The organism is Bacillus sp. FSL R5-0585 (assembly GCF_038004545.1).
GTDB classification, from domain to species: Bacteria; Bacillota; Bacilli; order Bacillales; family Bacillaceae_G; genus Bacillus_A; species Bacillus_A cereus.
Genome location: NZ_JBBORJ010000001.1, coordinates 3,051,298 through 3,108,968, shown reverse-complemented (window position 1 = coordinate 3,108,968; position 57,671 = coordinate 3,051,298). Strand labels below are relative to the sequence as shown.

Here is a 57,671-nt window from a genome sequence, read left to right as displayed (position 1 = left end):
CAGCAAAAAACAGAAGCAGCAATCATTTTCATTACGCATGACTTAGGTGTAGTAGCAAACGTTGCGGACCGAGTGGCAGTTATGTACGCTGGTAAAGTTGTTGAAATTGGAACTGTAGATGAAATTTTCTACAATCCGAAACATCCATATACTTGGGGTTTAATCGCATCTATGCCAAGTTTAGATGGTTCAGAAGAAGAGTTATATGCAATCCCTGGAACACCTCCAGATTTATTGAAGCCGCCAAAGGGAGATGCTTTTGCACCACGTAACCCACAGGCACTGAAAATTGACTTTGAAATGGACCCACCTTTATTTAAAGTAAGTGATACGCACTATGCGGCAACTTGGTTACTTCACGAGCAAGCTCCAGAAGTAAAACCGCCGGCAGTCGTTGAAAGACGCATTCTTCAAATGAAAGCAGGTGAACAACATGACTAAACAACGTGAGAAATTAATTGAAGTAAAAAATGTAAAGCAACACTTCGACGTGAGTGGTGGTGTTGTCAAAGCGGTTAATGATATTTCATTTGATATTTACCGCGGAGAAACATTTGGTCTGGTAGGAGAATCGGGTTGTGGTAAATCGACAACTGGAAGAACGATTATTCGTTTATATGATGCAACTGCTGGTGAAGTATTGTTCGATGGTGAAAATGTACATGGTAAGAAATCACGCGCAGAACTGAAGAAATTCAACCGTAAAATGCAAATGATTTTCCAAGATCCATACGCATCATTAAATCCTCGTATGACAGTAGGGGATATTATCGCGGAAGGTATTGATATTCACGGATTAGCGAAAAGTAAAAAAGAGCGCATGGACCGTGTTCATGAACTATTAAACACAGTTGGTTTAAATAAAGAGCACGCAAACCGTTTCCCACACGAATTCTCAGGTGGACAACGTCAGCGTATCGGTATTGCTCGAGCGCTTGCTGTAGACCCAGAATTTATCATTGCCGATGAGCCGATCTCAGCACTTGACGTATCGATTCAGGCGCAAGTTGTAAACTTACTGAAAAAGTTACAAAAAGAAAAAGGTTTAACATACTTATTCATCGCCCATGATTTATCAATGGTAAAATACATTAGTGATCGTATTGGTGTAATGTACCGTGGCCAAATCGTTGAGTTAACAACAAGTGATGAATTATATGCAAATCCAATTCATCCATATACGAAATCACTATTGTCAGCGATTCCACTTCCAGATCCAGATTATGAGCGCAATCGTAAACGTATCGTATATGATCCATCACAGCATAATTATGGTAGTGAGGCACCAACAATGCGTGAAATTCGCCCAGGACATTTCGTACTATGTTCGGAAGCGGAGTACAAGAAATATAAAGAGATTTATCAATAAGAAAAAGAGCCATTCTTCTGTTATGGAAGGATGGCTCTTTTTCTACTATATAAAAGAATTGTATACATTTGTCGGTCAGTCGATATATTTAAAGAATCGCCGATATAAATCTCATGTATCATTAGTGATATCCATATGCAAAATTACTGAACTTGAACAGAAACATTCTCCTCTTGTTCTTCAGGTTTAACAAGTGCATAACGCTCCCACGCTCTACTTTTCCAGCGGAAGAACATAATAATGGCACGTGTCCATTCGTCGATGGCGATTGCTAGCCAAATACCAACGAGCCCCATATCTAAATGAAAGGCGAAAAAGTAACCTAGTGGTAAACTCATTAACACCATAGAGAATGCACCGATTAAAACAGGATATTTTGCATCACCAGCTGCACGAAGCGAATTAATGATGACGATATTCATCGTACGTCCCGTTTCAAGTAGTACACTTAGTAAAAGAACACTTGCGCCTAACCCGATAATGTACGGATTATCTGTAAACAGTCCCATTAATTGTGTACGGAATGTAATAACGAGAGCGACCATACATAAAGTTACACCAATCGCCCATTTTACACTTTTCCACAAGCGTTCGTATGCTTCATCTTTTTCACCACCACCAACGAGGCGGCCAATAATAATGGCTGTTCCCATACCAATTGCAATTGCAAATAAATAAGTAAACATGGAAATGTTCGTAGCGTATTGTCTAGCGGCTAATGATTCCGTTCCTAAGTACGTTGCGTAATAAAGGAAGACGATTTGACAAGCTTGATACATCACTTGTTCAAATGCAGATGGAATGCCAATTTTTAAAATTTTCCCAATGTATTCTTTGGATAAAGTGAAGTAATATTGTAATTTCACACGATATTCCATAACGCGGTATAGTAACCAGAAGAAAACAATAAGTGCGATCAATCGACTGATAGCGGAAGAAATTGCAGCCCCTTGTACACCGAGCTCAGGAAAACCAAATTTCCCGAAAATGAGTACGTAGTTTCCAGCGATATGAATCATATTCATTCCGAGTGAAATAAACATCGCTTGCTTTGTAAAACCGTGTACACGGATAATTGCGGCTAATGAGTTAATAATAGCTTGTAGGAAGATGGCTCCTCCGACGATAGATAAGTAGTTTTGCGCATACGTTAGTACATCGCCTTGTAAGTTCATTGCGAGCATCATATGTTTCGAAAATAAAAGAAAACCAGCGCTTATAACGAGCCCAACTATTAAATTTAATGTGACGGCTAATGCTGATATTTTAGATGCTTCCATAAAGCGTTTGGAACCGAGGTATTGAGATACGACGATAGCTGCGCCGTTCCCGATGACTTCTAGTACCAAAATAGCGATATGGAGGTATTGATTCGCTGCACCAACCCCAGATACAGCATCGTCTGATAATGCACTTAACATGAAAGTATCAGCGATCCCCATTAACATAAAAAGAAAAACTTCTAGAAAAATAGGCCATGTTAATAAGAATAAACTTAATTTCTCAGTAGGCCTGTTTTTTGCCTGAATTGCTGCCATGTCCGTCCCCTCTTTACCGATATCTATTTTTAGCAAAATGTATCGTAACATACTTTCTTAACCTTTGCACTCATTTTAGCCTACATATTTTTATTATGAAGAGAGTGCTATTTTATGATAAAAACAAAAGGATAATTATACATAAAGTATTATAAGATATAAAATTCATTTTTCTCTGATAATTTAGAAAAATATAAAAAATATTGTTTTTAACACTTTAGTAAGAATAATCAGCAATATGAAACGTTTACAAAGATTTATTTTTTAACAGGAAATTTTAATGAAATAGAAATATAAATATACAAAAAATATATTTGTGTGTATAATATGAATTATTAGAACATATATATATTTCTTTCTGTTTGAAAATGAAAGGGCTAACATTTTTGTGGAGGGTGGAAGTATGAAAAAAAAGATGCCAGTTTTTGTAGTATCAACAGTAGCAATGAGCATGATGTTAGGGGCATGTAGCTACCAAAAAGATGAACCGCAAGCAAATGCTAAAGGGGATAGCGGGAAAAGCGGTGCGAAGCAAGTTATTAACTTAATTGAAACGCAAGAAATTCCAACGATGGATCCAGCGTTATCAGCTGATGCAGTTTCTTCAAGAGTAATGGGTAATACGATGGAAGGCTTATACAGTTTAGGAAAAGATGATAAGCTAGTTCCTGGTGTAGCGAAGGAATTCCAAAAATCAGAAGATGGTAAAAAATATACATTTAAATTACGTGAAGACGCAAAATGGTCAAATGGTGATCCTGTGACGGCAAAAGATTTCGTATACGCATGGCAAAGAGCGATTAACCCAGATACAGCTGCGAAATCAGCGTATATTATGTATGATATAAAAAATGCAGAGAAAATTAATAAAAAAGAGATGAGTTCGGATCAATTAGGGGTAAAGGCGATTGATGATTATACATTAGAAGTGGAATTAGATAATTCAATTCCATACCTTGTAGATTTAATGGTATATCCAATCTTCTATCCTGTGAATGAAAAGTTTGTGAAAGAGCAAGGTACGAAGTTTGGTTTGGAAGCGAATACAACGCTTTATAACGGACCATTTACATTAAGTGATTGGCAACATGAACGTAGCTTTAAAATGACAAAGAGCGCGTCATATTGGGACAATAAAGAAGTGAAGATTGAAGAAGTAAACTTTAATATTGTAAAAGATACATCTACGCCAATTAACTTATATGAAACAAATGCAATTGATCGAGCGTCGTTATTAGCGGAGTTTATTGATAAATATAAAGGAAAACCAGATTTCCAAACAGTAGAAGATACATCTGTATTCTTCCTTCGTTTAAATCAAAAAGATCCAGCTTTAGCAAATAAAAATATTCGTAAAGCAATTTCACTTGCTTTTGACCGTAAGCCATTCGTGGATACATTATTAAATAACGGTTCTAAGCCAGCAACAGGATTAATTCCTGATAACTTCATTAAAGGACCAGATAAAAAAGATTTCCGTGCTGTAAACGGGGATATTGTAAAACCAAACGTGAAAGAAGCGAAGAAATATTGGGAAGCTGGTAAAAAAGAACTTGGTAAAAATGAAATCGAATTAGAATTATTAAATGAAGATGTAGAGTTATCAAAGAAAACTGGTGAATATTTAAAAGGTGAATTAGAAAAGAATTTACCAGGTTTAACAGTAAAAATTAAACAACAACCATTCGCACAAAAACTAAAATTAGAAGATGCGGGCGATTATGTCATGTCATTCTCTGGATGGAGTGCGGACTTCCCAGATCCAATTACATATCTTGATATGTTTGTAACAGATGGGTCTCAAAATAAGATGAAGTACTCTAATCCAAAATACGATGAAATCATTATGAAGGCGAAAAAAGATGGAAGCGATGTAAATGCTCGTTGGAAGAACTTATTAGAAGCAGAAAAAATGTTACTTGATGATGCTGCGATCGTTCCAGTATATCAACGTGGTAGAGCATATTTACAAAGAGATTCAATTAAAAATATGTATAACCATAAATATGGCGGCGATTTAAGCTTTAAATGGGCGTCAGTAGAGAAATAAGAAAAAAAGCAGGTGATCGCCTGCTTTTTTTAATACGTTCGTTTCTTATAAATACCTTTTCCGCCAACTTGGTTCCAGCCAGATTGTACACCCAAACTTTTGTTAACAAACTTCATTTTTTCTTTTCCACCAAAGAGCTTTTCGCCGATGCTATTTGTAATGACACCAATCAATGCTGTTATTCCGATGATGAGGGCAGCAACTGTAATAAAATCAATAAAAAAAGCAATCATTTGAAAACTCCCCCTTTGCCTGTCTGTATGTTTATTGTATGAGATAAAAAATGAAAAAGAAAGAAATGTCAGAAAAATATTTAATTTACTTTAGAAATCGTGTAGACAGGAGGGAGGATATTTGTTAAAATAAGAACAAACGTTCCTTTTTATTCTCATTTGTATAGTCTTACATTTCTTAATTGATTTATCAAGAAAAAGTAAGAAAACGTTCTCTTTTTCATAGGGAAGATTATAGATAAATAACTATATATTATATGAAAAATCTATGAGAAGTGAGTAGTAAAAGGATTGAAAGTTATTGTTAAAGTACAGCTGAATTGAGCGTAATCATGTTACATAGCAGTGAAATGCACGGAAGAGTTTTCTCAACTAGCAGGAAATTTACTGTATATTTCTTGCAAAATCTATTGTATAATGATTATAGAAGTTACTTATTAAAAGTAATTGTTGTTTATTATAAGTTGTTGCTTACATGAAATGCGATTTTTGTACTTTTCAATAAGACAAGTTATCGCGAAAAATTGCTGAAGTTAGAAATTAAAACTGTATTTAGTACAGAATTTGTACTCTTTAAGGAGAGTGAGCTTTGTATGGTAACATTATATAGTTCTCCAAGCTGTACGTCTTGTAGAAAGGCGAAATTATGGCTAGAGGAAAATCATATTCCCTATACAGAACGTAATATTTTCTCAGATCCATTAACGATTGAGGAAATTAAAGAGATTTTACGTATGACAGAAAGCGGAACGGATGAGATTATTTCTACTCGTTCGAAAGTTTTCCAAGAATTGAATGTAAACTTAGAGTCTTTACCACTTCAAGATTTATATAAGATGATTCGTGACTATCCAGGGATTTTACGTCGTCCAATTATGATTGACGAGAAACGCCTTCAAGTTGGTTACAACGAAGACGAAATTCGTCGTTTCTTACCACGTACAGTAAGAACGTTCCAATTACGTGAAGCACAACGTCTTGTAAATTAATTATAATAATATGAAAACCTTCTACCTATTATATAGTAGAAGGTTTTTTTTAATGTTTCACATTGCGTAATCGAACTTGTTGTACGATAAAGCCGATGCATAAAATAGTGAAAATGAACAAATAAGGAATGCTTGTAGTGAAACTTGGATTGTTATGAAAAAAGGTTGCAAGTCTGTCTTCATGTGTAACCATTTTTCCTGCAGTATAGGCAAGAATCGCTGCACCGCAATAAATGAGGAATGGAAATCGTTCCATAAGTATTAAAATAAGTTTGCTGCCCCAAATAATAATCGGGATAGAAATGAGTAAGCCGATTATGACGAGTAAAAATCTCCCGTGAGCTGCACCTGCAATGGCAATAACATTATCAAACCCCATAACGAGATCCGCGAAAACAATTGTCCGCACAGCTTGAAATAAAGTTGTTTTTCCTTGAATAGAAGAAAGATCGTTGCTATTATCGGTTAATAAATTGACTGCAATTAATGTAAGTAAAACCCCGCCAATCAATTGTAGAAATGGAATGTCGAGTAAATAGACAGCTAGTATAGTAAGGACAATTCTTAGTACAATCGCTAAAAGAGTACCGATCAAAATAGCCTTATTTCGTTTCGATTCAGGTAAATTTCGGCTAGCTAGTGCGATGACGATTGCATTGTCACCACCTAATACAACATCGATACCGACAATCATTAGTACGGATGTTAAAAACTCTAAGTCCATTCGTCTGCCTCCATTTATGATGTTTTAATAAGCGAACTATATGTATGTGATGAAGAAAGTTGTTGTTAAATAATCTCTTCTAATAGAAGTTTCACTTTATTACAGTGTACGGGGGAATGTGGAAATGTATGTCCAAATTTTTTGTAAGTAAGAAATCGCTATAATAATATATTTATGTAGTTTATCGAGTAAAGATAGGTATATAACTATTTTTGTAAAATAAATCGATTTTATTTCCATTCTGGAGAATCTTATCATAAAATGAGAGTACAAGAATCTATTGATTTGTCATATGAGTGGGGAATCCCTTCATAACAATTCTAAGCAGGAAGGGAGAGTTGTATTTTGGATATTGAAAGAATTAATGATCATACGATGAAATTTTTTATTACGTACATTGATATAGAGGATAGAGGATTTAATCGTGAAGAAATTTGGTATGATCGCGAACGAAGTGAAGAGCTCTTTTGGGAGATGATGGACGAAGCTCGTGATCATGACGATTTCTTTATTGATGGACCGTTATGGATTCAAGTGCAAGCAGTCGATAAAGGGATTGAAGTACTTGTCACGAAAGCAGAGCTTTCAAAGGACGGACAAAAGCTGGAACTACCGATAGGGGTAGACAAAATTATAGATATTCCTCTAGATGAAGGCATCGAATCATTATTCCAACAAGAATTAGTCGAAGAGGTAGAAGAACAAACAGGAACAAACTTTAATGAAGATGGTACGTTTGGCTTTTTAATTAAATTTAATGATTTTGAAGATGTCATTTCATTAAGTCATCGTCTTATCTTTGAAGATATAAAAGATGAGCTGTATTCATTTGAGGACCGCTATTATGTATATGTGGAATTCGATGAAGTGCTACATGATGAAGAAGAAATCGATCGTATTTTAAGTATTATTTTAGAATATGGAGAAGAATCAACTTTAACAATTCATCGTGTAAGTGAGTATGGAAAACAAATTGTGAAAGAGCATGCGCTTGAAACGATTCGCAATAATTTTCCTGCTAAAACGTAGGCCGATTTCTGTAGTATGAAATCGGCTTTTTATATGAAGAATAGGAAAGCTTTCTTAGTTAGGAGGTAAGAGATGAAAAATACGTTAAAGCTGATTTTCTTTATACTGCTATTGTTCGCATTATTTGTTTCGTTACGTATGTTTATTGATGTAGCATTTTATTCAGATGTGATTGGGATAAAAGATGTTTCGATTTTAGGTATTATTAGTATTTTATTTACAGTATCTGCGTTTTTAATTGGTTGCGTTATTTTCTTAGAAAATCGACATCCATCTAAAACACTTACATGGTTAATTGTTTTAGGAATTTTTCCGGTATTTGGTTTCTTTGCTTATTTATTATTTGGACAAAATTTTCGAAGAAAAAGAATGTTCCAAAAGAAGGCGTTACTTGATGAACAGGCGTTTTTACAATATAAAGGGCATGAAGATTACGAAGAACGAATTTTACGCAATCATAAGCATCAAGAACTGTTATTTCGTTTAGCGGATCGATTAGGAGCTTTAAATATTTCATTTCAAACTGAAACGAGGACATTAACAAATGGAGATGAAACGTTTCGGGCTATTTTAAATGGGTTAAAACGAGCGAAACATCACATTCATATGGAATATTACATTGTGCGTGATGATAAATTAGGAACAGAAATTAAAGATATTTTAATACAAAAATCGAAAGAAGGCGTTGTTGTTCGCTTTTTATATGATGCGGTTGGAAGTTTTAAGTTATCGAAATCGTATATTGAAGAATTAAACGATGCAGGTGTAGAAATGATTCCATTCTTTCCTGTGCGCTTTCCGATTTTAAACGATAAGATTAATTATCGAAATCATAGGAAAATTGTTGTGATTGATGGGAACGAAGGGTTTGTAGGCGGATTAAATATCGGTGATGAGTATTTAGGGAAAAATAAATATTTTGGCTTTTGGCGAGATACGCATTTGTATTTACGTGGTGAAGCGGTTCAAAGTTTACAGCTTATTTTCCTTCAAGATTGGTTTTATATGACTGGGGAGGCTGTGCTAGCCCCTGAATATTTACAAGCAAAAGCAGTTGAGGGTGATCATTGGGGAGGCGTGCAGCTAGTTGCAGGTGGCCCCGATAATAAGTGGGAAACGATTAAGCATTTATATTTCGCAATGATCGCTTCTGCTCGGAAATCTATTTGGATTGCAACGCCGTATTTTATTCCGGATGATGATATTTTATCCGCATTAAAGGTTGCTGCACTTGCTGGTATTGATGTTCGTTTATTAATGCCGAGTAAACCGGATAAGCGTACTGTCTTTTACGCATCGAGATCGTACTTCCCAGAGCTTTTAGATGCAGGAGTAAAGATATATGAATACGAAAAAGGTTTTCTTCATAGTAAAATTGTCATCGTTGATTCTGATTTAGCTTCAATTGGGACAGCTAATATGGATATGAGAAGTTTTCATTTGAATTTTGAAGTAAATGCCTTTTTATATGATACAGATAGCATTCGAAAACTTGTTCAAGACTTTAAAGATGATTTAGAAGAATCAAGTGAAATTCATGGTGATCATTTTCATAAAAGACGTCTTCATAGACGAATTGTTGAATCAACGTACCGATTATTATCACCTTTATTATAAAAAGAGATGTCCGAAATTGGGACATCTCTTTTTTAAAAGGAATTTGTAACAAATTGTAGAATATAAGGAGCTGAAAGGGTGTGATTACGATATTTATCGCTAAAAGAGAAAACGGTGAAAAAATTCATTTACTCTATAATTGTAATGAAGAGCTTTTGCGCCGTATGCGTCAACAAGAACGATTCTTTTGTGTAGCTTGCGGAAAGGAAGTGCAAATGAAATTAGGGAAACAAAAAAGTTGGCATTTTGCTCATAAAAAAGTGGATTCATGTCTTGCCTTTTATGAAGCGGAATCAAAGTATCATATGCATGGTAAAGAATTGTTATATAGATGGTTCAAACGTCAAAACTTTCAGGTGGATATAGAGTACTACCTCCCAGAAATTAAGCAACGACCAGATGTTTTTGTAGAGAGGGCGGGTAGAAAAATTGCAATTGAATACCAATGTGCAAACCTCGCTATAGAGCAGCTGTACAAAAGAACATATTCGTATTGGCAAGCTGGTATACAGGTCATTTGGATCGTTGGTGGAAATCAATTGAAAAAGCAATCTGCATATTGGATGAAATTTTCCTCACTTATGGCTTTCTCCTTACAATCTTATCCTCAGCCACTTCTTATTTTCTTCTGTCCGAAACAAAAATCATTTATGAAATGTGCATTTGTCACTCCCTTTTCTACAAATGTTTTTTTCTCACATACTATATATTTACCAACTGATGCGACTACTTTTGAAATGCTTTTTTCTCCTGTTCCTTTCGGGAAAGAAAGATTGGGTGAAGAGTGGAAGAAGAGAAAGAACTACTTCCGCCAAAATGCCTTACCGATTTGGAATTATAATTATAAGTCATTATTACGCCTCTTATATCAATTTAAATGTACCCCAGCGAGCTTTCCTTCTGAAATTGGTGTTCCACTCCCTTCTGCATTTGCTTTTCAAACAAACCCATTTATATGGCAAGCTTTTCTATATATGAAGTGTATAGGGGAGCTTGCAGTGGGAGAGTGTATTTCTCTTCAATACGTGTGTAGTTATGTAAAAAGGTATACGAAAAGGCGGATACTTCCGTACTTTTCGCAGCACATATGGAAAATGGCAGTTACTGAATATATGACATTTTTATGCTATATAGGTGTTTTACGTAAAGTGGGAACTTATACGTACCGAAAAATAAGGGATGCCGTGATGTTAAAAACAGAGGAGGAAATTATGAAACATGATGAGATTTGCTTAATACATGCGCTATCTTTATTTGAGGCAAATTTTAACATGAGAGGAGGAAAAGCGGATATAATAAAGAATGATTGTGAAGGAATTACATAAGAAAAAAACGAATTGTACTTAAGTAGAGATATTTAAAGGAGGGCTTAAAGAATGTCTGAACAAAACAAAGCGAAAGCATTACCAGATCGCAACGAGATTGAAGAAGCAAGTACGTGGCGATTAGAAGATATTTTCCAAACGGATGCAGAATGGGAAAAAGAATTCGAAGCTATTAAAGAGCTATTACCGAAGTTAACTGAATTTAAAGGGAAACTTGGTGACTCTGCGGACAATTTACTTGAGGCATTGCAATATGAAGATGAAATATCAATGCGATTAGGTAAGTTATATACATATGCTCATATGCGTTACGATCAAGATACAACAAACTCTGTATATCAAGCATTAAATGATCGTGCAACAAATTTATATTCACAAGTATCTAGTAGCACAGCGTATATTGTGCCTGAAATTTTATCGATTTCAGAAGATACACTGCAAACATTCTTGAAGGAAAATAGAGATTTAAGTGTATATGAACATGCATTAGAAGAAATTACACGTCAACGCCCGCACGTATTATCAGAAGCTGAGGAAGCTTTATTAGCGGAAGCATCTGAAGTAATGAGTTCATCAAGCAATACATTCGGTATGTTGAATAACGCGGATTTAAAATTCCCATCTATTAAAGGGGAAGACGGAGAAGAAATAGAAATTACACATGGCCGTTACATTCAGTTTTTAGAAAGTGATGATCCTCGTGTTCGCAAAGATGCATTTAAAGCTGTATATGAAACGTATGGAAAATTTAAAAACACATTCGCAAGTACGTTAAGCGGAGCAGTAAAACGTAATAATTTCAATGCGCGTGTTCGTAAATATGATTCTGCTCGCCAAGCTGCACTGAGCAATAATAATATTCCGGAAGCAGTATACGATCAACTCGTTGAAACAGTAAATGACAACTTACATTTATTACACCGTTACATCGATATTCGTAAGCGTGCACTAGGACTTGATGAGCTTCATATGTATGATTTATATACACCACTTGTACCAGAAGTGAAAATGAATGTGAAATACGAAGAAGCGCAAGACCTTTTATTAAAATCTTTAAACGTACTTGGTGATGAATATGTTGATATTTTGAAAGAGGCATATGAAAATCGCTGGGTAGATGTGTATGAGAATAAAGGAAAACGAAGCGGGGCATATTCATCTGGTGCATATGGAACAAATCCGTATATTTTAATGAACTGGCATGATAATGTAAATAATTTATTTACACTTGCTCATGAGTTTGGTCATTCGGTGCATAGTTACTATACAAGAAAAACACAACCGCACGTATATGGTGATTATTCCATCTTCGTAGCAGAAGTGGCATCTACTTGTAATGAAGCACTTCTAAATGATTATTTATTAAAAACGACAGAAGATAAGAAAGAGCGTCTATATTTATTAAATCATTATTTAGAAGGGTTCCGTGGTACTGTATTCCGTCAAACGATGTTTGCAGAGTTTGAACATATTATTCATAAGAAAGTACAAGAAGGACATGCTGTTACGCCAGACATGTTAACGGAAATTTACTATGATTTAAATAAGAAATATTTCGGTGACGCTTTAGTAATCGACGAAGAGATTGGTTTAGAATGGTCTCGTATTCCACACTTCTACTACAACTATTACGTATATCAATACGCAACAGGATTTAGTGCAGCGACAGCTCTATCTAAACAGATTTTAGAAGAAGGACAACCAGCAGTAGAACGTTATATTAATGAGTTCTTAAAAGCAGGAAGCTCTGATTATCCAATTGAAGTGCTGAAAAAAGCAGGAGTAGATATGGCATCTTCTGAACCAGTAAAAGAGGCGCTACAAGTATTTGAAGAGAAATTAAATGAATTAGAAGCATTATTATTTGAAGAAAAGTAATGAAAAAAGACGAGGGATTGTATCCTCGTCTTTTTTGTTGAATAGATTCAATGTCGGTATTTGTCGAAAAAAAGGTGAATTTCTTTGTTTTTTCTAACTGAAAGGATAGCTTTACGGCTGATTTTTGAAATTAAAACCCTTTGAATCGTTTTTTATAATTGAAATAAGAGAGTGTGATAACGATGATTCCGAATAAAAGAGGTAAGGCAATAATTTTAGGAAAAGCTTGTAGTAGAGAGAGGATGTACAAGAAAAAAGAAACGATGACAGCTAGAAAGAGAAGAGCAATATAAGATTTTTTCATAAATAACCCCCCTAAATGACCTTTTTTATAGCTTATTCAAAAATGAAAACGTTTAGAATGTGACAAAAGTGTGAAATTCGACAAAAGGGGTTGTCATCTGACGTCGAATCTTGTAATATAATAAGCGTGAACGAATTCACATACAAACATATACCCCTTTGTTTGAACGTGAAAATTTCTCCCATCCCCTTTAATATTTTTATAAGCCGTAAAGAAGAAGACCTGGTGTTTACACCAGGTCTTTTTCTTTTGCTATCCATTTCCAATAACGTTCGCATTTTACTTCTATCATTTGTACTTTTCGTTTCAGTTGTAATTTTTTTAGTTCGCGTTCAATTTCTTGTTGCGGACAATCATAAATAAATGCTACTTCTTTTGAAGATATAAATTGTGTTGCTTCTAGTAACACTTCTAAAGGTGGTAATGGTTCTGGCTCAATTTCACATTTTACAAGTTCTTTCAATAATTGTACGTATACATCGTAGGAATAATTTCCAGCGATTTTAATACCTTCTTCATCTGAATTCGCATGAAAAAAGACGAGGGAAGGTATTTCTGTAATATGCATTTCATTCGTGAATTTCAAGTCACATTGGAAAGCTTTTTTTGCACTAGCAGAATGTAGATCTTTTTTAAATTCTTCTACATCAATATTGCTATCTTTCGCACATGCAAGTAATAGTTCGCAGTCAGGGTTTGATACATTTTCAAGGAAAATGTATTCTTGGAGTTTTCGCAAAAACTTCGAACCTGCTTTTCGGCCTTGCAACTCCGCTGCCTTAATTGCCATCGAAACTAAATATGGTGTTGACGATGCTTCTTGCATATGTACCTTTCCATCACATGAAAAACCTTGTAAACTGGTTGTCTTTTCCCACACAAATCGAATATTAGCAGGTTTATTCCATTTGTGTGAGGAAGCGTTCGTTCCATCCACTTTTCCTGTTACGATATGACGAATAGAGAAGTATTTCCCGTATTCAAGCCATAGTTTAATAATAAAAGGCTCAATTTCCCAGCAATCTTTACAAAGTGGATCAATAAATAAATATGCTTCTACAGACTTATGCTCGCATGCGGAAGGAGATGGCATATTTATATGCTTTGCTTCCTGCTTATCCATTACACTTCACCTGTTTCGTTTGGAGTATTAACCATATGCTGAGCGGTTAATGCTAAACGTTCAAAAACAAACTCTCTTATATGACCATGCACTCCAGTATCATCCATTGCTTGCTCCATACATGATAGCCAAGCCTCTGCTCGTTTTGGGGTAATCTCAAACGGGAGATGGCGTGCTCTTAACATAGGATGACCATGTTCTTCAGTGTACAAATTAGGACCACCTAAATATTGGGTTAAAAATTGCTTCTGCTTCCTAGCGGTTTCTGTTAAATCTTCCGGGAAGATGGGAGATAAGTCAGGGTGTTTACTGACATAGGAATAAAATGTATCTACTAATATTGCAATGCATTGTTCACCGCCAATTGCTTCAAATGGTGTCATCGGTTGCTTGCTCATCCTTTATAAACTCCTTTTTCCATGAAATGTATATCTATTGTAGCAATGGAATGTTCGAGAGGGCAAATAAACAGCCTTCTCAAAGATTCTTTGCTTATTCTACGGGTGTAACCTTTTTTAGTGAGATGTATCCACTAGTGAAACATATTCACTAGTGGAATTTTCACTTTAGCGTGCTTTGTTTTGTTTGGCAAGGAAAAAGCGTTTTACTTTGTTATTTGTATGGCGAACAGGTATGTTATGTTGCGTTAATAAATGAATAAATGCAGCTTTTCCTGTTTCTTCATCTTGCACTTCAAATTCAATTTCATAATCATCGTGATTGTAATAGAAACTATGATCAAAGACAAGCGTTCCGCCTTTAAATAATGTTTCTGCTCTTTCTGTTGTTAAACTACCCATATATGTTAAAGCAGAAACAGGAATTTGTAATTTGTGTAATTGATCTACTACTGCTCCTTGAATGATTGTGTTTGTTTCCATCATCATTTTTGCTTCGCCTTCTGTTACGACTTGATGCGTTTCTAATAAACCGATTTCTGCAGGTTGTTTCAACGTTAACGTATAAGTTGCTCCTTTATGACGAATACGAAGTGCAGAGCCAGCTTCTTTTAACGAGAAGTCAGGTGTTTCAAAGTAGTGATTCACTTGTTTTGTAAATGCTTCAATAGAAAACGATTTACATAATGTATCGAATTCTTCTTTTGTAACGATATTTTTGAATTCAATTTCAATTTCTTGTGTCATTGTATAATCTCCTTTTGAAAAATAATTCTTTACACATTATCGCTTTTTCATAAATTTGGTTCAATGTTTTATTTGTTTGCGTCCATGTTATGATACAATAATACTGTTAAGTAAGACAGGAAGTTGAGATGGAGGAGTTAGAGCATGCAAAATAAAATCCAAGTTAAGAGCGTAGAAAAGAGAGAGAATGCTCTTATTTTTTGTGCGGAAAATAGTGAAATAGAGGTAAAGGAGTTAAGTGCGCGTAATCACGTACTTGTAGACTCAGACAATTTATCATTTTTATATATCTTAGAAAATGAATCATCTTTCATTTATGTAAGTATTCCGCACACATGCTGGGAAGCAATGCATGAAGCGATGAATAACGATGTGGTTATGTTCGTTCGCGTGAATGACATTGAAATGGAATTAGAAGGATTAAAAGAAGAAGTAGAATATTTAGTTGAAAATATTGAAGGTAATGCAAATTACGGAGAAGAATTAGTAACTGCTGTAGAAAAAGTATTTCTATAAGCAAATGGATTGATTTTGGTGGTGGTTGAAATGAATCGAAATTGGGAAGAATTTTTAGCACCTTACCACCAAGCGGTGGCAGAGCTAAAAGTGAAACTAAAAGGAATGCGTACTCAATTTGCAATGTTAACAGAGCATTCTCCAATTGAGTTTGTAACAGGAAGGGTAAAGTCGGTTGCAAGTATTATTGATAAAGCGGAGAAGAGAAATGTACCGCTAGACCGATTGAGAGAAGATATGCAGGATATTGCTGGGCTTAGAATGATGTGTCAATTTGTTGATGAGATTAAGCCTGTTGTAGAATATCTTCGAAAACGAAATGACTTTGAAATCGTGGAAGAACGTGATTATGTCACGCAAAAGAAAGATAGCGGTTATCGTTCTTATCATGTTGTCATTAGTTATCCTGTTCAAACGATTCAAGGTGAACAAAAAGTATTGGTAGAAATCCAAATACGCACGCTAGCAATGAACTTTTGGGCAACAATTGAGCATTCTTTAAATTATAAATATAGTGGACGTTTTCCTGAAGATATTAAAATACGATTGCAACGTGCAGCTGAAGCGGCGTTTTTATTAGATGAAGAAATGTCTTCTATTCGTCTTGAAATTCAAGAAGCGCAAAAGGCTTTTTCAAGAAAGCAAGAAACGAAAGATTCCGAATCATAAACTAAAGGGTGTTGGGCGATGAAATTTACAATTATGTCAAAGGGAGATCAATCATCAGATACACTGGCAAGCACGATGAAAGAGTACTTGCTAGATTTTGGATTTATAATGGATGAAAAGGAACCCGATATTGTAATTTCTGTTGGGGGAGATGGAACGCTTTTATATGCGTTTCATCGTTATTATAATCGATTGGATGAAACAGCATTTGTTGGTGTACATACAGGACATCTAGGTTTCTATGCAGATTGGTTACCAACAGAAGTAGAGAAATTAGTAATTGCGATTGCGAAAACACCATTCCAAGTGGTGGAATATCCGCTTTTAGAAGTGATTATTCGCTATGTGAATGGAAGTAAAGAGTCACAGTATTTAGCGATGAATGAGGCGACTGTAAAAAGTGCAGAAGGTACATTAGTAACAGAAGTAGAAATACGCGGAGAATATTTTGAAACATTCCGCGGAGATGGCCTTTGTATCTCTACTCCTTCAGGAAGTACCGCGTATAATAAAGCGCTTGGCGGAGCAATTATTCACCCATCTATTGAAGCGATTCAAATTGCAGAAATGGCGTCCATTAACAATCGTGTATTTCGTACTGTAGGATCGCCACTCGTATTGCCGAAGCATCATACATGTGTGTTAAAGCCAGCTGCAGGAATGAACTTACAAATTACAGTGGATCATTTAACGATGGTTCATCAAGATGTGAAATCAATCCAGTATCGCGTCGCAAACGAGAAAGTACGATTTGTTCGTTTCCGCCCATTCCCGTTCTGGAAACGAGTTCGTGACTCGTTTGTTGCAGATAAATAGAAAGGGTTATATATTTGAACAGATTTACATTGAAATGGGATATAGGGCCGGCTGAAGAGGGAACTTTAGTTAGGGAATTTTTGAAAACGAAAGGTATTTCTAAAGCCGCTTTAACGGATATAAAGTTTCATGGCGGAGCAATTGAAGTAAATGGTCAACATGCGAGTGTTCGTCATCAGTTGCGTGCTGGTGAAGAATTACGTGTCTTTTTTCCAGTGGAGGAAAGAAGTGAAGGGATGATGGCAGAAGATATTCCTTTATACATTATATATGAAGATGACGCGGTTCTTATCATTAATAAAGAGGCGAATATGTCAACGATTCCGTCTAGAGAACATCCGGCAGGAAGTGTTGCCAATGCGCTGTTATCTCATTATGATAAGCAGCATCTTGCAAGTACAGTGCACATCGTAACACGTTTAGATCGTGATACTTCGGGGCTTATGCTTATTGCAAAAAATCGTTTCGTGCATCATCTTTTATCGAAGCAGCATCAACAAAAAGCTGTGAAACGAACGTATGAAGCAATTGTTCACGGAAAGATTGTAGAACGAGAAGGAATGATTGATGCACCAATTGGTCGAAAATCTGATAGCATTATTGAGCGAACGGTTTGTGAGGATGGACAAAGGGCAGTTACTCATTTTAAAGTAATTGATAGTACATATCATAAGACACATGTAGCGCTTGAGCTTGAGACAGGAAGAACGCATCAAATTCGTGTGCATATGGCTCATATAGGACATCCATTACTTGGTGATAGCTTATATGGAGGGAGAAGGGATGAAATGAAACGGCAAGCACTTCATAGTAAATCTTTGACGTTTTATCATCCTATTTTAGAGAAAGAGATGTCTTTCACTATAAAGCTTCCAAGCGATATGCAAGAAGTGTTGCGGCATACTTAAAAAGGGAACAAAATTCTTATATTATAAAGAATTTTGTTCCCTTTTTTCTTAGCGGAATAATATTAAAATTTGGTTTTCACCCGTACGCTTTATAACGAAAAATCCACTTTCGGCTTTTGTAGCAATGCCATTGTCATTTGGAAGACAAAATCCATGTGCTTCGCAAGTGCCGTCATCACGTACTAACATTTGTCCAATTAATCCGACAGGAAGCCACTCGGCGCGATCTTTTCTTGCTACATATTTGCGAGTTGGATCCCATTCTGTATTTAAAAGAGGTTGTATTTCTTCGGTTTCCGTCCATACATATTGGCGTTTTCCAAAGTTATCTGTTTTATAACGTTTTTCCCAACTTAAAGCCCCGCTATTTCCTATAAGGGCAGGGGTTGCACTAGATATTCCTAAAATGAACGAGTCGTGTGAAGTAGCTATCCGAATTTTTTCTTCGCTACTAAATGTAACGAAATAACCGACATCAATAGGGGTAGAATCTTCTGTTTCAAACATTTGTGCAAAATCTGTTCCGCTTGCATTGTAAGACGCGCCCTCAATGTACATTTCTCCATTATGGGCAAGCCATTTAGCACCGATATTATGGTCGGTGTCGTTTAAACCATTTGCAATAAACCAAGAATAAGCTTCTTCTGCAGTGCCGAAGCGCCCCATAATATGGCTACCTGCAAAATGAGCTGTTGATGTATGATGACCTTCCGCATGAGAAGAGGATCCGTTAGCGATAGTTGCGGTTCCTTCTGCGTGTGCTGCTTCGCCTAAAGCAATCGTCTGTTTACCCTCTGCATGAGAATAAGCTCCGCCTGCTGTCGTTTCACTTCCCTCACTATGGGAACTATGTCCGGTTGCTTTTGAGTTTGATCCTTCTGCATGAGAGAAAGAACCTTTTGCGTGTGTTAATAAGCCTTCCGCATGTGCTGCCATGCCCTCCGCATGAGAGTGAAGCCCTTCCGCATATGCATATCGGCCGCCCCTTTTAACTTTTGTATTTTCAGGTGTAGGTGTCTCAATTATGAGTGGTTTTTCAGTTTGTATATCATTCGATGAAGCCAATGCCTCTTTTATTTTTTTTACTTTGTTTATAATAGCAGCTGGAATTTCTGGTTCCACTTTTTTATTTATTGCTACAGAAATATTTTCTTCCGTCTTTTCTTCTGTTTGATTAGAATGTATTACCTGTTCATCTTGATTTGAGAGCTGTTTATTTTTTTGTTGCATCTTTATTTTTCTGCGATCGATTATGCGGCTCATCACAGCATTTTCTAAAGAGACATATGTTGGTTTTACTTTGCTTTTTTTTGATGACTCTTGTTCTTCCAGTTCTTCTATCGCTGCAGCCCGAATACTACACCAGTTGTTAATTCCGTACATGGGCAGATATAAAGGGGGAAATTTTCTTTTTTGTTTAGAAGATTTTTTCTTCATTCTGTCACCTCCTGCGACATTATATGTAGTGTAATTAAAAAAAGATGCACTTTATTGCATCTTTTTTTAATTACTTTACCTAGTTTTATATGAGATCTGCCTAAATAATACGGTAATCTTTCGCTAAGTAAGGTAGTTATGAAATTGGACGGAATTTTTCAGCGACAAAAGGTAAAGAAGAAGGAACAGAGATAGTCTCCATTTCAGGATAACGTAATCCGGTTAATTTGCCACCAAATACAGCGCCAGTATCAATATTGACTGTCTGATTGATGAATCGAGGTTCTGCTACTGGTGTATGTCCATATACAATCCAAGCTTGCCCCTTGTACTCTTGCGCCCAATCGCGACGGACAGGTGAGCCATCGGCATGCTTTTCTCCTGTAATATCGCCATATAATACAAAGGTTTGTACTTTTTTATCTCGTCTTCCTATGTAATCTTGCCGAATCCCAGCGTGACATACGATTACTCTTTTTTCATCTAGTATGTGGTAGAGCGGTGATTGTTCATAAAGAGTGATAAACTTTTCTTTTATAATGTTTTGCTTATGAGAAGGAAGTGCCTCATATTCAGCAACAGTTGTTTCAAGTCCGTGAGCGACTGTTACATTACGCCCAAGGAAAAATCGATATAGTTTATTACAGTGATTTCCAGGAGCGTAATAAGCTTCTTTTTTATGTATGACAAGTTCCCATACAATTTCAATCATACGTAATGAATGAGGACCACGGTCTGTAATATCGCCAACGAATGCAAGTTTACGTTGGTCAGGGTGAACCGGTAGACCGCTACTCCAGTTATATCCTAGCTTCTCTGTTAAATTTTGAAACTCTTGGAAGCATCCATGAATATCTCCTATAATGTCATATTTCATATTTAAACCTCCATCGTATTTTTCATTAGTATATCTAAAAAAGGATAGAGATAAAAATATAGCGTTTTTGTGTTGTTCATTTAAACATAAAGATTTTCGTTCTTGAGCGAACATTTAAAATGAATCCAATCGCAATCATGTATGTAAGCAGTGAACTTCCTCCATAACTCATAAGAGGTAATGTTATCCCTGTAATGGGAAGTAATCCGATTGTCATCCCGATATTTTGAAATACTTGGAAAGTAAACATTCCAATTGTACCAGCGCAAATGTAACTACCGAAAGGGTCATTACTTTCTAAAGCGATATGAATCATTCGGAAAATGAGTAAGAAAAAAAGAGAAATAATGACACTTGCGCCTAGAAATCCAAATTGTTCAGCGACATTAGTGAAAATAAAATCTGTATGGGGTTCTGGAAAATATACTTGTCCATTTTCCCACCCTTTTCCTTGCATTTCTCCGGATCCAGTCGCTAAGAATGCTTGTCTTAATTGATAGCCTTGTGCATCATATTTGTAAGGTGCTAACCATCCGTAGAAGCGATTTAATTGATATTCTTTTAAAATGTGTGCTTTAAAAAAATCTGTGTGAGTAAAAAAAATATATATTAATGTAGATCCAGCCACGAAAGTAGCTGAAACTAATCCGAAAATAAAACGCCATCGTATGCCAGAAACTAGTATCATTGCTGCAAGCATCGCTGAAATGACCATTGTGTTTCCTAAATCTGGTTCTTTTGCAATAAGTAGTAGTGGTGGCAAGCTTGTCGCAAATATTTTTCCAAGTAATAAAAAATCGTCATGTATCGTTTGGGAAAAATATTTCTCATTATGATTTGCTATAATTCGTCCAATGACGATAATTAAAAACAATTTCATAATTTCAGAAGGCTGAAAATTTCCGATGCCTGGGAGCCTGTACCAAGCGGTAGCACCTTTAATTGTAACGGCACCTGGTACTTGAAGTTCTAGTCCAATAAGTAGTACCATTGCAAAGCTGTATAAATACCAAGCAATTTTTTGATAACGATCGAAGTCGATAATCATAATAACACCAATGGCTATAAATCCAATGAAATACCATTGGATTTGCTTTAGTACAAAATTGACGTTTTGTAAAAATGGTGGTAAAGAGGCTTGTGCACTTGCAATAGCACAACAACTAACAATCCCAATGGCAAATAAAATAAATAGTAATACGTAGTCTATTTGATATTGAGAATTTGGATCTTTCAATGTAGGTATTCCTTTCTACCGCTCTTTATAGTAATGGATTTTATCCCGCATTAATGGGCAGTAAGACCCCCACCTCAAAATTCAGGAAAAGCGAAGAAGTTAGGTGGGGGATCAACTGCCCGTAAAAGCCCGATTGGTGAGGACTGATTAAAGTTTCACTTTATAGTATGAGAAAGAATGTATGAACTATACGAATGATTCACATATAGTCCATACACTTTTAATTTTGCAGAGTAGTTTAATTGTTTAACTCTTTAATAATTATATCCAAACAATGGGAAAGACGTACATGTGCGTCAGGAAAAATATCTAGTTGATGAAGATAGTATTTTAAGGAACTTTTACACCATTGGTAAGCACTAAGTAGAGCTGCTCTATAATCCAAAGTATTTTGTAAAAAGCCATATTCTTTTGCTGTTATAACAAGGTGTGTGAAATCTTCACAACCTTGAAGGAGCTTATTGTGTATTTGTTGTCCAGCATGGTAGCGAAATTGACTTAAAGGCTCAGAAATGTATATTGCATTTCCTTTAGAAAGTAAAGAAATCCATGAGGCCATATCAACACTACAAGAATATTGTCGCTCTTTAAGGGTGCCAAAAGGTTCAGTGAGCAATTCCTTTCGGAACAAAGTAGTTGTAGGCTCACCGATAATGTTGTGTCCGCCCTTTAACATCCAATTACCTAAAAATATCCCGTTTAATGGGGTGTCTTCACTATATAACCTTTGTGTTGGATGGGAATCACCTATTAGATTTCCATGATCATCAATGCGTACTCGATAAGAAGTAACAAGAGCAAGATTTTTATTGGGATCTTGCTCAAAATAGGTCATCATTTTTTGTATTTTATGCTTATAAAACACGTCATCGTCCATTAAAAAATTTATATACTCACCATTTGATTTTTCTATGAGCATAAGGTCATTGTGAAATTGTCCTAGAGTAGGGGTATTTCGAATGTATGTTATATTTTTATAATTTGGTAAGTATTGTTCGCGTATTAAAGTTGCTGTTTCATCATTTGTACTATCATCTCCGATGATGATTTCAATATTTGAATAAGTTTGTGCCAATGCACTTTCTAGAGCAATTTTGAAATAATGAGGCCGATTATAAGTAGGAATAAGGATGGAAACGAGAGGTGGATTTTTTTCATTCATCATACATAACTTCCTTTCAGAAGCTTTTTTTTGTAAGAACAATATCTTGGTAACTTGTATATTCATGTCTGCCGCACCATAAACCGTAATGCGGCTTATTGATTATTTCTAGGCCGTACTTATTCAATAGATTGCAAATATCTGTCTCAGGATAAGCAACTGCGAAATTCGGAATATCTTTATTTACAACGTAGCAATTTTCGATTCGATGATAAAAACCTAATGTACTTTGTCCTGCATTTAAATAATAAGACGATTCCGGGTTTATAAGAAAGAATGTAATGAAACATCTCCCGTCTTTTTTTAATACACGTACAATTTCAGATACGTAATGTTCTAATTCTTTTGGGAGAAGATGCGTAAATACAGAAGTTAAAAAGATAAAATCGAATGTTCCGTCTTCATAGGGAAAACGATATTGAGAGGCATCTTCTTTTCCTTCCGGATTATAGAATTGATTGTATATGTCAACATGTTCAAAGTGAAAATTATTACGCATAGTTGAAATGTTATTTTGACACCAAGTAATTCCATCTTTAAACAAATCAAATCCATAATACGCTCCATCATCATTTAAGTAATTCATTAATGGTACAGCCATTCGGCCGACGCCGCAGCCTACATCTAATACTTTTTCATTTGATTTTAAAGCGCCAATTTGAATGAAATGCTTTAGGAACTCTTTTCCAACCTTTTTAAAGTCGCCACCTACATATTGGACGAGTTCAGGAGGGGGGAGTAAAGTCATTTCTTTGTTAAATTCGCTCATGAGTATACCCCTTTCTTATGTGAGAGTATGCAGTAACTCTATTAATGAAATTTTCAATTTGTAGTGAGAGAACACAGGAAAACAATTGTTATATGTAAGGAGATTCCGAAAAAGAATACTTAATTGGATTAAAAGTAAGAGAAGAATGAGTGAAAATGGAATCTCCTATAGATTAAATCTTTTTATTCTTTTCTCCAATAAACGCCAAATACATCAATTTTAGTAATAGGGGCTTTTAAATTCCGTTGATTTCTAAAGTCTGTCACAGCCTCAGCGCATGGTGGTAGCCCGTAGTCATCGATAATTATATAGCCACCTTTAGAAACTTTATCATATAAGTTCACGAGACCATCCATGGTGGATTCATACATATCACCATCAAGCCGTGCAATTGCTATTTTTTCAATTGGTGCTGTTGGTAAAGTATCTTTAAACCAACCTTTTAAAAATTTCACTTGATCATTTAGTAAATCATATTTTTTGAAATTCTCTTGTACTTGTTCTAAAGAGACGCGTAAGTAATCGAATGTGTGTAAATAATCACCGTAATCTTTTGGATATTGTTCTAGATTCGGTGCTGGCAAACCTTCAAATGAATCTGCGACCCACACATTACGATCCGTAATGTTGTTTGCTTGTAAAAACCCATTCATAAAAATGCATGATCCTCCGCGCCATACACCTGTTTCAATAAAATCACCTTCTATATTTTCACGAACAACGGTTTCCATCGCCTCTTGTAATTGGTTCATACGTTCTCGACCAATCATGCTATGTGCTGCTCTTGGCCAATCCATTCCATCATGACGTTCACTTTTTGAGACATTTGGTTTTACAATTTTTAAGTTATGGTTTTCGGCATATTGCTTAATGAATAAAGGGAGAGGGACTGTAACTGGTTCGAATTCTAGTTCTTTCGAAATATGTAGAGATGCGGGTAAGTATGCCTCATATTCTAACCATATTTCAAATAAAATTGTCTTCTTTAGCAATTCGAGATAAAGCTGAACAGCAGATTTACTTTCCATATTTGTGCCTCCTGCAAAATGTCATACAACAATATGATTATGTAGGTACTGAATGTTTCATGATTGAATTTGAAATTGAAAAAGCAGTAAAACTGATATCAGTTTTACTGCTAAGTAAAAAATTAAGCAACTTTTTCAATAATAATGGATGCACTCGTGCCAAGAGCTAATGATAGCCCAAGCCCTGTAACAATTACTTCAACTAATGATGGAGTTGTCGTAATTTGCGTAATTGCTTGAATAACGATAGGTGCTCCGAGTGAGATTAAACTTGATCCAGTACCTGGTACAGGTACTCCATTCACTTGGATTGTAAGACCTCCTAATAGACTTGCTGTTGCAGTGTTAGCGATAACGGTGATTTTATAGAATCCAGTTTCACTAATTACGAAAGTATCAGCATCTAATTGAGAAATTGCTGTACCAAACTGAGATCCAACAGTATTAAATGGTACTGGATCATTAATTCCTAGATCTAAAGAAATCCCACCGGAGTTAAATGCGTATAGTCCTGCTGGAAGTCCTAGTCCGGATGGTCCAGTCGGTCCAGTCGGTCCAGTAGGTCCAGTCGCCCCAGTCGGCCCCGTAGGTCCAGTGTCACCAGTTGGCCCCGTAGGTCCAGTAGCCCCAGTGTCACCAGTTGGCCCCGTAGGTCCAGTAGCCCCAGTGTCACCAGTTGGCCCCGTAGGTCCAGTCGCCCCAGTGTCACCAGTCGGCCCCGTAGGTCCAGTAGCCCCAGTGTCACCAGTCGGCCCAGTCGGTCCAGTAGCCCCAGTGTCACCAGTCGGCCCCGTAGGTCCAGTAGTCCCAGTGTCACCAGTCGGTCCAGTCGGTCCAGTCGGCCCAGTCGGTCCCGTAGGTCCAGTTGGCCCGGTAGGTACAGTCGGCCCCGTAGGTCCAGTCGGCCCAGTCGGCCCGGTCGGCCCAGTCGGAAGGGTAAACGGTGGTATCGGTGGTAATGTAGGTCCTACAAGATTAGGGTCAAATGCACTAGCTGATAAAGATTCATCGGGATTTAATCCATTTGAATAATTATTATTTGACATAAATTCACCTCCATAAAGCGTTCATTATATAGTAGATGCAAAACCGAAAGAAAATGACACGGACATTTGAATTATTGAAAAGAAATCTTAAACTACTTGAACAATTTAAAAAAATGGAAAGTTTAGTATATGTATAACATATGATTGATTTGGAAGAGGGTGATTATGTTGAACAAGCAAGGAATTACAATTAGTTTATGTATGATTGTTCGAGATGAGGAGGAGACAATAGCCCGTTGTTTAGACACAGTTGAAAAAATTGTGGATGAAATTATAGTGGTTGATACAGGCTCCGTCGATCGAACGAAAGAAATCGTAGAGAAATACACTTCTAACATATATGATTTCCAGTGGATTGATGATTTTGCAGCAGCAAGAAATTTTTCTTTTTCAAAAGCGACGCAAGAGTATATATTGTGGCTAGATGCAGATGACGTATTATTAGAAGATGCTCAAGAAGCATTGAAACTTTTAAAAAGAGAATTAGATCCTAAAATTGATGCTGTTTCGATGCCTTATCATCTTGCAATGGATTCTAACGGGAAACCTTTATATTGTACAAAAAGAAATCGACTTGTAAAGCGTGAAAAACAATTTCAATGGTTTGGAAAGGTTCATGAGTATTTAGCTATTTCTGGTGAGGTTTTTAGTAGTAATGTTGCTATTACACACAAAAAAGAAAAAAAAGTAACAGATCGTAATTTGAAAATTTTTCAAAATACTGTAGCTGCAGGTGAAGAATTAAGTCCGAGAGATTTATTTTATTACGCAAATGAATCTACGGATAACCAAAAATATGATGATGCAGTTCTTCTTTATGAAACATTTCTTAATCAAGACGAAGGATGGTATGAAGAAAAAATTTATGCATGTGGTAAGTTAGGAGATTGCTATGCGAAGCTCGGAATGTGGGAGAAGGCAATCGAATCTTGTGTGAAGTCGTTTCGGTATGACGTCCCTAGAGGAGAAAATTGTACAAGAATAGGATATATATATATGGAACAAGAAAAATATAATGAAGCGATATTTTGGTTTAAACTTGCAACAGAAGTACCGATGGCAACGGAAAGTCCTTTCCATAGTCCAGCTAGCTACACATGGCTACCCTATTTACAAATGTGTATTTGTTATAGCAGGTTAGGAGAGCAAGATAAAGCGTATTATTACAATGAATTAGCAGCTTCTTATGTTCCGAATAACGCTGCAATTGAATATAACCGTAAATATTTTCGGGGGGTTTTTGATAAACCATATAAAGAGTAATGGGTTTCGTTTTTTAGAAATGATGTATCTTTATTCTAACTCTAATAGATTGGTTATATATTAGAGTATCGGTAACGTAACCAATATAAATAAAAGATTTTATACTGCTATTTGTGGGCTAATAATCAGTAGGGGATGAACAAAATCTGCACTTTATAGAATTCATATGAGATTTATATTTCAAATTCAAATTGCATAAGGAGTGTGTGAAATGAATCGTGAAAAAAGCTCTTTATATGAAGAAAAATCCGAACATTATTATAATGCAGCAAATCCGAATTTATTGAAGCATATAAAAAAGGAATGGAAAGAAGTTCTTGATATTGGTTGCTCGGGTGGTGCATTGGGAGCAGCTATTAAAGCAAACGGCACACGTGTATCAGGAATTGAGGCATTTCCAGAGGCAGCAGAACAAGCGAAAGAAAGACTTGATCATGTTATTTTAGGGGATATAGAAAAAATAGAACTTCCTTATGAGGAGGGACAATTTGATTGCGTCATATTTGGAGATGTATTAGAGCATTTATTTGATCCGTGGGCTGTGATTGAAAAGGTTAAGCCATATATAAAGCAAAATGGTGTAATTTTAGCAAGTATACCGAATGTTGCTCATATTTCAGTATTAGCGCCTTTACTTGCGGGAAATTGGACGTATACAGAATATGGTTTATTAGATAAAACACATATTCGTTTCTTTACATTTAATGAAATGCTAAGAATGTTTTTAAAAGCAGGATATGTTATTAGTAAAGTAGATCGTGTATATGTTGATCATAAAATGTATGAACCGCTTATTGAGGAGCTATATGGAATTTGTAAAAAATATCGTCTTGGAAGTGGCTTCATGGCTGAGACAGTTGTATTTCAGTATATTATTGAAGCTGAAAAATCACAATTATGAGTGCTGCAGACAAAACAATATTATTTGTTACATGTATAAATGATCGGAAATTGTATGCAAACTGCGTGCGACATATATTGCAATTGTTAGTACCGCCAGGGTATATTGTCCAATTCATGCCGATTCGAAATGCGAAAAGTATGACGAGTGGATACAATCAAGCCATTTCGCATCCAGCGAAGTATAAAGTTTATTTACATCAAGATGTTTTTATTATAAATAGGGCTTTTTTATATGGATTACTTCAATTATTTGAGGAACATGAACACCTTGGGATGATCGGGATGGTTGGAGCGCAATATGTTCCTCCGACTGGTGTATGGAACGAAGGGCGTGGCATTGTAGGAAAAGTCATTGGTTATATGAATGATTTGTTTTATATGGCAAGTTTAGAACAACCATATCATGAATCAAAAACATTTATTCCTGTAGAATGTATTGATGGTTTATTAATGGCGACACAATATGATGTTCCGTGGCGAGAAGACTTATTTGACGGATTTGATTTTTATGATGTATCTCAATCATTTGAATTTAGAAAAGCAGGATATACAGTCGGTGTACCTGTACAGCGCGATGCTTGGTGTATCCATTATCATTTTGATGTGAATATGACGAACTATGAAAAGTATCGGAAAATATTTGTGGAACACTATATGTCAGATGTAAATAAGGAAGAATAAAAGGGGGGACAAAAATGAAAGATCATACAATATTAGTCGTTGTTTGTGTAAATAATGAGGAGCTTTTCAAACAATGTGAGAGCCAAATAAGAAACATTTTTGTTCCCCCTGGTTATGTCGTACAAATTTTTCCGATACGAGATGCACAAAGTATGGCGAGTGCATACAACCGAGCCCTTTCATATCCAGCGAAATACAAAGTGTATATACATCAAGATACATATCTTATTAATCGAGACATGTTTTCTACACTTATATCTCTTTTTAAAGAAAATGAAAAGCTTGGTTTAATAGGAGTCGCTGGAGCTCAGTTTTTACCGAATAACGGGATATGGTGGGAAGGAAAAAATTTAGTAGGGAAAGTGATTGAGTATAGAAGACAGAATTATCAATTATTAAATTTAGATCAGGTTTTTTATGGTAATCAACCATTTTTGTCAGTTCAGGCAATTGATGGCTTATTCATGGCAACGCAGTATGATATTCCGTGGCGAGAAGATTTGTTTCAAGGGTTTCACTTTTATGATGTGTCACAGTCTTTAGAGTTTCAAAGGGCTGGTTATTTAATTGGTATCCCAAATCAAGCAAATTTATGGTGTATTCATTACAACGGGGATGAGTTTGATGCGGATACATATGAGAAGTACCGTAAAGTGTTTGTAAAACATTACAAAGATATATTATCTCCATCATAAAGGAGAGATGCAAAGTGAAAGGAATTATTTTAGCAGGTGGTACTGGATCGAGATTATATCCAATAACGAAAGTAACGAATAAACATTTACTTCCTGTTGGTCGGTATCCGATGATTTATCATGCGGTATATAAGCTAAAACAATGTGATATTACAGATATTATGATTATTACAGGTAAAGAGCATATGGGGGATGTTGTTAGCTTTTTAGGGAGTGGTCATGAATTTGGAGTGTCCTTTACGTATCGTGTGCAAGATAAAGCGGGCGGGATCGCACAGGCGTTAGGGCTTTGTGAAGATTTCGTCGGGAATGATCGTATGGTAGTTATATTAGGGGATAATATTTTTTCAGATGATATTCTTCCGTATGTTGAAGAGTTTGCAAATCAAAAAGAAGGTGCGAAAGTGCTATTGCAATCTGTAGAAGATCCCGAAAGATTTGGCGTAGCACATATTCAAAACCGAAAAATAGTTGAAATTGAAGAAAAGCCGAAAGAACCGAAAAGTTCTTATGCGGTTACGGGAATTTATTTGTATGATTCGAAAGTCTTTTCTTATATTAAAGAATTAAAACCTTCTGCACGGGGAGAACTTGAAATTACAGATATAAATAATTGGTATTTAAAGCGAGGGGTACTTACTTATAATGAAATGAGCGGCTGGTGGACTGATGCGGGAACTCATGCTTCGCTTCAAAAGGCGAATACGTTAGCACGGGATATTAATTTTGGGAAACAGTTTAACGGAGAATAGGTGAGAATATGAAAGTTGTAGAAACAAATTTTACCGATGCAAAATTGTTAGAACCGAGGTTGTTTGGAGACGATCGTGGCTTTTTTTCAGAGAGCTATAATAAGCAGGTGCTAGAAACATTAGGGATAACGTATTCATTTGTACAGGATAACGTATCTTATTCGGCTAAGGCAGGAACGATTCGGGGACTACACTTTCAAAAAAATCCGAAAGCACAAACGAAACTCATTCAAGTTATGCAAGGGGCAATTTATGATGTTATCGTTGATTTACGAAAAAAATCACCGACATTTAAACAATGGAAAGGATATATTTTAAGTGCAGATAACCATCGGCAATTACTAGTGCCAAAAGGGTTTGCACATGGATTTTGCACGCTTGTTCCGCATACTATCGTTATGTATAAAGTAGATGAATATTATAGCGCAGAGCATGACTCAGGATTACTTTGGGAAGATAAAGATTTAGCAATTCCTTGGCCAGTAACCGATCCTATATTGTCCGATAAGGATCAGATATTACCATTACTAGAGGAATATGAAGATAGTTTTTAAGTAGGAGAGTTGTTTATGAATATATTAGTAACAGGTGGGGCTGGATTTATTGGAAGTAATTTCGTTCATTACATGCTACAAAGTTATGAAACATATAAAATTATTAATTACGATGCATTAACATATAGTGGGAATTTAAATAACGTAAAATCTCTTCAGGATCACCCGAATTACTCTTTTGTAAAAGGAGAAATTCAAAATGGAGAGCTATTAGAACACGTTATAAAAGAGCGAGACGTACAAGTGATTGTAAATTTTGCAGCTGAATCACATGTGGACCGTAGTATTGAAAATCCGATTCCTTTTTATGATACAAATGTAATTGGAACGGTCACTTTATTAGAACTAGTTAAAAAATATTCGCATATAAAACTTGTGCAAGTGTCAACGGATGAAGTGTATGGCTCTTTAGGAAAAACAGGGAAGTTTACAGAGAAAACACCGTTAGCTCCAAATAGTCCATATTCTTCAAGTAAGGCGAGCGCGGACATGATAGCTCTATCTTACTATAAAACATATCAATTACCGGTTATAGTAACGCGTTGTTCTAACAATTATGGACCGTACCAGTATCCTGAAAAATTAATTCCATTAATGGTTACGAATGCACTAGAAGGAAAAAAACTACCACTATATGGTGATGGTTTAAATGTAAGAGATTGGTTACATGTAACGGATCATTGCAGTGCGATTGATGTTGTTCTGCATAAGGGACGTGTAGGAGAAGTATATAATATAGGTGGAAATAATGAAAAAACAAATGTAGAAGTTGTGGAACAAATTATTACTCTTTTAGGAAAAACAAAAAAAGACATTGAATATGTTACAGATCGTTTAGGGCACGATCGTCGTTATGCGATTGATGCAGAGAAAATGAAGAATGAATTTGATTGGGAACCGAAATACACGTTTGAACAAGGATTACAAGAGACGGTGAAATGGTATGAAAAGAATAAGGAATGGTGGAAACCACTAAAAGACCAGTAAGGGGCATGTTAAATGAAAGAGAGGGTTATCATAACAGGAGCAAACGGTCAATTAGGAAAGCAACTATTTGAAGAGTTAGACTCTGAAGAATATGATATATATCCATTTGATAAAAAGTTATTAGATGTGACAAATATATCCCGAATACAACAAGTGGTACAAGAAATAAAACCACATATAATTATTCATTGTGCTGCCTATACGAAAGTAGATCATGCGGAGAAAGAACAGGATTTTGCGTATAGAATAAATGCAATCGGAGCTCGAAATGTAGCGGTTGCTTCACAATTAGTAGGGGCGAAGCTAGTTTATATTAGTACTGATTATGTATTTCAAGGTGCCAGACCAGATGGATACGACGAATTTCATAGTCCAGCGCCGATAAATATATATGGGGCCTCTAAGTATGCGGGGGAGCAGTTCGTCAAAGAGTTACATAATAAATATTTTATCGTTCGCACATCGTGGCTATATGGTAAATATGGGAATAATTTTGTGAAAACGATGATGCGATTAGGAAAAGAAAGAGATGAAATATCTGTTGTAGCGGATCAAGTTGGCTCTCCTACGTATGTGGCGGATTTGAATATGGTTATTAATAAGCTCATTCATACTTCTTTATACGGTACATACCACGTATCAAACAGAGGTTCATGCTCTTGGTTTGAATTTGCACAAAAGATATTTTCGTACGCCAATATGAAAGTGAATGTATTACCTGTTTCAACGGAAGAATTCGGGGCTGCGGCTGCGAGACCCAAATATTCTATCTTTCAACATAACATGCTACGATTAAATGGTTTTTCACAAATGCCGTCTTGGGAAGAAGGATTAGAGCGGTTTTTTATAGAAACCAAAAGTCATTAACAAATTTCTGTTAATGACTTTTTTGTTTGCCTTTAAGCGGTTTTATGGTACTATAATTATAGTATCAGGTACTAATAACAAGTATAAGTATTTCTGGGAGGATATATCATGGAACTATTACAAGGGAAAACATTTGTTGTTATGGGCGTTGCGAACCAAAGAAGTATTGCATGGGGAATAGCTCGCTCTTTGCATAATGCAGGTGCAAAATTAATATTCACATATGCAGGAGAACGTTTAGAAAGAAACGTTCGTGAATTAGCGGACACATTAGAAGGACAAGAATCACTTGTATTACCTTGTGATGTAACGAATGATGAGGAACTTACAGCTTGCTTTGAAACAATTAAACAAGAAGTAGGTACTATTCACGGTGTAGCACATTGTATTGCTTTTGCAAATCGCGATGACTTAAAAGGTGAATTTGTAGATACTTCTCGCGATGGATTTTTACTTGCACAAAATATTAGTGCATTCTCTTTAACAGCTGTAGCAAGAGAAGCGAAGAAAGTAATGACAGAAGGCGGAAATATTTTAACTTTAACATATCTTGGCGGCGAGCGCGTTGTGAAAAATTATAACGTTATGGGTGTTGCGAAAGCTTCATTAGAAGCGAGCGTGAAATATTTAGCGAACGATTTAGGCCAACATGGTATTCGCGTCAACGCTATTTCTGCAGGACCAATTCGTACGTTATCTGCAAAAGGTGTAGGCGATTTCAACTCAATCTTAAGAGAAATTGAGGAGCGCGCACCACTTCGTCGTACAACAACTCCAGAAGAAGTAGGCGATACAGCAGTATTCCTATTCAGTGATTTAGCACGTGGAGTAACAGGAGAAAACATTCACGTTGATTCAGGGTATCATATCCTAGGATAAATATAATATTAATTTTTAAAGGACAATCTCTAAATGCTGAGATTGTCCTTTTTATTTGTTCTGAGAAAGAATGATTTTTAACGAAAGTTCTTACCACGTGATGAATATAACTATAATAGTACACGATTTATTCAGCTACGTATGGAAGTGGGAGGGACGAGTGTGAAGAATAAAAATAAAAGTTCAACAGTTGGAAAACCGTTGTTATATATCACGCAAGTAAGTTTAGAACTTACTGCACCGAAAATAAAAAGGATTATCCTGACAAACTTTGAAAATGAAGATCAAAAAGAGCAAAGTGATAGACAAGAAAATATTGTAAGCAGTGCTGTGGAAGAGGTAATAGAGCAAGAACAACAAGAAGAGCAACAAGTGGAAGAAAAAATAGAAGAGGAAAAAGAAGAACACGCAGAACAAGAAGAGCAAGAAGAGCAAGAGCCAGTAAGAACTGTCCCGTATAATAAATCATTTAAGGATATGAATAATGATGAGAGAATTCATTTCTTGTTAAACCGTCCTCATTACATTCCGAAAGTAAGGTGCAGAATAAAAACGGCTACAGTTTCTTATATTGGATCAATCATGTCGTATCGTAATGGCATTGTATCCATTATGCCGCAAAATAGTATGCGAGATATTAAGTTGTCTATAGATGATATCCAATCCATTAGTATGGCCGGATTTTAAATATGTAAAGGTGGTAGAAAGCTTCTACCACCCCAATAGTTTTTTAGTTTACTTCACTTATTAGATAGAAACGTCGCGTAAGCACTGAATCGCACAGAAGCAGCTTAAATCAACAGTAAGACAAGTGTTAGTCGATACTAATCTTGCATTTGGTACAGCTAAAAACGTACAAATTGGATCATTATCAGGTGGTACAGGAGAACTGTCACCTAATACTACAGTTAATACACGTAATACAGCACAGCTATCATCATCTACACTTTCCACACGGAAAATTGGAGATCGGCAGCTTGAAAGGCTTGCAGTTGGTGCAAATGCTTCAAAAGGTTCTCCAGTTTTTGTGTATAAAATAAAAGGGCGTGTATTTGCTACTGAAGCACTATTGTGTGCTCCTAAAAATGGGATTTCACAACCAGATCCACATGTTGTTGTAGAACAATCTTGTAATTCATTGATGAATTTAACAACGTCAACTACACAATGAGAAGAGCCATGGTGTTTATTTTCGTTACAACTCATTAATGTCACTCCTTATCTTCTTGTTTGTATTTACATTAATAAGATATTGGAGTCGAGGAGATTTGGTCACAATCTCAAGACCTTTTTTTTTAAATAGGCGAAAGAGGATAAGGGAAGGTGGAATTATGCTGTTTACAAGCTGGCTTTTATTTTTTATTTTTGCATTAGCTGCTTTTAGGCTCACTCGTTTAATTGTTTATGATAAAATTACAGCCTTTTTGCGAAGACCATTTATTGATGAATTAGAGATTACGGAGCCGGATGGAAGTGTATCAACATTTACAAAAGTAAAAGGTAAAGGATTAAGAAAGTGGATTGGCGAATTATTAAGCTGTTATTGGTGTACAGGTGTATGGGTTAGTGCTTTTTTATTAGTTTTATATAATTGGATTCCTATCGTTGCGGAGCCGTTACTTGCATTATTAGCCATTGCAGGTGCAGCAGCAATCATTGAAACGATTACAGGATATTTTATGGGAGAATAATATATTTTCATAATAAGAGAAAAAGCGGAGTTTAAAAGAATGAGGGAACGGAAATAAAGAGTTGTTCATATAGTAAATAGACAGAATTGACAGTAGAGGAGATGTTTGCTGTGAGCAATAATCTAAGGCAAAATTCATATGACCTGCAGCAGTGGTATCATATACAGCAACAACACCAAGCACAACAACAGGCATATCAAGAACAATTACAACAACAAGGATTTGTGAAGAAAAAGGGATGCAATTGTGGGAAAAAGAAGAACACAATAAAACAATATGAAGAATGAAACACTCATGCAACTGTGAGTGTTTTTTATTATATATAAAAAGCGGTATTTCTGTATTAGAAATACCGCTTTTTACTAACTAATTTGTGCAACTGTTAATGCTGCTGCGCGGATGTCTACAGTTCCAATTAACTCAACTGGTACAATTTGAATTAAGTCACCAGGATTTAAGTTAATAAGAATAACACCACTGGATACATCTACTTCACCAGTACCAATAACGTTAGAACGAACTGCTGTACCTGATCCAGGAATAATGTTAGCTGGTGTACCTAATGATAAGAAGAAACGACCAGCTTCTGGTGCAACAGGTGAGTTATCAAGACTAATTGTTAATGTATAACTGATTTGATAAATACCAGCTCGTAGAATTCGAATGCCATCTCCGACACTTACTGTATCATTTATTACAGGAACAGTAATATTTGGGTTTGGACTTACGCTAGGTAATAGTAATGGTGTGAATAATGAAGCGAACTGAGGGGCAGAAGCGTTGAAAGCAAAACCGAAGGCAGGTAGTGTACTAGCTGGTTTCGCCTCACAATCGATTTTAGTAAATTCGCAATCAGAAGAGAACATGTTTTTCACTCCTTTATCTGTTTCTACTTTCAGTTAATGAAAAGGACAGGTTCAATGTTCTAGACAAGTTCCCAATTTTATAAAAAATACATAATAATACCTTTTAAGCATGGATTGGGTGGCAGAAAATTCTGCCACCCAATCCATGCTTAACTCATTATTTAGTTTTAAATCGTAACATCACGTAAGCATTGAATAGCGCAGAAGCAACTTAAATCAACAGTAAGACAAGTGTTGGTCGATATTAATCTTGCATTTGGTACAGCTAAAAACGTGCAAATTGGATCATTATCAGGTGGTACAGGAGAAGTATCACCTAATACTACAGTTAATACACGCAATACAGCGCAATCATCATCGTCTATACTCTCGACACGGAAAATTGGAGATCGGCAGCTAGAAAGGCTTGCAGTTGGTGCAAATGCTTCAAAAGGTTCTCCACTTTTTGTGTATAAAATAAACGGGCGTGTATTTGCTACAGATGCACTATTATGTGCTCCTAAAAATGGAACTTCGCAACCAGATCCACATGTTGTCGTTGCACATTCTTGCAGTTCATGTATAAAGCGAACGACATTAGATACACAGTTGAAATCACAATCATGTTCATGATGGTCTTCGTTACAATTGCAGCTCATTATGTTCACTCCTTATCGTGAGTTCTGACATACACTATTACAATATGAGTGGGATATGGCTGATATTACGTTAATTCTCACGATAAAAACAAGGAATTTATATAGGAGGGATGTACATAACGTGATATAAAAAAAGACATCCTTATTTAGTGGATGTCTTTTCAGGTAAATCTTTTCGCACAGTATATAAAAAACGAGATATGTCTAATTTCTTTCCTCTGAAAAATTGCGGAGAAGAAATGTAAAGTTCTTCTTTCGCACGTGTAATGGCGACATACAGTAATCGGCGTTCTTCTTCTAACGCTTCAGAAGTTTCCGTAATACGATCATTTGCATCTTTTAAAGAAGAAGTGTGGGGCAGGATTCCATCACTCGCTCCAAGTAAAAAGACACATGGAAATTCAAGGCCCTTTGCGTTATGGATTGACATAAGTGAAACGGCATCTTTTTGCGGCATTGTTTTTAATGCTTCCATTTCTTTTTGACCTTGAATCGCCTCGGCAATAAATTGTAAATAAGCTGGAATATCGGTGAAACGAGTTGCAGACTCCAGTAATTCTTCCAACATTTCTTCTTGTATGTCTTTATGCATCGTAAAGGAAGAACGATCGTTACTTTGTAAGTACTCTAAATATTTTCCTTTACCATGAATGATTTCTTTTAATGCTTTTTTCGGTTCTAATTCTTTAATAAACTTAATAAAATCAATGCGCTCATTTACCTTTTTCACTTGAAAAGGTTTTAAGCTTGGATTTAATAGTAAGAAATGAAGAAGAGAAGGGAAGCGCCCCTCACCATATTTCCATTGTTCACGTTCAATAAATGAAATACAATCATCACGTCCGATATACATCGTCGGCAATATGTTTGAAAGTGATTCTAGTCGAAACGGCTCAATCACGAGTCTTAAATGATCTAATACAGGCTTAATTAAAGAATGTTCATAAAATGATTGGCTCGCCCCGTGTTTAATAAACGGGATTTTATGAATGGTAAGCTGATCAAGTAACGAACGACTTACAGAATGTGTGCGATACAGTAAACAAAAATCTTTATAGTTTCGGTCACCGCTATCTACTTTTTCTTGAATGAGCTGCAAAATTTGATTTGCTTCATCAAGAGTCGTAGCAGGTCTTGCATAAAAAGGTTGTACACCTTCCTCACGAACGGAGTATAGCTCTTTATCAAAACGTTCTTGATTTAATTTTATAACTTCATTTCCAAGCCCGACGATAAAGGGATTGGATCGATAATTCGTATTTAGTGCAATGATTGTTGTGTTATCAAATTCTTTTGGAAAAGATAAAATAATTTGGTGACTTGCCCCTCGCCAGCCATAAATTGCTTGATCATCATCACCTGCGATGAACAAATTATTTCTTGGCGTGGCTAACAATTTTACAATTTCATATTGTGCATAGGATGTATCTTGAAACTCATCTACTTCAATGTAGTGAAAACGTTGTTGTAATTGAGTTAGTAAAGGAGCATTATTTTCTAACATATAATATGTTTCCAATAAGATGTCATCGAAATCAATATAATTGTATCGTTGTTTTACCTCTTCAAAACGTTCATATACTTCTTTAAATTCTTGTTCCACTGGTGTTTTCGCTTTTACATCTTTCGGACGATTTAATTTGTTTTTCTCAAGTGAAATCATCGCGAGCATCGTTTCCGCATCATAATCGTCTTTTAAACGCAATTCTTTTAAGATTTTCTTTATCATAATTTGTTTATGTTTTTCATTTGCTAAAATTTGCTGATTATAACCTTGACTACGAAGCAATTTTAAGAAAACAGAGTGGAATGTACCAGCAACAACGTAGCTACTTGCTGCATGATTCATACCTGGTAACTTCGCAACACGACTTCGTATTTCTTCAGCTGCTTTTTGTGTAAATGTAAGTAATAAAATATTTCGTGGATGAACTTGTTTTACATTTACTAAATAACCAACGCGAGTTGTTAAAACAGATGTTTTCCCGCTTCCAGCACCAGCTAGTGTAAGAACAGGACCTTCTGTTGTGCGCACGGCTTCTAATTGTTTTTCGTTTAAAAAAACATTTTGTTGCTCGAGAGCGCGGAAATAAGCCGCATCTACATCTTCTTCCATAATTAAATGGGTAGATGTTTTCGGAATATGATATGTCGCACGCGGAATATCAGCGTGTGTTAACGATTTTTGTGAAAATTTTTCTTGTGTCATATGTTCACCTTCAAAACTATAGCATCAACATTTAACTTTAGCGGAAGAAAAAGAAAATAGCAATGTAAAAAAACAGGAGGGGTTACCTCCTGTTTTCAAATTACAATTTTTTTATCATTACGACGTGCGGGATATTTGCTTCCATAAATACATCAGAACTTGTTACATATCCAAGTTTTTTATAGAAATCTTCAGCATGTGTTTGAGCGTGAAGTTTCAATTTTGGTAGCGAATTTTCTTTTGCATACGCTTCAAGAGAATCCATAACAATTTTTCCAATCCCTTTTTTGCGATGGGAATTTAGCACGCAAATGCGTTCCATTTTTCCTATACCATCAAGGATGCGAAAACGTCCAGCACCAACTGGAACATCATTGTCATATATAACAACGTGTGTTGAAGTTTCTTCAAACTCATCGTACTCTTCTTCAGCAGAGACACGTTGTTCATTTACAAACACTTGTTTACGTACAGAGAATGCATCTCTTAGTTGTTCGTCCGTTTGTACAATCTGTGCGTGCAAATTAGTTGTTCCCCTTTCCAAGACGGAATGTTTCGTGTACAGTCCATGTTCCATTTTCTAATTGATATAGAAGATGGAAACGATCAATTGGTTGTTCGTAATAGAAATCTTTCATACGTAATCGGCCCAACACATCAGCATGCTCTGCATCTGATAAGCCTTGTCCGATTGTTAGATGAGGTACGAAAGCATATTCGCGTTCTTGCGTGAATAACCCGCTATGCATTTCTTCATTTAAGAAAGTAAGTTCAGGTGTTTTTTCTACTTTAAAGTAAAGGACGTTATTAACAGGTGCGAAAGAACCAACTTTCCCAACATGAAGGGTGAAAGGGTTCGTTTTACTTGCGATTGTATGTAACTCGTTTACAATCGACTCTAATTGTTCATCTTGCGCCTCAAAGGGTGTTTTCAATGTAATATGTGGCGGAACTAATGCGTAGTGCGGGTCATAACGTTTACGCAATCCGTTCGCTTTATCTTGAATCATTTTAGATGGAAAAATTACAATGCCTAATTTCATGTTCCAATTCCTCCCTTTGTAAGTCTAGTTAGATTTTGAGATAAATAAATCTCTTTATCTATTATATCAAATTATTCTGAATACTGCTCTCTATTATTTCATTGATAGAATATGAGAGAAGGCTTTCGGTAAATCAGTCTGCCAATATTTCCAAGTATGATTGCCTTCAAATTCCTCGTAATGCGTGATGAAGTTTCTATCTGTAAGAAGCGTATTTAACTCACGGTTCGGCCCTACGAAATCAGATATTTGTCCATCAGTACGCTTTACAGCCGTTTCTTCTGTACCGATGACGTGATACAGTTCTAACGCCTGTGGATCTTTGAATTCTTTTGCTAAGTTCATCACTGCCTCATCCACAAATGGTGATTGCATAACGACTTTACCGAATGTATGCGGATACATAAGTGCAGTCATAAAGGAAACTGTTCCGCCAAGAGAATCACCAATTAAAACACGACCTTTTCCCATTTGGTACGTTGGATAATTTTCATCAATATATGGTGCAAGTTCATGAGCAAGGAAACGAATATATGCAGCATTTTTCACTTCATTTGGGAAATATTTTTCTTTACGATCATGTACATTTTTATATGGAATACCGACAATAATTGTACGGTCAATTTCTTCGGTTTCACGAAGGCGCTCAATTACACGGTGCGCTTTACCGAGCTGAAAATAATCTCTACCATCTTGTGCAATTACAACTGTATGTTTGTGCAGTGGTGTGTAATTTACTGGTAAATAAACGAGAAGTGTAACATCTTCTTGAAGTGATGCGCTATAAAATGAAATTTCTTCAATTCTCCCTATTGTTTGACTCATGTAGATCCCCCTAAATAAAAATTTACTGTAACGATTGTAAGAGCGACGCTTGTAGTGAAAAGGAAAGAAAGATTCACTAATTGGTGCCTTAATTTCTATTTTACCATAATGGTACGAAGAATCTAAAAAATTAGTATTTAAGTTACGAAAGAAAACGGATATAATGAAGTGGGATTTTTGACAGGTGAGAGGGGAGACAGGATTTGAAACAAGAAAAATCAATCGCACTACCATTGGCTATTTCTATAATTGCCATTTCCTTTGCAGCAGTTTTTGTAAAGATGTCCTCAGCACCATCTTCAATATTAAGTATGTACCGCTTATGGATTATCGTACTTATTATGCTGCCTATCGTATGGAAAAAAAGAGAGGAATTTAATAGGATTCAAATGAAAGATTGGGGCTTTTTAATTGGATCTGGTTTCTTTTTAGCACTTCATTTTCTTTTATGGTTTGAATCTTTAAAGCATACAACAGTTGCTAGTTCAACAATTATTTTGGCACTTCAACCAATCGTATCTTTAGTTGGAGGTTTTTTTCTATTTAAAGAAAGAACAACATATTCAGCCATTGCAACGATGGGAATTGCTATTTTAGGAGTAATGTGCATTGGTTGGGGAGATTTAGGTTTAAGTAAGCAAGCAATTTATGGTGACATATTATCCTTTCTAAGTGTAATAGCGGTTGTCGGTTATTTATTTATCGGGCAAACGACAGTGAAGAAAGTATCGCACTGGATTTATAGCTTTACAGTCTTTGCGTTCGCAGGTCTTTTTATGGGGATTTATAATGTCATATTACAAGTACCCTTTACAGGTTATACGAAGTGGGATTGGACTGTTTTTCTTTTACTTGCGGTTGTGCCGACAGTGTCACATGTAATTAATAACTGGCTATTAAATTATGTAAATGCAACGACAATTTCAATGAGTATTTTAGGAGAACCTGTTGGAGCATCTATACTTGCGTTTTTCTTACTTGGAGAAAAATTAAATGCAATGCAAATTATCGGTAGCATGCTCGTATTGTTTGGTGTATCTGTATTCTTACTGCAGCAACAAAAACGTACAGCAAAAAACGTCGTAAACGAGCCGGTGTATACACAGGAATTATAATGTTAGGGGAGCAAAGAGAAGTTGTGATACTTCTCTTTTTGTTTTATAGGAATATGGGCATAGAAGGGGGATGGAAATCGAATTTCCATCAAAAAAAGATACATGGTTATATCCAATTTTTGTAGGGAGAGAATATTTTCTTTTGCTTTTTACAATTCCATTAGCAATGTTGTTTAGTTGGAGTTGATTTTTGGCAAAATATATTGCCGGGAAAGAAACAATTACGATTAGATCGGGTCTCATTACAAAACGTATATTTATACGAGATATAAAACAAATTTCAAATACGAAAAATCCAATAGCAACTCATGCATTATCATTTGACTGACTTGAAATTGTTTACGATACACATAAAAACAGAAATTATTTCTCCAAGAAATAAAGAACAATTTATTAACTTTGTAAAAAGTAAAAACTCAAATATTGAAACAAAGTAAAAGAGTGGCTACGAAACCACTCTTTTACTTTGGGTTTGTCATATAAGGTTGTACGTGAATGACACATAGGTCACGGAATTTGCCTTCAGCAGTTGTGACAATTACGACTGCTTTACCTGCACTTTTTCCAGTAATCGTCACGGTGTCACCTTTTGGATATATGGTGATGATATCAGAATTCATATTTGACCAAATAAGCTCTTTATTCGTTGCTTGTATTGGCAAAATGGAAGCTGCTAACACAATGTTTTGTCCCGTTTTTATTTTTAATTTATGTTTTTCTATATGAACACCGATGACTGAAATAACAGAAGGAGCAATTGAAATTTTAGGCGGGTTAGGTTGCATGTTTAAACAAGATGCAGAAGTATTTGTGATAGGTGAAAATTTTCGTGTTTGTTGTTGCTGGAAAGCTGCTAACATGTTGGAGTCCCCTTTCTGTATAAGTGCTGATATTCATACTATAAAGGAGTAGTGTTATGTTAAATTTAACGAAACATAAAGAATTTGTTAAATTTGATAAGAAGATTGTCGAACTGTAAAAAAATCTCTGCTGTTACGATAACAGCAGAGATTTTTTTATAAATTATGACGATGTTGTTTTTCGAAATCCTCAAATTGCTCTTCAACTTCTTTTGAAGGTTGTGTTAGTAAACTAACAATTACGATGGCTAGTAAACTAATAGCGAAACCTGGAATCATTTCATATAAGAAATCTTTTAAGAATTTGAATTGAGTCCAGATAATAACAGTAGCGGCACCAGAAATCATACCAGCAAGCGCGCCCCATTTCGTCATACGTTTCCAATATAAGCTTAATAAAATAGCAGGTCCGAATGAAGAACCAAAACCAGCCCAAGCGTATCCAACAAGAGCTAAAATCGTATCATTTTGTTTAAACGCTAAAGCGCACCCAACTAATGCAATAACAAGTACAGCCATACGACCGACAAATACAAGTTCTTTATCAGATGCAGAACGTTTGAAGAATGTACGATATAAGTCTTCCGTTACGGCACTAGAAGTAACGAGTAACTGAGATGAGATTGTACTCATAATTGCTGCTAAAATAGCGGCTAATAAAAATCCAGTAATAAGTGGGTGGAATAAAATTTTCCCAAGTTCAAGGAAAATTGTTTCTGGGTTAGATAATGTTAACTCTTGTTGTGAATAGTAAGCAATACCGATAAGACCAGTAAACATAGCTCCAACAACAGAGAAAATCATCCAGCTCATACCAATTCTTCGTGCGCTTTTAAGTTCTTTTACAGAAGAAATTGCCATAAAGCGTACGATAATATGAGGTTGTCCGACATAACCAAGGCCCCATGCGAATAGAGAAATCATTCCTAAAGTAGAGGCACCTTTAAAAATATCTAGACGTGTTGGATCTACAGATCGAATTGTATCAAATGCAGGTCCAAGTCCGTTCGAATTCATAATTGTTACGATAGGAACAAGAATAAGAGCAACTACCATAATGATTCCTTGCACGAAGTCTGTCCAACTTACTGCTAAGAAACCACCAAATAATGTGTAAGCTACAACAACGCCTGCTACAATGAATAATCCAACATGATAGTTCATGCCAAATGAATTTTCAAATAATACAGCGCCTGAAACTAATCCTGAAGCTACATAGAAAGTAAAGAAAATCATAATAACAAGTCCAGATACTAAACGTAGCATATGAGATTTGTCGTGGAAACGGTGTTCCAAAAATTCTGGGATAGTAATAGAGTTATTTGCAATTTCTGAGTAGGTACGTAAGCGAGGAGCGACATAAAGCCAGTTTGCGTATGCGCCTAGTGTTAGGCCGATCGCAATCCAACTACTACTTAATCCAACGCTAAACATTGCACCGGGTAATCCCATTAAAAGCCAACCACTCATATCGGATGCTCCAGCACTTAATGCTGTTACTGCGGGGCCTAGTGTACGCCCGCCAAGCATATAATCTGTTAAGTTGGACGTTCGTTTGTAGGCGAAATAGCCAATTACTAACATCCCGAGCATGTAGATAGAGATCGAAGTTAAAGTTAACATCTGCGTACTCATGTAGTTCCCCTTCCTTTTGTCATGTCTTTTGATGCGTTATGCATATTTATAATCTATCATGATTATTCTGAAAAATCCATATAGAAATATGAATTTTCAGAAATGTAAGCGTTTTTTGATGTCATTTTACTTTTTTAATATATAATATTCATACAAAAAACCTTATTTTTAATAGAGTATTTATTATATTTACATAAAAAGAGGTTGTTTTGTCAATATAATATTGAAAGGAAAGAAAAATAAAATTTTTAAAAAAGTATTGACTTGTGAAAAAAGTCAGGTCTATAATGAGTGCAACTTAAAAAAATGCAAGCGTTGATGAAGAAGAGTACACATGATGAACATGTCAGAGAGCTGATGGTTGGTGCGAATCAGTATGGAATTGATGTGGAATGGGCTTCGGAGCTTCCAAACCGAAACGAAAGAAGTAGGCTTTGGCGACATGATCTCATCGATACAAGAGACACGTATTGTTTTTGATACGGTAAAGTGCGTTACATTTGTAACGAATTAAGGTGGCACCACGGGAGTACCCGTCCTTTCTATAGGATGAGTACTCCCTTTTTGTGTATAAAAAATTAAATAAATGAAATCGTTTAAGTAAGAAGAGTACGTATATTGGAGACGTTACAGAGAGCCGGGAATAGGTGGGAGCCCGGTACGGTGCCATATACGGAATGGGCTTACGAGAGGTATGCTGAACAATTATATTCAGTAGGCAACCCGGGTTCCGCCGTTACAAGGATAAGGTATAAATTTTGTACCTGAACAAAGCGGGATGCTTTTGCATCCAACACGAGGTGGTACCGCGGTATATTTATCGTCCTCTACATATTTTCGATATGTAGAGGACTTTTTTATTTTTCAGAGCGAGGTGAAGGACATGATGACGAAAGAAGAATTTATAAAACAAAAAAGAGAGAGAAAGACATTTTTAGTAATCGATGAAGAAGAAGGAGATAGCATTACGCCAATTTCTTTATATAGACGTATGAAAGGGAAGAAGAAATTCTTATTAGAAAGTTCACAGCTTCATCAAGATAAAGGGCGTTATTCTTACTTAGGATGTAATCCTTATGGAGAAGTGAAAAGCGTTGGTACGGAAGTGGAACGAACGATTTTCGGCCGGGCAGAAAAGTTACAAGGTAACGTACTACAAGTGTTAGAAGAAATAATCGCACCATCACAAGTAGACAGCCCATTTCCATTTTGCGGAGGAGCAGTTGGTTATATTGGATATGATGTCATTCGGCAGTATGAAAACATTGGAGCGGATTTACACGACCCATTAAATATTCCGGAAGTGCACCTTTTACTATATCGTGAGTTTATCGTTTACGATCATTCACGCCAAAAGTTTTCGTTTGTATATGTATGCAGGGAAGATGATTCAGCAAATTATGAGGAAGTATACGAAAGACTACGAGTATACAAAGAAGAAGTGCTACAAGGAGAAGAAGCTGAAGAAAATGCAATACCATCCACATTATCATTCACTTCTTCTATAACGGAAAAAGAGTTTTGTGAGATGGTAGAAATGGCGAAAGAATATGTAAGAGCGGGAGATATATTCCAAGTCGTACTGTCACAGCGTTTACAAAGTGAATGTATTGGTGATTCATTCGCGTTATATCGAAAACTTCGAATTGCAAATCCATCACCATATATGTTCTATATCGATTTCCAAGATTATGTTGTACTCGGTTCTTCGCCGGAAAGTTTACTATCAGTAAGGGAGGATAAAGTGATGACGAATCCAATTGCTGGTACAAGACCGAGAGGGAAAACGAAGAGGGAAGATGAGGAAATCGCAAAAGAACTGTTAGACAATGAGAAAGAGCGAGCAGAGCATATGATGCTTGTAGATCTTGGGCGAAACGATATTGGTAGAGTGAGCGAAATCGGCTCGGTTACGATAGATAAATATATGAAAGTAGAAAAATACTCTCACGTTATGCACATTGTATCTGAAGTTTACGGAACATTGCGAAAACAAATGAGCGGATTTGATGCATTAGCGTATTGCCTACCAGCAGGAACGGTTTCTGGGGCTCCGAAAATTAGAGCGATGGAAATTATAAATGAGCTAGAGAATGAAAAAAGAAATGTATACGCCGGAGCAGTTGGATACGTTAGTTTTTCAGGAAATCTTGATATGGCGCTCGCTATTCGAACGATGGTCGTAAAGGATGAAAAAGCATACGTTCAGGCAGGAGCGGGAATTGTTTATGATTCAGACCCAGTAGCTGAATATGAAGAAACGTTAAATAAAGCGAGAGCACTATTGGAGGTAATGAAATGATTGTACTTATCGATAATTACGATTCGTTCACATATAATTTGTACCAACTGTTAGGCGAACATGAAGAAGAAATTGTAGTTGTAAGAAATGATGAAATAACGATAGAACAGTTAGAAGAGATGAATCCAAGAGGAATTGTACTTTCACCAGGACCAGGAAAACCAGAGGGTGCTGGCATTTGTATCGACGTCATCCATCATTTTTATAAGAACGTTCCCATATTAGGGATTTGTCTTGGCCACCAAGCGATCATAGCTGCATTTGGAGGAGACATTGTTAGAGCAGAACGTATTAGACACGGAAAAACATCGCGTGTGAAACATAACGGAACGTCAATCTTTTCATACGCTACACAGCCGCTAACGGCAATGCGCTATCATTCCCTTGTTGCAGAGCAAACAAGCTTGCCAGAGTGTTTTGACATATTAGCGACAGCGATGGACGACGGAGAGATAATGGCAGTCCGTCACAATTATTATCCGCTCTTCGGATTACAGTTTCATCCGGAATCAATCGCAACAGAAGAAGGCGGAAAGTTAATACGTGCCTTTTTAATAGAAATAAAAGAGGAGGAAAGAGTATGAATAACTATCTTCGTAAATTAGTGGAGGGTCAACATTTAACAGAAGAGGAAATGTATAAAGCAGGACTACTTTTATTAAGTGAAAACATATTAGAAAGTGAAATTGCAGCTTTCTTAGTCTTACTGAAAGCGAAAGGTGAAACGGCAGAAGAAATATACGGTCTCGTTCGAGCTCTTCGCGAAAAGGCATTGCCGTTTTCGAACCATATACAAGGAGCAATGGACAATTGCGGGACAGGTGGTGACGGTGCCCAAACGTTTAATATTAGCACAACATCGGCATTTGTACTGGCAGGAGCTGGCGTAAAGGTTGCAAAACATGGTAATCGCGCTGTTTCTAGTAAAACAGGAAGTGCAGATTTATTAGAAGAACTAGGTGTAAATATTAGTAGTACGCCAAACGAAATTGATTATTTATTAGAGCATGTCGGAATCGCATTTTTATTCGCACCAGCGATGCACCCAGCATTAAGGCGCATTATGAAAATAAGAAAAGAATTAAACGTGCCGACGATCTTTAATTTAATTGGCCCTTTAACAAATCCAGTGAATTTAGAAACACAATTTGTCGGTATTTATAAACGAGATATGTTATTACCAGTTGCACAAGTATTACAAAAGTTAGGCCGGAAACAAGCGCTTGTCGTAAATGGAAGTGGTTTTTTAGATGAAGCATCATTACAAGGGGAAAATTACGTAGTCCTTTTAAAAGATAATGAAATAGTAGAAACGAGTATTGAACCTGAGAAATACGGTTTCTCAATAGTGAACAATGAAGAGATTAGAGGCGGGGATTCGAAAGAAAATGCAAAGATTACGCTTGAAGTATTGAGCGGAGAAAAGAGTGTTTACCGCGATACCGTTTTATTAAATGCAGGTCTAGCTCTTTTCGCAAATGGAAAAACGGAAACGATTGAAGAAGGAATTAAACTCGCGGCACATAGCATTGACTCTGGAAAAGCATTAGCCAAATTAAACTTATTAATTGCAGCAAGTAACGAAAAATTAGAAAGGGTGAACTAAAGTGGGGACGATTTTAGATAAAATTGTAGAACAGAAGAAAAAGGAAGTTGCGGAGTTATATGAAATATATACACCAGTAAAAACAAAAAGAAAGACACATTCACTTGTAGAAGCGTTACAGCAGTTTACTGTCATTGCAGAAGTAAAGCGAGCATCACCATCAAAAGGAGATATCAATTTACACGTTGACGTACGAAAACAAGTGAGAACATATGAGAAATGTGGTGCAGGAGCAGTTTCTGTTTTAACAGACGGTCAGTTTTTTAAAGGGTCGTTTCATGATTTACAAACGGCAAGAGAAGAAAGTAACATTCCGCTTTTATGTAAAGATTTCATAATCGATAAGATTCAAATTGATAGAGCATATGAAGCTGGCGCAGATATTATTTTATTAATTGTAGCAGCTTTAACGAAAGAGAAATTAAAAGAGCTATATAGCTATGTACGAGAAAAAAGATTAGAAGCAATTGTTGAAGTTCATGATGAAGAGGAATTAGAAATTGCAATCGAATTAAATCCGCACGTTATCGGTATTAACAACCGTAATTTAAAAACATTCGAAGTCGATTTAGGCCAAACAGAAAAGCTTGGAAAACGATTAAATGAGGAGAAATTACTTTGGATTAGCGAAAGCGGGATTCATTCAAAAGAGGATATTATTCGTGTTAAAAAAGCAGGAGCAAAAGGTGTATTAGTTGGAGAGGCACTTATGACATCATCTTCTATTCGTACCTTTTTTGAAGATTGTAAGGTGAATATATGAAAGTGAAAATTTGCGGCATCACTGATATGGAAATAGCAAACCGTGCTTGCGAATACGGAGCAGATGCACTCGGATTTGTTTTTGCAGAAAGTAAGCGGAAAATCACTCCAAAGAGAGCGGAAGAAATCATTCAGGAGCTTCCAGCCAACGTGTTAAAAATCGGTGTTTTCGTAAATGAATCAGTAGAATTGATCCAGAAAATTGCAGATGAGTGCGGGTTAACACATGTACAACTACATGGGGATGAAGACAATTATCAAATTAGAAGATTGAATATTCCGTCTATAAAGTCGCTAGGAGTAACTTCAGAGAGTGATATGAAAAACGCTCAAGGGTATGAAACGGATTATATATTATTTGATAGCCCGAAGGAAAAGTTTCATGGAGGAAATGGAAAGACATTTTCATGGGAACTACTTGGGCATATGCCAAAAGAATTGCGAAAGAAAACGATATTAGCTGGTGGATTAAACGCTCTTAATATAGAAGAAGCAATTCGAACTGTTCGGCCTTATATGGTTGATGTGAGTAGCGGAGTAGAGACAGAAGGAAAGAAAGATGTAGAGAAAATAAAACAATTTATTATAAAAGCGAAGGAGTGTTCCAAATGAACTACGCATATCCAGATGAAAAAGGACATTACGGTATATACGGAGGACGATACGTTCCAGAAACGTTAATGCAATCTGTACTAGAACTAGAAGAAGCATATAAAGAAGCGATGCAAGATGAAGCATTTCAAAAGGAATTAAATTATTATTTAAAAACGTACGTCGGAAGAGAAACACCGCTATATTATGCTGAAAATATGACGAAGTATTGCGGTGGTGCAAAGATTTATTTAAAACGTGAAGATTTGAACCATACAGGAGCTCATAAAATTAACAATACAATCGGTCAGGCACTACTTGCAGTGCGAATGGGCAAGAAAAAAGTTGTCGCTGAAACAGGAGCTGGACAACACGGAGTTGCAACAGCTACTGTATGTGCTCTTCTCGGATTAGAATGCGTCATTTTTATGGGAGAAGAAGATGTAAGACGTCAAAAATTAAATGTGTTCCGAATGGAATTACTCGGAGCGAAAGTAGAAAGTGTAGCGGCAGGTAGCGGTACATTAAAAGATGCGGTAAACGAGGCCCTTCGTTACTGGGTTTCACATGTGCATGATACGCACTACATTATGGGATCTGTTCTCGGACCACATCCATTCCCGCAAATTGTCCGTGATTTCCAAAGTGTAATTGGAAATGAAACGAAAAAACAATATGAGGCGTTAGAAGGAAAGTTACCAGAAGCAGTCGTTGCTTGTATTGGCGGTGGTAGTAATGCGATGGGGATGTTTTATCCGTTCGTACACGATGAAGAAGTTGCTCTTTACGGCGTAGAAGCAGCTGGAAAAGGCGTTCATACAGAAAAGCATGCAGCAACTTTAACGAAAGGAAGCGTCGGCGTTTTACACGGATCGATGATGTATCTTCTACAAAATGAAGAAGGACAAATTCAAGAAGCTCATTCTATTTCAGCAGGACTAGATTATCCAGGTGTTGGTCCAGAACATAGCTTGCTAAAAGATATTGGCCGCGTTTCTTATCATTCGATAACAGACGAAGAAGCATTAGAAGCATTTCAATTATTAACGAAAAAAGAAGGCATTATCCCGGCGCTAGAAAGTTCACATGCTGTCGCATACGCATTAAATTTAGCTCCGCAAATGAAGGAACATGAGGGACTTGTCATTTGTTTATCTGGTCGTGGTGATAAAGATGTAGAGAGTATAAAACGTTATATGGAAGAGGTGTAAAAAATGGGAGTAGAAAAAATTAAAGCAGCGTTTGAAAATGGCAAGAAAGCATTTATTCCGTACGTAATGGGCGGAGATGGTGGCCTTGAAAAATTAAAAGAAAGAATTTGTTTTCTAGATGAGGCTGGAGCAAGCATCGTTGAAATTGGTATTCCGTTTTCAGATCCAGTTGCAGATGGACCAACGATTCAAAGAGCAGGAAAGCGAGCGCTAGATAGCGGCGTAACATTAAAAGGCATTTTTCAAGCGTTAGCAGAGGTAAGAAAAGAAGTACAAATGCCATTTGTTCTTATGACATATTTAAATCCGGTACTTGCATTCGGAAAAGAGAGATTCATCGAGAACTGTATAGAAGCAGGTGTAGACGGCATCATCGTTCCGGACTTACCGTATGAAGAACAAAATATTATTGCGCCGTTACTTCGAGAGGCAAACATTGCGCTCATTCCACTCGTTACCGTAACAAGTCCTATTGAAAGAATTGAAAAAATTACGAGTGAATCAGAAGGGTTCGTTTATGCTGTTACAGTAGCGGGCGTAACGGGAGTACGTCAAAACTTTAAAGAAGAGATTCATAGTTACTTAGAAAAAGTAAAATCACACGTCAACTTACCAGTAGTCGCTGGATTCGGCATTTCAACAAAAGAACATGTAGAAGAAATGGTTACAATATGTGATGGTGTTGTCGTTGGAAGTAAAGTTATTGAGCTATTAGAAAATGAAAAACGAGAAGAAATATGTGAATTAATACAGGCAACAAAACAAAAAGAAGAGGCGTAGTCTCTTCTTTTTGTTTTGCGTAATAAATGTTAAAATATACAGAAAATACATATAATTTAGAGGGTGAGAAGGCATGCTAAGACGTAAACTATTATATCTATTTTTAACTGTACCACTATACGCTTGGCTCATTAGCATGACGAAAATAGAGTTAATGGCTCTATTTTTAGGGTATGTATTCATCTTTTCCAACTTAAATCGCATTCAAGAACAGTCTATTTTAGAAATATGTGTATTTTCGATTAGTATAGAATTATTTAGTATCGTTTCGATTGTATTATTAAACGAATTATTTCTACGGATTCATTCATTTACATTAATGAAATTTTGGAATATTATCTTGCAAGCAATATGTACTTACATTGTGTTTGTTGTGTTGAAAGAAATAGTCGGAAAGCAGACAGTTTTTCAGGATAATAGAAAATGGGAGTGAATGAAAAGGAGCCGTTTGGTTCCTTTTTTGAATCTGTTGTAAAAATAATTGAAAATTATAGCATCTGTTATATAATAGTTAAAAATTGTATTTTAAACGAAATGAGATGATAACATGGCCATATTGTTGGCACTTATCCCAATTATGATGATTTTCATTTGTTTATTTTTATTTAAACAAACGTCATTAAGATCCTCGTTAATTTCTTATGTTGTGTCTGTTGGAATCGTTTTACTCTCGCCAACGTTTCAATTAGGGATAAGTGAAACTGTGCACGCAACGATTAAAGGATGGTTAATTTGTTTTATTGTCGGGTACGTTTTATTTTTCGGTATTTTTTTATTTCACCTCATGAACAAAATGGGGTACATCGATCAAGTAGCACGTTTTCTAGAAGAAGTTACTCAGGATCGCTTATTACAAATGCTGCTTATGTGTTTTGGCATTTGCCCGCTTATTGAATCAGTAAGTGGATTCGGTATCGGCTTCATGGTTGCAGCACCTATTTTTCTTTCACTAGGATATAAACCATTTCAAGCTGTACTGCTCTCATTCATCGGCTTACTAGCTAGTTCATGGGGCGCAATGGCAACTGGTACGATTATCGGTTCGCAGCTAATAAATATGCCTCTTACAACACTTGGTACAAATACAGCGCTATTAAGTATTCCGATGTTTGCTTACTTTGTTATTCTTTCTTTACACGTTGTTGGCGGCTGGCAAGCGGTTATAGAAAAGTGGAAAGAAGGGGTAGGATTCTTTCTATTATTTTCTCTCGGAATCTATCTTTCTAATGCGTACGTAAGTGTTGAACTAGCAGGGATATTAAGTTCTATCGTTACGATTACATTTGGCTTTCTTATCATTAAATTAAAAGGAAAAAGTGGGCAAAATCTTATAACAGAACATGCCGCTGCAACGGAGAGAGAAGTATCCATTATAAAAATTATTAGCCCTTATATATTTCTAACAGTTTGTATTTTACTTTCTCGCCTCGTTCCAGCATTACATGATTTGTTTAGATCATATGCGGTTCTTGATTTGAAATCATACTCTTACAAACTAGAGTTACTATATTCACCAGGATTTTGGCTCGGTATGACTTGCTTATTTACTATTATTTTCTTCCGCATCCCGTCTAATATTATTAAACAATCACTCTCACAAACGATTAAACAATGGATTCCTTTTGCTATTACGACGACAATGTTTATCGCCATTTCAGAACTAATGGGTGCATCAGGCATGCATTCATTACTCGCAAAGACAGCTGGTGACACATTTGGAACGTTTTTCGTTTTCGTTGCTCCGTTTATTGGCGCTATTGGTGGATTTTTAACAGGTAGTAACGCAGGATCAAATGCAATGTTTATAAAACTACAAATGCAAACTGCACAAAACGTAGCACTCCCGTGGCAATATGTCACAACACTTCAAAACACCGCATCATCAGTAGCGACAATCGCTTGTCCATCACGGATTACACTAGGTGCTTACTTATGTAATATCCCTTACCGTGAAAATGAACTGTTAAAGAAGACGACGTTAATGATCTTTGGTGCGGTTTTGCTTGTAGTGGTAGAGGTTATTGTTTGGTATATGTTGAGAAATTAAAAATCCTCCTAACATAGGAGGATTTTTTTTTTGAGTGGATAATGATTTAAATATGAATAGCTTCTACTAAATGAATAGGAGATGAAATGTATGCCCCTAAAAAACTACGGTGTGTTAAAAGGTACAGTTATACAATCAAAGATTGGAAAAGGGAAAACACCTCATTATCAAGTTCATTTACAGGGCGAGACAGGAGTAGATTATCGTATTGCAATTAACGTAAAATCGCAAAGTTATCCATCAGAAGTTTTATATTTTGCGAGTAACAATATTCGGTCAGAGGCGATTCATATTTTACCGACATTACCATTTGGTTTTACGGAAGTAAAAAATAATGAGCCGAAAGTAGCTTTAGATTATGTAAGAGGAAATCTATTTGACTCAAAACAAATGATTCCTTTGCCTCCCGAAAAAGCAGGTGCAGATAATGATTTAAACGAAAAAATAGAACGTTATATAAAGCGAGCGATGGAAGAAAAAGCAATTATTTACGCGTTTGGCGAAAGATGGGGACCAGAAGAAAATACACCAGATTCCTATTTTCATTTCAAACCAGGAAACGGTATACATGATATTCACATGAATCAAGGGAATGTAGAGAAATGGAAAGCTGATAATGGTATATGGCAAGACGGAGGAATACTCATTCACTTTGAAAAGGAAGAAGAATGGATTGGTATCTTTCTTGCCTTCCAATCACAGTCATGGTGTACCGATGAAGAGGGGCATGCTCGTGTTCCGGTTGAGCATTGTGATTATAAGGGGAATAATTAATAAGAAGAGGGCGTTCAAAAAGAACGCCCTCTTCTTATTTTATAAAACGAAAAACTAACGAGTGTAGAAAGACAAGAGAACAGCAGTGCCACACTAGAAAACGCAATGAGATACATATTATATTTCATAACCTGTCCAATTAGCTGATTACTGTCGTATTGAAACAGTCCTGCTATTATGTTGAATAAAAATAACACGATAAACATGACGACAACACCGTCTATTGATCCTTTAATGTCTGGTTTACTTAAAGCGATATGTGCGGAAATGCAAATGGCGATAAATAAAAATAACCAAAAGGAAGGATTCAATAAATTGCCGATTGTAAATAAGCTTTTCAATAATACAAACGTCGACAAGAGCATGTTTTGAATCATTTCTACATTAATAGAAGTAGAAGCAATCGTTTTTTCGAGAGTTGTATTAAATAAAAAATATGATTCTGGTACGAAATAGCGCATTAAAAGGATTAATGCAGTAATACCAGAAATAATAGGCCCAATGCCGATAAAGAAATTCCCAATTCGTTGATACACACTTTTTTGATTGTATTGATGTTGTATATAACCTAAAGCCCCTTGACTTGTATCTGTTGGAAAGAACTGAGTCGCCACAATTTTATGACGGAACAGTACGCACATAATGGCATGTCCAAGTTCGTGAATCGGAACACCGATCCAAGCCGTTAATAGGAATCCTTTTCTTCCAAAAGCTCTCGACCAATACATGCGTGTGAGAGATTCTAAATAGCCTAATAGAAATCCAATTACAATGATAACGCCAATTAAAGATAATAATTGGATTACGCTTGTAAGGAGTATTTGGAAAATTGAGTTTACCAATTCCATTTTCTTTCATCCAATCTGTTAAAAATATTATTTATTCTGTTTCATAATAGCATTTTTTTTCAAGATTGCTAGCACATATATTTTCTTTCGGAAGAAGGATTTCAGAATCTTTTTCTTGTAGTCATGTTTTATGTACAAATTCATATATTGAACTTGTAACACCCTATAAGGTATATGCTTAAGGAGGGATAAGAGAATGAAATGTCCGTCATGTCATACAGAACATGCAGTAGAGGCAAAGTTTTGCGGGAATTGTGGACATTCGTTAACGGAAGAAGTAGTGGCAAGTAGTGGCCAAGAAGAAGGGCCGGAACAAGCACGTGCGGCACAAGCAAAGGAAGCTCGGCCAAATGAAACGGTAGAGCAAGCGAAGCGGTTTGCGAGCGGCTATTTTCAATTTTTTAAACATGCATTACAAGCACCGACAGCGATTATGAAAAGCGGCGCTATTGAAGTGCGAAATGGAATTGTAAGTCTTGTTCTTATTTGTTTTTTAGGAGCATGTATTTTTTATAGAATGATGAGTGCAGCATCAGCAGTTACGAGAACATTTGCACCAGATATATCTACTCCCACGTTTTTTGGAGAATCTATAACGGTCTTTTTCTTTTTATTAATTTTAACTTTATTTGTCGGATTTATTATTTTTGTAAGTGGTAAGATGATGAAATCATCTTTTTCATTTCTTGAAGTATTTGGTATATGGGGAACGATAGCGACGCCGGCTATTGTCATATTAGTCCTTTCTTTTCTTTTTAGTTTCTTATTAATCTTTTTCTTACCGATATTATTATCGGTAGTTGCAACTTATATAGGCATTAGTATAACTGTAGCCGTATTAAAGCTAGACAATGGCGGATTAGATCTTGTTTACACACTTATTATTGCAAATGTTTTAATTGGAATTGCAACATTCATTGTACTTTGGTCTTACATTAGCACGATAATTCAAGCCTTAACACAGGGAATAACTGGCTTCTAATGAAAAGGTGGTTGACTGAATGAATGTATGTACAAAGTGCGGAGTTCAGTTTGAAGATGGTGTGCAATTTTGTCAAAACTGCGGGATGAAGAGGGGAAGTCCTGTAGTAAAGAAGAACATGAGCAGTGGTACAAAAGTTGGCATTACACTGTTAGCACTATTTGTTATAGCGATTATTGGATTATATTTGTACGGATCATCGTATTATACGCAGGTGGCACAAGTAGACCGGATGATTACGATTTTACAAGAGCGGGACGGAGAGAAATTAGCTGAGATCGTTACGGCAGATAATCCATCGGTTATGATAACGAGAGAGAGTGTAACGCCTCTATTTTCATATATAAAAGAAAATCCATCTTACGTGAATGAATTAAAAGAATTTTTGAGACAAGGTGAAAAACAACGGGACGGAATAGAAAGAGCTGATTTTTCATTAACGAAAGACGGAAAGTATTTCTTTATATTTGATCGATATAAATTGAAAGCGAAGACGTACTATACAACTTTGCTTACAAATGAAAAAGACGTATCGTTAAAAATGAACGGAAAAGAAATTGATAAGACAGATAACAAAAAGTTTGAGAAGCAATATGGACCATTTCTTCCAGGTAATCAAGTATTTCAATCAGAATATAAAAATGACTACGTAAAACTATCGCGTGAGGAAAAGGTTGTACTTATGAAACAAAGCCAAAATAACGTAACGATAGATTTAACGTTGCAAGGCCAATATATTACAGTTCAAACGAACGCGCCTGGTGCAACATTGTACGTAAATCAAAAACCGGTTACAGCGCTGGCAGGAGAAGAAATTACATGGGGGCCAGTAGCGACTGATGGAAGTGCGACGATTTATTTAGAACGAAATGGAGAAAGCGGACGAGAAACGACACAAGTAGAGACGGTAACGGCACTTTCGTCTTATAATCTTCCATTCCAAAAGAAAAGTACAGAAAAAACAGTTGTTTATAATGTTACTCCAACGCCCGCGACTGAGTATGTATATAATGGTTTTATCTTTCCTGATAGTGATATTCGAAAATTAACGAGCGCAGATTTAACATATTTATCGAAAGAGCAGTTGAAAATTGCTAGAAATGAAATATATGCAAGGCATGGACATATTTTTCAAACGAAAGATATGCAAGCATATTTTGCAAAACAGTCTTGGTATAGAGAAAATCCTTACTTTACAGGAACGTTAACAGATATCGAAACTTATAATATTGAACTAATCAAATCAAGAGAATAGAACACATGAAAAAAGGTACAGTGCATAACTGTACCTTTTTTATGGTTTTTTATCTGAACCAGGATCCCTTGAGAAAAAGATATGAAAGAGAAATGTGACTTTACTTGATCCTCCTGATGTACTAGCTTGTATATGTGATAAAGGACCAGACGTTAGAGCAGCCTCGGAATGGGGTGGTACGACTATTTTGAGCGCATGATCTGATTCTGGTGAAGCAGTAACAGTAATTGTATCATCAGAGAAGTTTATAATTTTAACAGA

Annotated in this window: 62 protein-coding genes, 1 pseudogene and 2 other annotated features (2 of these 65 only partly in view); of the genes and pseudogenes, 38 read left to right on the top strand and 25 right to left on the bottom strand. The window is 36.1% G+C overall.

The features are described 5' to 3' along the window. Positions 1-441, top strand: the end of a protein-coding gene (locus MKY38_RS15975; RefSeq protein ID WP_000854347.1) for an ABC transporter ATP-binding protein. It extends 603 nt beyond the left edge of the window; only the last 441 of its 1,044 coding nucleotides appear in the window; its start codon lies beyond the left edge, outside the window; the stop codon is at positions 439-441. Further along, positions 434-1,369, top strand: coding sequence for an ABC transporter ATP-binding protein (locus tag MKY38_RS15970; protein ID WP_000166348.1), 936 nt, complete (start codon positions 434-436; stop codon positions 1,367-1,369). The genes MKY38_RS15975 and MKY38_RS15970 overlap by 8 nt, the downstream gene beginning before the upstream one ends. A 143-nt stretch (positions 1,370-1,512) precedes the next feature. On the opposite strand, the gene MKY38_RS15965 is transcribed toward MKY38_RS15970, so the two are convergent. Then, entirely contained in the window at positions 1,513-2,958 is a 1,446-nt protein-coding gene (locus MKY38_RS15965; RefSeq protein WP_065223868.1) for an MATE family efflux transporter, read from the bottom strand. A gap of 352 nt (positions 2,959-3,310) precedes the next feature. Between MKY38_RS15965 and MKY38_RS15960 the strand changes: the two genes are divergently transcribed. Next, entirely contained in the window at positions 3,311-4,957 is a 1,647-nt protein-coding gene (locus tag MKY38_RS15960; RefSeq protein ID WP_137049845.1) for a peptide ABC transporter substrate-binding protein, read from the top strand. Positions 4,958-4,986: 29 nt separating this feature from the next. On the opposite strand, the gene MKY38_RS15955 is transcribed toward MKY38_RS15960, so the two are convergent. After that, complete coding sequence (locus tag MKY38_RS15955) at positions 4,987-5,190, bottom strand: hypothetical protein (protein ID WP_000559972.1); 204 nt, start codon at positions 5,188-5,190, stop codon at positions 4,987-4,989. A gap of 593 nt (positions 5,191-5,783) precedes the next feature. Here MKY38_RS15955 and spx point away from each other — a divergent pair. Next, the gene (spx, locus tag MKY38_RS15950; RefSeq protein ID WP_000258267.1) at positions 5,784-6,179 is read left to right on the top strand and encodes a transcriptional regulator Spx; all 396 of its coding nucleotides are present in this window, start codon (positions 5,784-5,786) and stop codon (positions 6,177-6,179) included. Between the two features lie 49 nt (positions 6,180-6,228). Here the strand turns inward: spx and MKY38_RS15945 are convergent, their stop codons facing one another. Continuing rightward, the gene (locus MKY38_RS15945) at positions 6,229-6,903 is read right to left on the bottom strand and encodes a TerC family protein (protein WP_065223869.1); all 675 of its coding nucleotides are present in this window, start codon (positions 6,901-6,903) and stop codon (positions 6,229-6,231) included. 345 nt (positions 6,904-7,248) lie between these two features. Between MKY38_RS15945 and mecA the strand changes: the two genes are divergently transcribed. The 4 genes from mecA to pepF all read left to right on the top strand — a co-directional run bounded on the left by mecA (position 7,249) and on the right by pepF (position 12,752). Beyond that, a complete protein-coding gene (gene mecA, locus MKY38_RS15940) occupies positions 7,249-7,932 on the top strand; it encodes an adaptor protein MecA (protein ID WP_000350713.1) in 684 nt (227 codons plus the stop codon). 72 nt (positions 7,933-8,004) lie between these two features. Then, positions 8,005-9,549, top strand: coding sequence for a cardiolipin synthase (locus MKY38_RS15935; RefSeq protein ID WP_000799194.1), 1,545 nt, complete (start codon positions 8,005-8,007; stop codon positions 9,547-9,549). 80 nt (positions 9,550-9,629) lie between these two features. Further along, the gene (locus MKY38_RS15930; protein ID WP_341049158.1) at positions 9,630-10,874 is read left to right on the top strand and encodes a competence protein CoiA; all 1,245 of its coding nucleotides are present in this window, start codon (positions 9,630-9,632) and stop codon (positions 10,872-10,874) included. 51 nt (positions 10,875-10,925) lie between these two features. Continuing rightward, on the top strand, positions 10,926-12,752 hold the full coding sequence (gene pepF / locus MKY38_RS15925) for an oligoendopeptidase F (protein ID WP_341049157.1): 1,827 nt from the start codon (positions 10,926-10,928) through the stop codon (positions 12,750-12,752). A gap of 130 nt (positions 12,753-12,882) precedes the next feature. Here pepF and MKY38_RS15920 read toward each other — a convergent pair whose 3' ends face one another. The 4 genes from MKY38_RS15920 to MKY38_RS15905 form a co-directional block, all read right to left on the bottom strand. Then, positions 12,883-13,056: a hypothetical protein gene (locus MKY38_RS15920; protein ID WP_000750355.1), complete on the bottom strand. Its 174-nt coding sequence runs from the start codon at positions 13,054-13,056 to the stop codon at positions 12,883-12,885. Positions 13,057-13,285: 229 nt separating this feature from the next. Further along, positions 13,286-14,179, bottom strand: coding sequence for a ClpXP adapter SpxH family protein (locus tag MKY38_RS15915; RefSeq protein WP_000360645.1), 894 nt, complete (start codon positions 14,177-14,179; stop codon positions 13,286-13,288). Beyond that, entirely contained in the window at positions 14,179-14,577 is a 399-nt protein-coding gene (locus MKY38_RS15910; RefSeq protein WP_000043386.1) for a globin domain-containing protein, read from the bottom strand. Before MKY38_RS15910 ends, MKY38_RS15915 begins: the two co-directional genes overlap by 1 nt. Positions 14,578-14,745: 168 nt before the next feature. Continuing rightward, positions 14,746-15,324: a CYTH domain-containing protein gene (locus MKY38_RS15905; RefSeq protein ID WP_065223871.1), complete on the bottom strand. Its 579-nt coding sequence runs from the start codon at positions 15,322-15,324 to the stop codon at positions 14,746-14,748. Positions 15,325-15,468: 144 nt separating this feature from the next. Here MKY38_RS15905 and MKY38_RS15900 point away from each other — a divergent pair, with 144 nt between their 5' ends. Genes MKY38_RS15900 through MKY38_RS15885 form a run of 4 tightly spaced genes read left to right on the top strand, consistent with a single transcriptional unit; the run spans position 15,469 to position 18,233 of the window. After that, positions 15,469-15,840: a UPF0738 family protein gene (locus MKY38_RS15900; RefSeq protein WP_001180003.1), complete on the top strand. Its 372-nt coding sequence runs from the start codon at positions 15,469-15,471 to the stop codon at positions 15,838-15,840. A gap of 30 nt (positions 15,841-15,870) precedes the next feature. Then, on the top strand, positions 15,871-16,509 hold the full coding sequence (locus MKY38_RS15895; RefSeq protein ID WP_001081482.1) for a GTP pyrophosphokinase: 639 nt from the start codon (positions 15,871-15,873) through the stop codon (positions 16,507-16,509). An 18-nt stretch (positions 16,510-16,527) separates the two neighbouring features. Beyond that, on the top strand, positions 16,528-17,325 hold the full coding sequence (locus MKY38_RS15890; protein ID WP_000673190.1) for an NAD kinase: 798 nt from the start codon (positions 16,528-16,530) through the stop codon (positions 17,323-17,325). Between the two features lie 14 nt (positions 17,326-17,339). Continuing rightward, on the top strand, positions 17,340-18,233 hold the full coding sequence (locus tag MKY38_RS15885; protein ID WP_065223872.1) for an RluA family pseudouridine synthase: 894 nt from the start codon (positions 17,340-17,342) through the stop codon (positions 18,231-18,233). A 48-nt stretch (positions 18,234-18,281) separates the two neighbouring features. On the opposite strand, the gene MKY38_RS15880 is transcribed toward MKY38_RS15885, so the two are convergent. The 7 genes from MKY38_RS15880 to MKY38_RS15850 all read right to left on the bottom strand — a co-directional run bounded on the left by MKY38_RS15880 (position 18,282) and on the right by MKY38_RS15850 (position 25,789). Then, the gene (locus tag MKY38_RS15880; protein ID WP_341049156.1) at positions 18,282-19,670 is read right to left on the bottom strand and encodes a peptidase G2 autoproteolytic cleavage domain-containing protein; all 1,389 of its coding nucleotides are present in this window, start codon (positions 19,668-19,670) and stop codon (positions 18,282-18,284) included. 136 nt (positions 19,671-19,806) lie between these two features. After that, a complete protein-coding gene (gene prpE, locus MKY38_RS15875) occupies positions 19,807-20,547 on the bottom strand; it encodes a bis(5'-nucleosyl)-tetraphosphatase PrpE (protein WP_000872697.1) in 741 nt (246 codons plus the stop codon). 76 nt (positions 20,548-20,623) lie between these two features. After that, a complete protein-coding gene (locus MKY38_RS15870; RefSeq protein WP_061664358.1) occupies positions 20,624-21,784 on the bottom strand; it encodes an FtsW/RodA/SpoVE family cell cycle protein in 1,161 nt (386 codons plus the stop codon). Between the two features lie 238 nt (positions 21,785-22,022). Next, complete coding sequence (locus tag MKY38_RS15865) at positions 22,023-22,949, bottom strand: glycosyltransferase family 2 protein (RefSeq protein WP_065224068.1); 927 nt, start codon at positions 22,947-22,949, stop codon at positions 22,023-22,025. A gap of 13 nt (positions 22,950-22,962) precedes the next feature. Then, the gene (locus tag MKY38_RS15860) at positions 22,963-23,715 is read right to left on the bottom strand and encodes a class I SAM-dependent methyltransferase (RefSeq protein ID WP_001288765.1); all 753 of its coding nucleotides are present in this window, start codon (positions 23,713-23,715) and stop codon (positions 22,963-22,965) included. Positions 23,716-23,897: 182 nt separating this feature from the next. Further along, the gene (locus MKY38_RS15855) at positions 23,898-24,743 is read right to left on the bottom strand and encodes a TylF/MycF family methyltransferase (protein ID WP_000444381.1); all 846 of its coding nucleotides are present in this window, start codon (positions 24,741-24,743) and stop codon (positions 23,898-23,900) included. A gap of 122 nt (positions 24,744-24,865) precedes the next feature. Continuing rightward, positions 24,866-25,789: a BclA C-terminal domain-containing protein gene (locus MKY38_RS15850; protein ID WP_341049155.1), complete on the bottom strand. Its 924-nt coding sequence runs from the start codon at positions 25,787-25,789 to the stop codon at positions 24,866-24,868. A gap of 165 nt (positions 25,790-25,954) precedes the next feature. On the opposite strand from MKY38_RS15850, the gene MKY38_RS15845 reads away from it, so the two are divergent. From MKY38_RS15845 to MKY38_RS15800, 10 genes are all read left to right on the top strand, one after another. Further along, on the top strand, positions 25,955-27,052 hold the full coding sequence (locus MKY38_RS15845; RefSeq protein WP_341049154.1) for a glycosyltransferase family 2 protein: 1,098 nt from the start codon (positions 25,955-25,957) through the stop codon (positions 27,050-27,052). 211 nt (positions 27,053-27,263) lie between these two features. Continuing rightward, the gene (locus MKY38_RS15840) at positions 27,264-27,953 is read left to right on the top strand and encodes a class I SAM-dependent methyltransferase (protein WP_063535886.1); all 690 of its coding nucleotides are present in this window, start codon (positions 27,264-27,266) and stop codon (positions 27,951-27,953) included. Beyond that, a complete protein-coding gene (locus MKY38_RS15835) occupies positions 27,950-28,636 on the top strand; it encodes a glycosyltransferase family protein (protein WP_001271184.1) in 687 nt (228 codons plus the stop codon). The genes MKY38_RS15840 and MKY38_RS15835 overlap by 4 nt, the downstream gene beginning before the upstream one ends. Positions 28,637-28,650: 14 nt before the next feature. Continuing rightward, positions 28,651-29,331 carry a glycosyltransferase family protein gene (locus MKY38_RS15830; RefSeq protein WP_114556045.1) on the top strand — a complete coding sequence of 227 codons (681 nt, stop codon included), beginning with the start codon at positions 28,651-28,653 and terminating at the stop codon, positions 29,329-29,331. Positions 29,332-29,345: 14 nt separating this feature from the next. Then, positions 29,346-30,083, top strand: coding sequence for a sugar phosphate nucleotidyltransferase (locus MKY38_RS15825; protein ID WP_000676160.1), 738 nt, complete (start codon positions 29,346-29,348; stop codon positions 30,081-30,083). A gap of 8 nt (positions 30,084-30,091) precedes the next feature. Next, positions 30,092-30,637 (top strand): dTDP-4-dehydrorhamnose 3,5-epimerase, encoded by a 546-nt coding sequence (rfbC, locus tag MKY38_RS15820; protein ID WP_000869413.1) that lies wholly within the window; start codon positions 30,092-30,094, stop codon positions 30,635-30,637. Positions 30,638-30,652: 15 nt separating this feature from the next. Continuing rightward, a complete protein-coding gene (rfbB, locus tag MKY38_RS15815) occupies positions 30,653-31,624 on the top strand; it encodes a dTDP-glucose 4,6-dehydratase (RefSeq protein WP_001024171.1) in 972 nt (323 codons plus the stop codon). Between the two features lie 12 nt (positions 31,625-31,636). Next, complete coding sequence (gene rfbD, locus MKY38_RS15810; RefSeq protein ID WP_000664647.1) at positions 31,637-32,491, top strand: dTDP-4-dehydrorhamnose reductase; 855 nt, start codon at positions 31,637-31,639, stop codon at positions 32,489-32,491. A 108-nt stretch (positions 32,492-32,599) separates the two neighbouring features. Further along, on the top strand, positions 32,600-33,370 hold the full coding sequence (gene fabI, locus MKY38_RS15805; RefSeq protein ID WP_000421885.1) for an enoyl-ACP reductase FabI: 771 nt from the start codon (positions 32,600-32,602) through the stop codon (positions 33,368-33,370). Positions 33,371-33,511: 141 nt separating this feature from the next. Beyond that, positions 33,512-34,057 (top strand): spore coat CotO family protein, encoded by a 546-nt coding sequence (locus MKY38_RS15800; RefSeq protein WP_070179960.1) that lies wholly within the window; start codon positions 33,512-33,514, stop codon positions 34,055-34,057. Between the two features lie 60 nt (positions 34,058-34,117). Here MKY38_RS15800 and exsY read toward each other — a convergent pair whose 3' ends face one another. Continuing rightward, positions 34,118-34,576 (bottom strand): exosporium assembly protein ExsY, encoded by a 459-nt coding sequence (exsY, locus tag MKY38_RS15795; RefSeq protein ID WP_114556044.1) that lies wholly within the window; start codon positions 34,574-34,576, stop codon positions 34,118-34,120. Between the two features lie 125 nt (positions 34,577-34,701). Here exsY and MKY38_RS15790 point away from each other — a divergent pair, with 125 nt between their 5' ends. Together MKY38_RS15790 and MKY38_RS15785 are read left to right on the top strand one after the other, a co-directional pair. Beyond that, positions 34,702-35,061 carry a DUF1360 domain-containing protein gene (locus MKY38_RS15790; RefSeq protein ID WP_000899662.1) on the top strand — a complete coding sequence of 120 codons (360 nt, stop codon included), beginning with the start codon at positions 34,702-34,704 and terminating at the stop codon, positions 35,059-35,061. A 101-nt stretch (positions 35,062-35,162) separates the two neighbouring features. Further along, positions 35,163-35,348 carry a hypothetical protein gene (locus MKY38_RS15785; protein ID WP_021727509.1) on the top strand — a complete coding sequence of 62 codons (186 nt, stop codon included), beginning with the start codon at positions 35,163-35,165 and terminating at the stop codon, positions 35,346-35,348. A 75-nt stretch (positions 35,349-35,423) separates the two neighbouring features. Here the strand turns inward: MKY38_RS15785 and exsF are convergent, their stop codons facing one another. The 6 genes from exsF to MKY38_RS15755 form a co-directional block, all read right to left on the bottom strand. Then, positions 35,424-35,927, bottom strand: coding sequence for an exosporium protein ExsF (exsF, locus tag MKY38_RS15780; RefSeq protein WP_000492937.1), 504 nt, complete (start codon positions 35,925-35,927; stop codon positions 35,424-35,426). Positions 35,928-36,094: 167 nt separating this feature from the next. Then, a complete protein-coding gene (gene cotY / locus MKY38_RS15775) occupies positions 36,095-36,565 on the bottom strand; it encodes a spore coat protein CotY (RefSeq protein WP_065223877.1) in 471 nt (156 codons plus the stop codon). Positions 36,566-36,707: 142 nt separating this feature from the next. Next, a complete protein-coding gene (locus MKY38_RS15770; protein ID WP_114556043.1) occupies positions 36,708-38,774 on the bottom strand; it encodes an ATP-dependent helicase in 2,067 nt (688 codons plus the stop codon). 100 nt (positions 38,775-38,874) lie between these two features. After that, positions 38,875-39,297, bottom strand: coding sequence for a GNAT family N-acetyltransferase (locus tag MKY38_RS15765; protein WP_000543296.1), 423 nt, complete (start codon positions 39,295-39,297; stop codon positions 38,875-38,877). 1 nt (position 39,298) lies between these two features. After that, the gene (locus MKY38_RS15760) at positions 39,299-39,817 is read right to left on the bottom strand and encodes a YjcG family protein (RefSeq protein WP_000765863.1); all 519 of its coding nucleotides are present in this window, start codon (positions 39,815-39,817) and stop codon (positions 39,299-39,301) included. A gap of 93 nt (positions 39,818-39,910) precedes the next feature. Then, positions 39,911-40,642: an alpha/beta hydrolase gene (locus MKY38_RS15755; protein WP_341049153.1), complete on the bottom strand. Its 732-nt coding sequence runs from the start codon at positions 40,640-40,642 to the stop codon at positions 39,911-39,913. Between the two features lie 203 nt (positions 40,643-40,845). Between MKY38_RS15755 and MKY38_RS15750 the strand changes: the two genes are divergently transcribed. Continuing rightward, positions 40,846-41,757, top strand: coding sequence for a DMT family transporter (locus MKY38_RS15750; protein WP_000806939.1), 912 nt, complete (start codon positions 40,846-40,848; stop codon positions 41,755-41,757). A gap of 76 nt (positions 41,758-41,833) precedes the next feature. Beyond that, positions 41,834-42,194, top strand: a pseudogene (locus MKY38_RS15745) (PH domain-containing protein). A 24-nt stretch (positions 42,195-42,218) separates the two neighbouring features. On the opposite strand, the gene MKY38_RS15740 reads toward MKY38_RS15745, so the two are convergent. Further along, complete coding sequence (locus MKY38_RS15740) at positions 42,219-42,617, bottom strand: Ig-like domain-containing protein (RefSeq protein ID WP_065223880.1); 399 nt, start codon at positions 42,615-42,617, stop codon at positions 42,219-42,221. Positions 42,618-42,773: 156 nt separating this feature from the next. Next, positions 42,774-44,252 (bottom strand): sodium/proline symporter PutP, encoded by a 1,479-nt coding sequence (gene putP, locus MKY38_RS15735; RefSeq protein WP_000107210.1) that lies wholly within the window; start codon positions 44,250-44,252, stop codon positions 42,774-42,776. A 306-nt stretch (positions 44,253-44,558) separates the two neighbouring features. After that, positions 44,559-44,796 (top strand) — a binding site (T-box leader). Between the two features lie 42 nt (positions 44,797-44,838). Continuing rightward, positions 44,839-45,083 (top strand) — a binding site (T-box leader). Positions 45,084-45,135: 52 nt separating this feature from the next. Between putP and trpE the strand changes: the two genes are divergently transcribed. The 10 genes from trpE to MKY38_RS15685 all read left to right on the top strand — a co-directional run bounded on the left by trpE (position 45,136) and on the right by MKY38_RS15685 (position 54,325). After that, positions 45,136-46,554: an anthranilate synthase component I gene (gene trpE, locus MKY38_RS15730; protein WP_341049152.1), complete on the top strand. Its 1,419-nt coding sequence runs from the start codon at positions 45,136-45,138 to the stop codon at positions 46,552-46,554. Further along, the gene (locus tag MKY38_RS15725) at positions 46,551-47,138 is read left to right on the top strand and encodes an aminodeoxychorismate/anthranilate synthase component II (protein ID WP_341049151.1); all 588 of its coding nucleotides are present in this window, start codon (positions 46,551-46,553) and stop codon (positions 47,136-47,138) included. The genes trpE and MKY38_RS15725 overlap by 4 nt, the downstream gene beginning before the upstream one ends. Continuing rightward, positions 47,135-48,160, top strand: a complete 1,026-nt coding sequence (gene trpD, locus MKY38_RS15720) for an anthranilate phosphoribosyltransferase (RefSeq protein WP_341049150.1) — start codon at positions 47,135-47,137, stop codon at positions 48,158-48,160. The genes MKY38_RS15725 and trpD overlap by 4 nt, the downstream gene beginning before the upstream one ends. A gap of 1 nt (position 48,161) precedes the next feature. After that, complete coding sequence (gene trpC, locus MKY38_RS15715; protein WP_061113632.1) at positions 48,162-48,923, top strand: indole-3-glycerol phosphate synthase TrpC; 762 nt, start codon at positions 48,162-48,164, stop codon at positions 48,921-48,923. Beyond that, positions 48,920-49,534: a phosphoribosylanthranilate isomerase gene (locus tag MKY38_RS15710; protein WP_061113633.1), complete on the top strand. Its 615-nt coding sequence runs from the start codon at positions 48,920-48,922 to the stop codon at positions 49,532-49,534. The genes trpC and MKY38_RS15710 overlap by 4 nt, the downstream gene beginning before the upstream one ends. After that, positions 49,531-50,724: a tryptophan synthase subunit beta gene (gene trpB / locus MKY38_RS15705; protein ID WP_065223884.1), complete on the top strand. Its 1,194-nt coding sequence runs from the start codon at positions 49,531-49,533 to the stop codon at positions 50,722-50,724. The genes MKY38_RS15710 and trpB overlap by 4 nt, the downstream gene beginning before the upstream one ends. A 3-nt stretch (positions 50,725-50,727) precedes the next feature. After that, on the top strand, positions 50,728-51,504 hold the full coding sequence (gene trpA / locus MKY38_RS15700) for a tryptophan synthase subunit alpha (RefSeq protein WP_065223885.1): 777 nt from the start codon (positions 50,728-50,730) through the stop codon (positions 51,502-51,504). 73 nt (positions 51,505-51,577) lie between these two features. Further along, complete coding sequence (locus tag MKY38_RS15695) at positions 51,578-51,937, top strand: DUF4029 domain-containing protein (RefSeq protein WP_063535898.1); 360 nt, start codon at positions 51,578-51,580, stop codon at positions 51,935-51,937. 114 nt (positions 51,938-52,051) lie between these two features. Continuing rightward, positions 52,052-53,551, top strand: coding sequence for an L-lactate permease (locus MKY38_RS15690; protein ID WP_065223886.1), 1,500 nt, complete (start codon positions 52,052-52,054; stop codon positions 53,549-53,551). A 90-nt stretch (positions 53,552-53,641) separates the two neighbouring features. After that, positions 53,642-54,325: a DUF2278 family protein gene (locus tag MKY38_RS15685; protein ID WP_001128610.1), complete on the top strand. Its 684-nt coding sequence runs from the start codon at positions 53,642-53,644 to the stop codon at positions 54,323-54,325. A gap of 14 nt (positions 54,326-54,339) precedes the next feature. Here MKY38_RS15685 and MKY38_RS15680 read toward each other — a convergent pair whose 3' ends face one another. Continuing rightward, the gene (locus tag MKY38_RS15680) at positions 54,340-55,173 is read right to left on the bottom strand and encodes a hypothetical protein (protein WP_000424522.1); all 834 of its coding nucleotides are present in this window, start codon (positions 55,171-55,173) and stop codon (positions 54,340-54,342) included. A 196-nt stretch (positions 55,174-55,369) separates the two neighbouring features. On the opposite strand from MKY38_RS15680, the gene MKY38_RS15675 reads away from it, so the two are divergent. Both MKY38_RS15675 and MKY38_RS15670 read left to right on the top strand, forming a co-directional pair. Further along, positions 55,370-56,155 carry a zinc ribbon domain-containing protein gene (locus tag MKY38_RS15675; protein WP_065223887.1) on the top strand — a complete coding sequence of 262 codons (786 nt, stop codon included), beginning with the start codon at positions 55,370-55,372 and terminating at the stop codon, positions 56,153-56,155. Positions 56,156-56,174: 19 nt separating this feature from the next. Then, a complete protein-coding gene (locus MKY38_RS15670) occupies positions 56,175-57,410 on the top strand; it encodes a TcaA 3rd/4th domain-containing protein (RefSeq protein ID WP_341049149.1) in 1,236 nt (411 codons plus the stop codon). A 39-nt stretch (positions 57,411-57,449) separates the two neighbouring features. On the opposite strand, the gene MKY38_RS15665 is transcribed toward MKY38_RS15670, so the two are convergent. Beyond that, on the bottom strand, positions 57,450-57,671 hold the 3' portion of the coding sequence (locus tag MKY38_RS15665; RefSeq protein ID WP_065223889.1) for a hypothetical protein. 216 nt of this gene lie beyond the right edge of the window; the window shows 222 of its 438 coding nt (coding positions 217-438); its start codon lies beyond the right edge, outside the window; it ends in the stop codon at positions 57,450-57,452.

What these genes read in the sequence shown, in the direction of transcription:
- MKY38_RS15895 (WP_001081482.1), top strand. Translation starts at nt 15,871, where the DNA reads ATGAATCGAAATTGGGAAGAATTTTTAGCACCTTACCACCAAGCGGTG.
- exsF (WP_000492937.1), bottom strand. Translation starts at nt 35,927, where the DNA reads ATGTTCTCTTCTGATTGCGAATTTACTAAAATCGATTGTGAGGCGAAA.
- trpB (WP_065223884.1), top strand. Translation starts at nt 49,531, where the DNA reads ATGAACTACGCATATCCAGATGAAAAAGGACATTACGGTATATACGGA.
- MKY38_RS15860 (WP_001288765.1), bottom strand. Translation starts at nt 23,715, where the DNA reads ATGAGCGAATTTAACAAAGAAATGACTTTACTCCCCCCTCCTGAACTC.
- MKY38_RS15970 (WP_000166348.1), top strand. Translation starts at nt 434, where the DNA reads ATGACTAAACAACGTGAGAAATTAATTGAAGTAAAAAATGTAAAGCAA.
- MKY38_RS15740 (WP_065223880.1), bottom strand. Translation starts at nt 42,617, where the DNA reads ATGTTAGCAGCTTTCCAGCAACAACAAACACGAAAATTTTCACCTATC.
- MKY38_RS15955 (WP_000559972.1), bottom strand. Translation starts at nt 5,190, where the DNA reads ATGATTGCTTTTTTTATTGATTTTATTACAGTTGCTGCCCTCATCATC.
- MKY38_RS15945 (WP_065223869.1), bottom strand. Translation starts at nt 6,903, where the DNA reads ATGGACTTAGAGTTTTTAACATCCGTACTAATGATTGTCGGTATCGAT.
- MKY38_RS15755 (WP_341049153.1), bottom strand. Translation starts at nt 40,642, where the DNA reads ATGAGTCAAACAATAGGGAGAATTGAAGAAATTTCATTTTATAGCGCA.
- MKY38_RS15845 (WP_341049154.1), top strand. Translation starts at nt 25,955, where the DNA reads ATGTTGAACAAGCAAGGAATTACAATTAGTTTATGTATGATTGTTCGA.
- MKY38_RS15785 (WP_021727509.1), top strand. Translation starts at nt 35,163, where the DNA reads ATGTTTGCTGTGAGCAATAATCTAAGGCAAAATTCATATGACCTGCAG.
- MKY38_RS15760 (WP_000765863.1), bottom strand. Translation starts at nt 39,817, where the DNA reads ATGAAATTAGGCATTGTAATTTTTCCATCTAAAATGATTCAAGATAAA.
- MKY38_RS15680 (WP_000424522.1), bottom strand. Translation starts at nt 55,173, where the DNA reads ATGGAATTGGTAAACTCAATTTTCCAAATACTCCTTACAAGCGTAATC.
- MKY38_RS15965 (WP_065223868.1), bottom strand. Translation starts at nt 2,958, where the DNA reads ATGTTACGATACATTTTGCTAAAAATAGATATCGGTAAAGAGGGGACG.
- prpE (WP_000872697.1), bottom strand. Translation starts at nt 20,547, where the DNA reads ATGAAATATGACATTATAGGAGATATTCATGGATGCTTCCAAGAGTTT.
- MKY38_RS15910 (WP_000043386.1), bottom strand. Translation starts at nt 14,577, where the DNA reads ATGAGCAAGCAACCGATGACACCATTTGAAGCAATTGGCGGTGAACAA.
- pepF (WP_341049157.1), top strand. Translation starts at nt 10,926, where the DNA reads ATGTCTGAACAAAACAAAGCGAAAGCATTACCAGATCGCAACGAGATT.
- MKY38_RS15935 (WP_000799194.1), top strand. Translation starts at nt 8,005, where the DNA reads ATGAAAAATACGTTAAAGCTGATTTTCTTTATACTGCTATTGTTCGCA.
- MKY38_RS15880 (WP_341049156.1), bottom strand. Translation starts at nt 19,670, where the DNA reads ATGAAGAAAAAATCTTCTAAACAAAAAAGAAAATTTCCCCCTTTATAT.
- rfbD (WP_000664647.1), top strand. Translation starts at nt 31,637, where the DNA reads ATGAAAGAGAGGGTTATCATAACAGGAGCAAACGGTCAATTAGGAAAG.
- MKY38_RS15830 (WP_114556045.1), top strand. Translation starts at nt 28,651, where the DNA reads ATGAAAGATCATACAATATTAGTCGTTGTTTGTGTAAATAATGAGGAG.
- MKY38_RS15850 (WP_341049155.1), bottom strand. Translation starts at nt 25,789, where the DNA reads ATGTCAAATAATAATTATTCAAATGGATTAAATCCCGATGAATCTTTA.
- rfbB (WP_001024171.1), top strand. Translation starts at nt 30,653, where the DNA reads ATGAATATATTAGTAACAGGTGGGGCTGGATTTATTGGAAGTAATTTC.
- MKY38_RS15865 (WP_065224068.1), bottom strand. Translation starts at nt 22,949, where the DNA reads ATGATGAATGAAAAAAATCCACCTCTCGTTTCCATCCTTATTCCTACT.
- MKY38_RS15890 (WP_000673190.1), top strand. Translation starts at nt 16,528, where the DNA reads ATGAAATTTACAATTATGTCAAAGGGAGATCAATCATCAGATACACTG.
- MKY38_RS15915 (WP_000360645.1), bottom strand. Translation starts at nt 14,179, where the DNA reads ATGGATAAGCAGGAAGCAAAGCATATAAATATGCCATCTCCTTCCGCA.
- spx (WP_000258267.1), top strand. Translation starts at nt 5,784, where the DNA reads ATGGTAACATTATATAGTTCTCCAAGCTGTACGTCTTGTAGAAAGGCG.
- MKY38_RS15710 (WP_061113633.1), top strand. Translation starts at nt 48,920, where the DNA reads ATGAAAGTGAAAATTTGCGGCATCACTGATATGGAAATAGCAAACCGT.
- MKY38_RS15790 (WP_000899662.1), top strand. Translation starts at nt 34,702, where the DNA reads ATGCTGTTTACAAGCTGGCTTTTATTTTTTATTTTTGCATTAGCTGCT.
- cotY (WP_065223877.1), bottom strand. Translation starts at nt 36,565, where the DNA reads ATGAGCTGCAATTGTAACGAAGACCATCATGAACATGATTGTGATTTC.
- putP (WP_000107210.1), bottom strand. Translation starts at nt 44,252, where the DNA reads ATGAGTACGCAGATGTTAACTTTAACTTCGATCTCTATCTACATGCTC.
- MKY38_RS15905 (WP_065223871.1), bottom strand. Translation starts at nt 15,324, where the DNA reads ATGACACAAGAAATTGAAATTGAATTCAAAAATATCGTTACAAAAGAA.
- MKY38_RS15960 (WP_137049845.1), top strand. Translation starts at nt 3,311, where the DNA reads ATGAAAAAAAAGATGCCAGTTTTTGTAGTATCAACAGTAGCAATGAGC.
- MKY38_RS15685 (WP_001128610.1), top strand. Translation starts at nt 53,642, where the DNA reads ATGCCCCTAAAAAACTACGGTGTGTTAAAAGGTACAGTTATACAATCA.
- MKY38_RS15840 (WP_063535886.1), top strand. Translation starts at nt 27,264, where the DNA reads ATGAATCGTGAAAAAAGCTCTTTATATGAAGAAAAATCCGAACATTAT.
- MKY38_RS15670 (WP_341049149.1), top strand. Translation starts at nt 56,175, where the DNA reads ATGAATGTATGTACAAAGTGCGGAGTTCAGTTTGAAGATGGTGTGCAA.
- MKY38_RS15835 (WP_001271184.1), top strand. Translation starts at nt 27,950, where the DNA reads ATGAGTGCTGCAGACAAAACAATATTATTTGTTACATGTATAAATGAT.
- MKY38_RS15800 (WP_070179960.1), top strand. Translation starts at nt 33,512, where the DNA reads ATGGAAGTGGGAGGGACGAGTGTGAAGAATAAAAATAAAAGTTCAACA.
- MKY38_RS15675 (WP_065223887.1), top strand. Translation starts at nt 55,370, where the DNA reads ATGAAATGTCCGTCATGTCATACAGAACATGCAGTAGAGGCAAAGTTT.
- MKY38_RS15920 (WP_000750355.1), bottom strand. Translation starts at nt 13,056, where the DNA reads ATGAAAAAATCTTATATTGCTCTTCTCTTTCTAGCTGTCATCGTTTCT.
- rfbC (WP_000869413.1), top strand. Translation starts at nt 30,092, where the DNA reads ATGAAAGTTGTAGAAACAAATTTTACCGATGCAAAATTGTTAGAACCG.
- exsY (WP_114556044.1), bottom strand. Translation starts at nt 34,576, where the DNA reads ATGAGTTGTAACGAAAATAAACACCATGGCTCTTCTCATTGTGTAGTT.
- MKY38_RS15690 (WP_065223886.1), top strand. Translation starts at nt 52,052, where the DNA reads ATGGCCATATTGTTGGCACTTATCCCAATTATGATGATTTTCATTTGT.
- fabI (WP_000421885.1), top strand. Translation starts at nt 32,600, where the DNA reads ATGGAACTATTACAAGGGAAAACATTTGTTGTTATGGGCGTTGCGAAC.
- trpE (WP_341049152.1), top strand. Translation starts at nt 45,136, where the DNA reads ATGATGACGAAAGAAGAATTTATAAAACAAAAAAGAGAGAGAAAGACA.
- MKY38_RS15695 (WP_063535898.1), top strand. Translation starts at nt 51,578, where the DNA reads ATGCTAAGACGTAAACTATTATATCTATTTTTAACTGTACCACTATAC.
- MKY38_RS15725 (WP_341049151.1), top strand. Translation starts at nt 46,551, where the DNA reads ATGATTGTACTTATCGATAATTACGATTCGTTCACATATAATTTGTAC.
- MKY38_RS15855 (WP_000444381.1), bottom strand. Translation starts at nt 24,743, where the DNA reads ATGGAAAGTAAATCTGCTGTTCAGCTTTATCTCGAATTGCTAAAGAAG.
- MKY38_RS15770 (WP_114556043.1), bottom strand. Translation starts at nt 38,774, where the DNA reads ATGACACAAGAAAAATTTTCACAAAAATCGTTAACACACGCTGATATT.
- MKY38_RS15900 (WP_001180003.1), top strand. Translation starts at nt 15,469, where the DNA reads ATGCAAAATAAAATCCAAGTTAAGAGCGTAGAAAAGAGAGAGAATGCT.
- trpD (WP_341049150.1), top strand. Translation starts at nt 47,135, where the DNA reads ATGAATAACTATCTTCGTAAATTAGTGGAGGGTCAACATTTAACAGAA.
- trpA (WP_065223885.1), top strand. Translation starts at nt 50,728, where the DNA reads ATGGGAGTAGAAAAAATTAAAGCAGCGTTTGAAAATGGCAAGAAAGCA.